The organism is Streptomyces sp. ISL-36 (assembly GCF_018614205.1).
In the GTDB taxonomy this organism is placed as follows: domain Bacteria; phylum Actinomycetota; class Actinomycetes; order Streptomycetales; family Streptomycetaceae; genus Streptomyces.
In genome coordinates this window covers 1-55,655 of record NZ_JAGGOS010000021.1, presented here as the reverse complement: position 1 = coordinate 55,655, position 55,655 = coordinate 1, and the positions used below count along the sequence as shown (strand labels likewise).

At 71.2% G+C, this 55,655-nt stretch carries 54 protein-coding genes, 1 tRNA gene, 1 pseudogene and 1 riboswitch (1 of these 57 running past the window's edge); of the genes and pseudogenes, 30 read left to right on the top strand and 26 right to left on the bottom strand.

The features are described from left to right. Both J7E93_RS05970 and J7E93_RS05965 read left to right on the top strand, forming a co-directional pair. Positions 1 to 271, top strand: partial view of a hypothetical protein gene (locus J7E93_RS05970; RefSeq protein ID WP_215066194.1) — the end only. Its footprint begins 539 nt before the window's first position; 271 of the gene's 810 nt are visible here — the last part of the coding sequence; its start codon lies beyond the left edge, outside the window; the stop codon is at positions 269 to 271. 56 nt (positions 272 to 327) lie between these two features. Beyond that, on the top strand, positions 328 to 912 hold the full coding sequence (locus J7E93_RS05965) for a Uma2 family endonuclease (RefSeq protein ID WP_215066193.1): 585 nt from the start codon (positions 328 to 330) through the stop codon (positions 910 to 912). Here the strand turns inward: J7E93_RS05965 and J7E93_RS05960 are convergent. From J7E93_RS05960 to thrC, 6 genes are all read right to left on the bottom strand, one after another. After that, on the bottom strand, positions 893 to 1,390 hold the full coding sequence (locus J7E93_RS05960) for a GNAT family N-acetyltransferase (RefSeq protein WP_215066212.1): 498 nt from the start codon (positions 1,388 to 1,390) through the stop codon (positions 893 to 895). The genes J7E93_RS05965 and J7E93_RS05960 overlap by 20 nt on opposite strands. Positions 1,391 to 1,443: 53 nt before the next feature. Further along, positions 1,444 to 1,911: an SRPBCC family protein gene (locus J7E93_RS05955; RefSeq protein ID WP_215066192.1), complete on the bottom strand. Its 468-nt coding sequence runs from the start codon at positions 1,909 to 1,911 to the stop codon at positions 1,444 to 1,446. A gap of 106 nt (positions 1,912 to 2,017) precedes the next feature. Beyond that, the gene (gene groL, locus J7E93_RS05950; protein ID WP_215066191.1) at positions 2,018 to 3,646 is read right to left on the bottom strand and encodes a chaperonin GroEL; all 1,629 of its coding nucleotides are present in this window, start codon (positions 3,644 to 3,646) and stop codon (positions 2,018 to 2,020) included. Positions 3,647 to 4,015: 369 nt separating this feature from the next. Beyond that, entirely contained in the window at positions 4,016 to 4,219 is a 204-nt protein-coding gene (locus tag J7E93_RS05945) for a cold-shock protein (protein WP_005315736.1), read from the bottom strand. A 386-nt stretch (positions 4,220 to 4,605) separates the two neighbouring features. After that, positions 4,606 to 4,884, bottom strand: coding sequence for a MoaD/ThiS family protein (locus tag J7E93_RS05940; protein ID WP_215066190.1), 279 nt, complete (start codon positions 4,882 to 4,884; stop codon positions 4,606 to 4,608). A 29-nt stretch (positions 4,885 to 4,913) separates the two neighbouring features. Then, positions 4,914 to 6,236, bottom strand: a complete 1,323-nt coding sequence (gene thrC / locus J7E93_RS05935; RefSeq protein ID WP_215066211.1) for a threonine synthase — start codon at positions 6,234 to 6,236, stop codon at positions 4,914 to 4,916. Continuing rightward, a riboswitch (SAM riboswitch) is annotated at positions 6,230 to 6,371 on the bottom strand. (Overlaps the previous gene by 7 nt.) Positions 6,372 to 6,505: 134 nt before the next feature. Between thrC and J7E93_RS05930 the strand changes: the two genes are divergently transcribed. From J7E93_RS05930 to J7E93_RS05915, 4 genes are all read left to right on the top strand, one after another. Further along, entirely contained in the window at positions 6,506 to 7,459 is a 954-nt protein-coding gene (locus J7E93_RS05930) for a glucosyl-3-phosphoglycerate synthase (protein WP_215066210.1), read from the top strand. A gap of 38 nt (positions 7,460 to 7,497) precedes the next feature. Continuing rightward, positions 7,498 to 7,857: a hypothetical protein gene (locus tag J7E93_RS05925; protein WP_215066214.1), complete on the top strand. Its 360-nt coding sequence runs from the start codon at positions 7,498 to 7,500 to the stop codon at positions 7,855 to 7,857. A gap of 98 nt (positions 7,858 to 7,955) precedes the next feature. Then, a complete protein-coding gene (locus J7E93_RS05920) occupies positions 7,956 to 9,407 on the top strand; it encodes a trehalose-6-phosphate synthase (protein WP_215066189.1) in 1,452 nt (483 codons plus the stop codon). A gap of 323 nt (positions 9,408 to 9,730) precedes the next feature. Then, positions 9,731 to 12,022 carry an immune inhibitor A domain-containing protein gene (locus J7E93_RS05915; RefSeq protein ID WP_251066116.1) on the top strand — a complete coding sequence of 764 codons (2,292 nt, stop codon included), beginning with the start codon at positions 9,731 to 9,733 and terminating at the stop codon, positions 12,020 to 12,022. A 50-nt stretch (positions 12,023 to 12,072) separates the two neighbouring features. On the opposite strand, the gene otsB is transcribed toward J7E93_RS05915, so the two are convergent. The 3 genes from otsB to J7E93_RS05900 are packed head-to-tail and all read right to left on the bottom strand — an operon-like array spanning position 12,073 to position 14,468. Continuing rightward, positions 12,073 to 12,918: a trehalose-phosphatase gene (gene otsB, locus J7E93_RS05910; protein WP_215066187.1), complete on the bottom strand. Its 846-nt coding sequence runs from the start codon at positions 12,916 to 12,918 to the stop codon at positions 12,073 to 12,075. 23 nt (positions 12,919 to 12,941) lie between these two features. Beyond that, positions 12,942 to 13,184, bottom strand: a complete 243-nt coding sequence (locus tag J7E93_RS05905) for a DUF3263 domain-containing protein (protein WP_215066186.1) — start codon at positions 13,182 to 13,184, stop codon at positions 12,942 to 12,944. Positions 13,185 to 13,196: 12 nt separating this feature from the next. After that, complete coding sequence (locus tag J7E93_RS05900) at positions 13,197 to 14,468, bottom strand: ABC transporter substrate-binding protein (protein ID WP_215066185.1); 1,272 nt, start codon at positions 14,466 to 14,468, stop codon at positions 13,197 to 13,199. Between the two features lie 232 nt (positions 14,469 to 14,700). Between J7E93_RS05900 and J7E93_RS05895 the strand changes: the two genes are divergently transcribed. The 3 genes from J7E93_RS05895 (at position 14,701) to J7E93_RS05885 (ending at position 17,854) form a co-directional block, all read left to right on the top strand. Then, positions 14,701 to 15,651, top strand: coding sequence for an ROK family protein (locus J7E93_RS05895; protein ID WP_215066184.1), 951 nt, complete (start codon positions 14,701 to 14,703; stop codon positions 15,649 to 15,651). Continuing rightward, positions 15,651 to 16,796 (top strand): N-acetylglucosamine-6-phosphate deacetylase, encoded by a 1,146-nt coding sequence (nagA, locus tag J7E93_RS05890; RefSeq protein ID WP_215066183.1) that lies wholly within the window; start codon positions 15,651 to 15,653, stop codon positions 16,794 to 16,796. Before J7E93_RS05895 ends, nagA begins: the two co-directional genes overlap by 1 nt. A gap of 128 nt (positions 16,797 to 16,924) precedes the next feature. Further along, positions 16,925 to 17,854: a 1-phosphofructokinase family hexose kinase gene (locus tag J7E93_RS05885; protein WP_215066182.1), complete on the top strand. Its 930-nt coding sequence runs from the start codon at positions 16,925 to 16,927 to the stop codon at positions 17,852 to 17,854. A gap of 94 nt (positions 17,855 to 17,948) precedes the next feature. Here J7E93_RS05885 and J7E93_RS05880 read toward each other — a convergent pair whose 3' ends face one another. Then, entirely contained in the window at positions 17,949 to 18,968 is a 1,020-nt protein-coding gene (locus J7E93_RS05880) for a CBM35 domain-containing protein (RefSeq protein ID WP_215066181.1), read from the bottom strand. A gap of 121 nt (positions 18,969 to 19,089) precedes the next feature. Next, on the bottom strand, positions 19,090 to 20,721 hold the full coding sequence (gene cdgB, locus J7E93_RS05875; RefSeq protein ID WP_215066180.1) for a diguanylate cyclase CdgB: 1,632 nt from the start codon (positions 20,719 to 20,721) through the stop codon (positions 19,090 to 19,092). 385 nt (positions 20,722 to 21,106) lie between these two features. Here cdgB and J7E93_RS05870 point away from each other — a divergent pair, with 385 nt between their 5' ends. Continuing rightward, positions 21,107 to 21,670 carry a flavin reductase family protein gene (locus J7E93_RS05870; RefSeq protein WP_215066179.1) on the top strand — a complete coding sequence of 188 codons (564 nt, stop codon included), beginning with the start codon at positions 21,107 to 21,109 and terminating at the stop codon, positions 21,668 to 21,670. 94 nt (positions 21,671 to 21,764) lie between these two features. Here the strand turns inward: J7E93_RS05870 and arfB are convergent, their stop codons facing one another. After that, on the bottom strand, positions 21,765 to 22,202 hold the full coding sequence (arfB, locus tag J7E93_RS05865; RefSeq protein ID WP_215066178.1) for an alternative ribosome rescue aminoacyl-tRNA hydrolase ArfB: 438 nt from the start codon (positions 22,200 to 22,202) through the stop codon (positions 21,765 to 21,767). 114 nt (positions 22,203 to 22,316) lie between these two features. On the opposite strand from arfB, the gene J7E93_RS05860 reads away from it, so the two are divergent. Then, on the top strand, positions 22,317 to 22,892 hold the full coding sequence (locus tag J7E93_RS05860) for a TerD family protein (RefSeq protein ID WP_215066177.1): 576 nt from the start codon (positions 22,317 to 22,319) through the stop codon (positions 22,890 to 22,892). Positions 22,893 to 22,961: 69 nt separating this feature from the next. Here J7E93_RS05860 and J7E93_RS05855 read toward each other — a convergent pair whose 3' ends face one another. Together J7E93_RS05855 and J7E93_RS05850 are read right to left on the bottom strand one after the other, a co-directional pair. Then, positions 22,962 to 24,362, bottom strand: coding sequence for a M1 family metallopeptidase (locus J7E93_RS05855; RefSeq protein WP_215066176.1), 1,401 nt, complete (start codon positions 24,360 to 24,362; stop codon positions 22,962 to 22,964). 240 nt (positions 24,363 to 24,602) lie between these two features. Beyond that, entirely contained in the window at positions 24,603 to 25,142 is a 540-nt protein-coding gene (locus J7E93_RS05850; protein ID WP_215066175.1) for a heme-binding protein, read from the bottom strand. 325 nt (positions 25,143 to 25,467) lie between these two features. Between J7E93_RS05850 and J7E93_RS05845 the strand changes: the two genes are divergently transcribed. From J7E93_RS05845 to J7E93_RS05830, 4 genes are all read left to right on the top strand, one after another. After that, positions 25,468 to 26,634, top strand: coding sequence for a sensor histidine kinase (locus J7E93_RS05845; protein ID WP_215066174.1), 1,167 nt, complete (start codon positions 25,468 to 25,470; stop codon positions 26,632 to 26,634). Then, positions 26,631 to 27,251, top strand: a complete 621-nt coding sequence (locus J7E93_RS05840) for a response regulator transcription factor (RefSeq protein ID WP_215066173.1) — start codon at positions 26,631 to 26,633, stop codon at positions 27,249 to 27,251. The genes J7E93_RS05845 and J7E93_RS05840 overlap by 4 nt, the downstream gene beginning before the upstream one ends. A gap of 95 nt (positions 27,252 to 27,346) precedes the next feature. Beyond that, complete coding sequence (locus J7E93_RS05835) at positions 27,347 to 28,570, top strand: FAD-dependent monooxygenase (RefSeq protein WP_215066209.1); 1,224 nt, start codon at positions 27,347 to 27,349, stop codon at positions 28,568 to 28,570. Positions 28,571 to 28,813: 243 nt separating this feature from the next. Beyond that, complete coding sequence (locus J7E93_RS05830; protein WP_215066172.1) at positions 28,814 to 29,314, top strand: hypothetical protein; 501 nt, start codon at positions 28,814 to 28,816, stop codon at positions 29,312 to 29,314. A 43-nt stretch (positions 29,315 to 29,357) separates the two neighbouring features. On the opposite strand, the gene J7E93_RS05825 is transcribed toward J7E93_RS05830, so the two are convergent. Beyond that, the gene (locus J7E93_RS05825) at positions 29,358 to 30,029 is read right to left on the bottom strand and encodes a pentapeptide repeat-containing protein (RefSeq protein WP_215066171.1); all 672 of its coding nucleotides are present in this window, start codon (positions 30,027 to 30,029) and stop codon (positions 29,358 to 29,360) included. A gap of 98 nt (positions 30,030 to 30,127) precedes the next feature. On the opposite strand from J7E93_RS05825, the gene J7E93_RS05820 reads away from it, so the two are divergent. The 6 genes and pseudogenes from J7E93_RS05820 (at position 30,128) to J7E93_RS05795 (ending at position 34,807) form a co-directional block, all read left to right on the top strand. Continuing rightward, on the top strand, positions 30,128 to 31,309 hold the full coding sequence (locus tag J7E93_RS05820; RefSeq protein ID WP_215066170.1) for an FAD-dependent oxidoreductase: 1,182 nt from the start codon (positions 30,128 to 30,130) through the stop codon (positions 31,307 to 31,309). 46 nt (positions 31,310 to 31,355) lie between these two features. After that, positions 31,356 to 32,381, top strand: a complete 1,026-nt coding sequence (locus tag J7E93_RS05815; protein ID WP_215066169.1) for a zinc-binding dehydrogenase — start codon at positions 31,356 to 31,358, stop codon at positions 32,379 to 32,381. A 58-nt stretch (positions 32,382 to 32,439) separates the two neighbouring features. Continuing rightward, complete coding sequence (locus J7E93_RS38280; RefSeq protein WP_374105360.1) at positions 32,440 to 32,655, top strand: zinc ribbon domain-containing protein; 216 nt, start codon at positions 32,440 to 32,442, stop codon at positions 32,653 to 32,655. Between the two features lie 320 nt (positions 32,656 to 32,975). Beyond that, entirely contained in the window at positions 32,976 to 33,623 is a 648-nt protein-coding gene (locus J7E93_RS05805; RefSeq protein WP_308367872.1) for a DUF6879 family protein, read from the top strand. Continuing rightward, positions 33,620 to 34,461: pseudogene (locus J7E93_RS05800) on the top strand (helix-turn-helix domain-containing protein). The gene J7E93_RS05805 and the pseudogene J7E93_RS05800 overlap by 4 nt, the downstream one beginning before the upstream one ends. A 193-nt stretch (positions 34,462 to 34,654) precedes the next feature. Next, positions 34,655 to 34,807, top strand: coding sequence for a hypothetical protein (locus tag J7E93_RS05795; RefSeq protein ID WP_251066107.1), 153 nt, complete (start codon positions 34,655 to 34,657; stop codon positions 34,805 to 34,807). A gap of 504 nt (positions 34,808 to 35,311) precedes the next feature. Here the strand turns inward: J7E93_RS05795 and J7E93_RS05790 are convergent. Both J7E93_RS05790 and J7E93_RS05785 read right to left on the bottom strand, forming a co-directional pair. After that, on the bottom strand, positions 35,312 to 35,788 hold the full coding sequence (locus J7E93_RS05790) for a GNAT family N-acetyltransferase (RefSeq protein ID WP_215066166.1): 477 nt from the start codon (positions 35,786 to 35,788) through the stop codon (positions 35,312 to 35,314). Positions 35,789 to 35,807: 19 nt separating this feature from the next. Continuing rightward, positions 35,808 to 36,716, bottom strand: coding sequence for an aminoglycoside phosphotransferase family protein (locus J7E93_RS05785; protein ID WP_215066165.1), 909 nt, complete (start codon positions 36,714 to 36,716; stop codon positions 35,808 to 35,810). Positions 36,717 to 36,889: 173 nt separating this feature from the next. Between J7E93_RS05785 and J7E93_RS05780 the strand changes: the two genes are divergently transcribed. The 3 genes from J7E93_RS05780 to J7E93_RS05770 all read left to right on the top strand — a co-directional run bounded on the left by J7E93_RS05780 (position 36,890) and on the right by J7E93_RS05770 (position 41,339). Beyond that, positions 36,890 to 38,299: an FAD-binding oxidoreductase gene (locus tag J7E93_RS05780; protein WP_215066164.1), complete on the top strand. Its 1,410-nt coding sequence runs from the start codon at positions 36,890 to 36,892 to the stop codon at positions 38,297 to 38,299. 143 nt (positions 38,300 to 38,442) lie between these two features. Beyond that, positions 38,443 to 38,964, top strand: coding sequence for a hypothetical protein (locus J7E93_RS05775; RefSeq protein WP_215066163.1), 522 nt, complete (start codon positions 38,443 to 38,445; stop codon positions 38,962 to 38,964). Positions 38,965 to 39,044: 80 nt separating this feature from the next. Further along, on the top strand, positions 39,045 to 41,339 hold the full coding sequence (locus tag J7E93_RS05770) for an FG-GAP-like repeat-containing protein (RefSeq protein ID WP_251066106.1): 2,295 nt from the start codon (positions 39,045 to 39,047) through the stop codon (positions 41,337 to 41,339). Between the two features lie 87 nt (positions 41,340 to 41,426). Here the strand turns inward: J7E93_RS05770 and J7E93_RS05765 are convergent. Beyond that, positions 41,427 to 41,500: transfer RNA gene (locus J7E93_RS05765), tRNA-Thr, on the bottom strand. 182 nt (positions 41,501 to 41,682) lie between these two features. On the opposite strand from J7E93_RS05765, the gene J7E93_RS05760 reads away from it, so the two are divergent. The 3 genes from J7E93_RS05760 to J7E93_RS05750 all read left to right on the top strand — a co-directional run bounded on the left by J7E93_RS05760 (position 41,683) and on the right by J7E93_RS05750 (position 44,184). After that, on the top strand, positions 41,683 to 42,780 hold the full coding sequence (locus J7E93_RS05760; RefSeq protein WP_215066162.1) for an ABC transporter ATP-binding protein: 1,098 nt from the start codon (positions 41,683 to 41,685) through the stop codon (positions 42,778 to 42,780). Between the two features lie 211 nt (positions 42,781 to 42,991). Further along, positions 42,992 to 43,405 (top strand): hypothetical protein, encoded by a 414-nt coding sequence (locus J7E93_RS05755; RefSeq protein WP_215066161.1) that lies wholly within the window; start codon positions 42,992 to 42,994, stop codon positions 43,403 to 43,405. Between the two features lie 62 nt (positions 43,406 to 43,467). Further along, complete coding sequence (locus J7E93_RS05750) at positions 43,468 to 44,184, top strand: nucleotidyltransferase family protein (protein ID WP_215066160.1); 717 nt, start codon at positions 43,468 to 43,470, stop codon at positions 44,182 to 44,184. Between the two features lie 139 nt (positions 44,185 to 44,323). Here the strand turns inward: J7E93_RS05750 and J7E93_RS05745 are convergent, their stop codons facing one another. From J7E93_RS05745 to J7E93_RS05720, 6 genes are all read right to left on the bottom strand, one after another. Then, positions 44,324 to 45,874: a DoxX family membrane protein gene (locus J7E93_RS05745; RefSeq protein WP_215066159.1), complete on the bottom strand. Its 1,551-nt coding sequence runs from the start codon at positions 45,872 to 45,874 to the stop codon at positions 44,324 to 44,326. Between the two features lie 144 nt (positions 45,875 to 46,018). After that, positions 46,019 to 46,978: a 23S rRNA (guanosine(2251)-2'-O)-methyltransferase RlmB gene (rlmB, locus tag J7E93_RS05740; RefSeq protein WP_215066158.1), complete on the bottom strand. Its 960-nt coding sequence runs from the start codon at positions 46,976 to 46,978 to the stop codon at positions 46,019 to 46,021. A gap of 122 nt (positions 46,979 to 47,100) precedes the next feature. Further along, a complete protein-coding gene (cysS, locus tag J7E93_RS05735) occupies positions 47,101 to 48,501 on the bottom strand; it encodes a cysteine--tRNA ligase (RefSeq protein WP_215066157.1) in 1,401 nt (466 codons plus the stop codon). Positions 48,502 to 48,615: 114 nt separating this feature from the next. After that, positions 48,616 to 49,113 carry a 2-C-methyl-D-erythritol 2,4-cyclodiphosphate synthase gene (gene ispF, locus J7E93_RS05730; RefSeq protein ID WP_215066156.1) on the bottom strand — a complete coding sequence of 166 codons (498 nt, stop codon included), beginning with the start codon at positions 49,111 to 49,113 and terminating at the stop codon, positions 48,616 to 48,618. Next, positions 49,103 to 49,882 (bottom strand): 2-C-methyl-D-erythritol 4-phosphate cytidylyltransferase, encoded by a 780-nt coding sequence (gene ispD, locus J7E93_RS05725; protein WP_215066155.1) that lies wholly within the window; start codon positions 49,880 to 49,882, stop codon positions 49,103 to 49,105. Before ispD ends, ispF begins: the two co-directional genes overlap by 11 nt. A 492-nt stretch (positions 49,883 to 50,374) precedes the next feature. Next, a complete protein-coding gene (locus tag J7E93_RS05720) occupies positions 50,375 to 50,857 on the bottom strand; it encodes a CarD family transcriptional regulator (protein WP_003953493.1) in 483 nt (160 codons plus the stop codon). 630 nt (positions 50,858 to 51,487) lie between these two features. Here J7E93_RS05720 and J7E93_RS05715 point away from each other — a divergent pair. Then, positions 51,488 to 52,114, top strand: coding sequence for a DUF461 domain-containing protein (locus J7E93_RS05715; protein WP_215066154.1), 627 nt, complete (start codon positions 51,488 to 51,490; stop codon positions 52,112 to 52,114). Positions 52,115 to 52,211: 97 nt separating this feature from the next. Here the strand turns inward: J7E93_RS05715 and J7E93_RS05710 are convergent, their stop codons facing one another. Together J7E93_RS05710 and J7E93_RS05705 are read right to left on the bottom strand one after the other, a co-directional pair. Further along, entirely contained in the window at positions 52,212 to 52,892 is a 681-nt protein-coding gene (locus tag J7E93_RS05710) for a response regulator transcription factor (RefSeq protein ID WP_017242433.1), read from the bottom strand. Continuing rightward, positions 52,889 to 54,175, bottom strand: coding sequence for a cell wall metabolism sensor histidine kinase WalK (locus J7E93_RS05705; protein WP_215066153.1), 1,287 nt, complete (start codon positions 54,173 to 54,175; stop codon positions 52,889 to 52,891). The genes J7E93_RS05710 and J7E93_RS05705 overlap by 4 nt, the downstream gene beginning before the upstream one ends. A 262-nt stretch (positions 54,176 to 54,437) precedes the next feature. Between J7E93_RS05705 and phoU the strand changes: the two genes are divergently transcribed. Then, on the top strand, positions 54,438 to 55,118 hold the full coding sequence (phoU, locus tag J7E93_RS05700; protein WP_215066152.1) for a phosphate signaling complex protein PhoU: 681 nt from the start codon (positions 54,438 to 54,440) through the stop codon (positions 55,116 to 55,118). 113 nt (positions 55,119 to 55,231) lie between these two features. After that, positions 55,232 to 55,387, top strand: a complete 156-nt coding sequence (locus tag J7E93_RS05695; RefSeq protein ID WP_215066151.1) for a hypothetical protein — start codon at positions 55,232 to 55,234, stop codon at positions 55,385 to 55,387. Positions 55,388 to 55,655 lie beyond the last annotated feature (268 nt).

Sequence of the window (55,655 nt, the reverse complement as noted above, 5' to 3'; positions counted from 1 at the left end):
CCCCAGCCCGGTCCACCACCCGTTCGCCATGGCCCGCACCCGTCTGATCCGCAAACTCCCACCCGAACCCGTCCGCCGCGCCCGCCCGACCCTGCGCCTCCTCGAATGCGCCAAGTGCGGCGTTCCCGGCCGCGCGGACGCCCTCCGCGACGGCACCTGCAACCCCTGCCGCGGTGAACCCCCGACCTCCCGCCCCCGCACCACCGTCCCCGCCGCCCGCGTCCACGCCCACGCGGCGGCCATCCGCGCCCGAGAAGGGACTCCCGCGTGACGGTTCAGCTCGTACGCGCCGACGGCGGGGCACGATGGAGGGGAGGAGGCGATCCGATGACCCCCAGCACCCCTGACCGCCCGGTCGACATGTCCGTCGAGGACTTCGAAGAGCTCGCCCGTCACGCGCCAGAAGGGGTGAAGCTCGAACTCATCAAGGGGAAGCTGAAGGTCAAGCCGTTGCCGGACCAACTCCACAAGGCCATCGTCATGTGGCTGCTGCGCGTCTGCCTGCAACAGCGCCCCGCCCTCGCGCTCTACCCGGAGCAGGAGCTGAAGGTGGATACCTATCGCAAGGGCCGGGCCATCGCGGATGCGGCTCTCGCGCCACTCGACCATTTCGTCGCGGAGCCGGAGATGTGGGGCGACCCGGAGGGCGTTCTCATGGTCGTCGAGGTCACCTCCCATGGCCCCCGGGCCCTTGCTCGAGACCGCATCGAGAAGCGCGACGGCTACGCCGCCTCCGACATCCCCCTCTACCTCCTCGTCGACCGCGACGCCGGCTCCGTCGTCGTCTTCAGCGAACCCCGGCACGGCGTCTACCAGCACCGCGCCGCGTACCCCTTCGGTGCCACCATCCCCCTCCCGAGCCCTGTCGACATCACCCTCGACACCGAGAAGCTCAAGGAGTACGTCGACTGACAGCCGCCAACCGCCCGTACATCACCATGTCCCGCCGCTCGCCGCCCGCTTCCTGCCACCCCCGCAGCACCCCCTCCCGTACGAACCCCGCCCCCTCCGCCGTCCGGGCCGACGCCGCGTTCCAGGGCTCCACCAGCAACTGCAGGCGCGGGATCCGCAGCTCCGTCTCCGCCCAGTCGCTCACCGCCGCCAGCGCCGTGCCCGCCGCGCCCTCGCCGCGGGAGGACGGGGCGGTCCAGTAGCCGAGGGTGGCGCGGCCCTCCGGGAGGTCGCGGAGCCAGAGGCCGATCGTGCCCATGGCCCGCGCGTCGCGGCGGCGCGCGATGACGAAGGGGTAGCCCGCGCCGCTCTCCGCCCGCGTCCACTGGCGGCGGACGAACGCCTCGCCCTCGGCCGGTGAGTACACCGGCGGGACGGTGGTGATCAGCGGGATGTACGGGTCCGCCGACGCCTCCCGTACGAGGGGGAGGTCGGCCATCTCCCAGGGGCGCAGGACGAAGTCCCCGGCCACGAGCGTGGGTACGACGAGGTTCACATCGTCCGAAGGTACTGCGCCAGCCGGTCGTACTCCTCCTTCACCCCGTCCTCCATCCCCGTCGCCAGCGCCTGGTCCCGGATCTCCGTCGAGGGCCAGACCGACTTGCTCGTCAGGGCCGTGCCGCCGTCCGGCGTCGCGTCGAAGGTGAGGGTCACATGGACCGGCGGGCCCGGCATCAGTTCGAAGGTCTCCGTGTAGACCAGCCGCTCGCCCGGGACGATCTCCTCGTACGTTCCCGAGAACACGATCTCCCTGCCGTCCGGCGCCTTCTGGCCCCAGCGCCAGGCGCCGCCCACGCGCAGGTCGATCTCGCAGACGGTCGTGGGCAGGGCGGCCACGCCGTACCACTGGCGGACGTGGTCGGGCCGGGTCCAGGCCTCCCAGACGCGGCCGGGCGGGGCGTCGAAGGTGCGGGTGATGTCCAGCTCGCGGTCCGCCGGGGTCGTCAGCAACGTGATCATGGTCGCTCCCGCCGTGAGGGGTCCTCCCACCAGCATCGCCCCGAACGCCCGAGGGCGGCACCCCCAGCTGGGGTGCCGCCCTCGGTGAACAGCCGATCCCGAAGGATCAGAAGTCCATGTCACCGCCCGGCATGCCGCCCGGAGCGGCCGCGGAGGCCTTCTCCGGCTTGTCGGCGATGACGGCCTCGGTGGTCAGGAACAGCGCGGCGATGGAGGCCGCGTTCTGCAGCGCGGAGCGCGTGACCTTCGCCGGGTCGATGATGCCCTCGGCGATGAGGTCCACGTACTCGTTGGTCGCGGCGTTCAGGCCGTGGCCGACGGGCAGGTTGCGGACCTTCTCCGCCACGACGCCGCCCTCGAGGCCGGCGTTGACCGCGATCTGCTTCAGCGGGGCCTCAAGGGCCAGCTTCACGATGTTCGCGCCCGTGGCCTCGTCGCCCACCAGGTCCAGCTCAAGCTTCTCGAAGACCGAGGAGGCCTGGAGCAGGGCCACGCCACCACCGGCGACGATGCCCTCCTCGACGGCCGCCTTCGCGTTGCGAACGGCGTCCTCGATGCGGTGCTTGCGCTCCTTGAGCTCGACCTCGGTCGCGGCGCCGGCCTTGATGACCGCGACACCGCCGGCGAGCTTCGCCAGGCGCTCCTGCAGCTTCTCGCGGTCGTAGTCGCTGTCCGAGTTCTCGATCTCGGCGCGGATCTGGTTGACGCGACCGGCAACCTGGTCGCTCTCACCGGCACCGTCGACGATCGTGGTCTCGTCCTTGGTGATGACGACCTTGCGGGCGCGGCCCAGCAGGTCCAGGCCGGCGTTCTCGAGCTTGAGGCCGACCTCCTCGGAGATGACCGTGCCGCCCGTGAGGATGGCGATGTCGTTCAGCATGGCCTTGCGGCGGTCGCCGAAGCCCGGAGCCTTGACCGCGACGGACTTGAAGGTGCCGCGGATCTTGTTGACGACCAGGGTCGACAGGGCCTCGCCCTCGACGTCCTCGGCGATGATCAGCAGCGGCTTGCCCGACTGCATGACCTTCTCCAGGAGCGGGAGCAGGTCCTTCACGGAAGAGATCTTGGAGTTGACGATCAGGATGTACGGGTCGTCCAGGGACGCCTCCATACGCTCCATGTCGGTGGCGAAGTACGCCGAGATGTAGCCCTTGTCGAAGCGCATGCCCTCGGTGAGCTCCAGCTCCAGACCGAAGGTCTGGGACTCCTCGACGGTGATGACGCCTTCCTTGCCGACCTTGTCCATCGCCTCGGCGATGAGCTCGCCGATCTGGGTGTCGGCGGCGGAGATGGAGGCCGTGGAAGCGATCTGCTCCTTGGTCTCGACATCCTTCGCCTGCTCCAGCAGGGCGCCGGAGACGGCCTCGACGGCCTTCTCGATGCCGCGCTTGAGGGCCATCGGGTTGGCGCCGGCCGCCACGTTGCGCAGGCCCTCGCGGACGAGCGCCTGGGCGAGGACGGTCGCGGTGGTCGTTCCGTCACCGGCGACGTCGTCCGTCTTCTTGGCGACTTCCTTGACCAGCTCGGCGCCGATCTTCTCGTACGGGTCCTCGAGCTCGATCTCCTTGGCGATGGAGACACCATCGTTGGTGATCGTGGGGGCGCCCCACTTCTTCTCGAGGACGACGTTCCGGCCCTTGGGGCCAAGGGTGACCTTGACGGCGTCAGCGAGCTGGTTCATGCCGCGCTCGAGACCGCGCCGGGCCTCCTCGTCGAACGCGATGATCTTGGCCATGTGAAGTGGTCCTCCCGGACATGGGGTGGATAACGCTCCTGGACCGCGCCGACGCCCGCGACGGACGGCCTGCGCACCCGGCGGTTCCTTGCCCCACCTGGCTCGCGGGCCTCGTCTGCCCGATCCTCGTAAGCACTCTCACCTTCAGAGTGCTAACGCCAATGATTAGCACTCGACCCAGGAGAGTGCAAGGCCGTCCCGCAGGGACGTCGATGAGGGGTGGCGGTCGGGCGACGGGCGGGGGCAAGCGCCTCTCGGGGATCGGGCGGTCCTGTCGAGGCCGCGCGGACACGCACGAGGGGTCCGCATCCTGGTCAGGATGCGGACCCCTCGGCGTGAGTGCGTACGTGGTGGCCGATCGCGCCGTACTCAGACGGCGAGCTTGACCATGTCCGCCTGCGGACCCTTCTGGCCCTGCGAGATCTCGAACTCGACTCGCTGACCTTCTTCAAGGGTGCGGTAACCGTCCATCTGGATCGCGCTGTAGTGGACGAAAACATCCGCACCACCGTCGACCGCGATGAAGCCGTAGCCCTTCTCCGCGTTGAACCACTTGACGGTGCCCTGAGCCATGCCTAACTCCCCTATTACTGGCCCTTGCGCGGGACCGCACTTCGCGGACCCGGGTCAGACCCTGCGCCGGAACGCGTCGACCGCGGCTGAATGTATCTGCCCAACTGCCCTCTGCAACAGGTCAATCGGACGAGAATTCTGGGCACGCCGGAAAGGCGAATTGTGGAGGATTCCATGAGTTCCGGGGCAAGTCGGGCCCGTCAAAGTACGCAGAAGGTACACAACACTCGAACACTTTGACTGCATCTTGTCCCGCGCGGACGCATTCTCATATGCGTCTGGCATGAGCAGCGGAGGGGGCTTCCCCAACTCTACCGCGCTCAACCATGCAGAATTGCCCCCTCCGCTTCTCTAGCGGAGGGGGCAATTCCGATAAGGATTCGTGCTCAGCAGCCGCCGGCGACCGCGGGGATGATCGAGACGCCCGCACCGTCCGGCGTCGCCGTCTCCAGGCCCTGCTCGAAGCGGACGTCGTCGTCGTTGACGTACACGTTCACGAAGCGGCGCAGCTTGCCCTGGTCGTCCAGGACGCGGGCCGCGATGCCCGTGTGGTTCTTCTCCAGGTCGGCGATGACCTCCGAGAGGGTCGCGCCCTCGGCGGCGACCTCGGCCTGGCCGCCCGTGTAGGTACGGAGGATGGTGGGGATGCGGACCTTGACGCTCATGGTGGTGCTGCCTTCCGTGACGGGGGTGGTCAGTTGGCCAGGCCGGCGTCGCGGAACGCGTCCAGGCTCGGGCGGATGGTGGCGGTGGCCTGCGAGGTCTCGGCCACCGCGTCCAGGGTCTTGAGACCGTCGCCCGTGTTGAGCACGACCGTGGTCAGGCTCGGGTCGATGAGACCGGCCTCGATCAGCTTCTTCGTCACGCCGACGGTCACACCGCCCGCCGTCTCGGCGAAGATGCCCTCGGTACGGGCGAGGATCTTGATCGCCTCGACGACCTGCTCGTCGTTCACGTCCTCCACGGCTCCGCCGGTCCGCCGCGCGATGTCCAGGACGTACGGTCCGTCGGCCGGGTTGCCGATGGCCAGCGACTTGGCGATGGTGTTCGGCTTCTGGGGCCGTACGACGTCGTGGCCGGCCTTGAAGGCGGCCGACACCGGGGAGCAGCCCTCGGCCTGGGCGCCGAAGATCTTGTACGGCTTGTCCTCGACGAGGCCCAGCTTGATGAGCTCCTGCAGGCCCTTGTCGATCTTGGTGAGCTGGGAGCCGGAGGCGATCGGGATCACGAGCTGGTCGGGGATGACCCAGCCGAGCTGCTCGCAGATCTCGTAGGCGAGCGTCTTGGAGCCCTCGCCGTAGTACGGCCGCAGGTTGACGTTGACGAAGCCCCAGCCCTCGCCGAGCGGGTCGCCGATGAGCTCCGAGCAGAAGCGGTTGACGTCGTCGTAGTTGCCCTCGATACCGACGAGCTCGCCGCCGTAGACGGCGGCCATGACGACCTTGCCCTGCTCCAGGTCGTGCGGGATGAACACGCAGGAGCGGAAGCCGGCACGGGCGGCGGCGGCGCCGACGGCGCCGGCCAGGTTGCCGGTGGAGGAGCAGGACAGGGTGGTGAAGCCGAAGGCGCGGGCGGCTTCGAGGGCCTGGGCGACGACGCGGTCCTTGAAGGAGTGCGTCGGGTTGCCGGAGTCGTCCTTGACGAAGAGCTTGCCCGCCTCGACGCCGAGCTCACGGGCGAGGTTGTCGGCCTGGACGAGCTTGGTCCAGCCCGGGTTCAGGTTCGGCTTCTCGGCCACGTCGGCGGGGACGGGCAGCAGCGGGGCGTAGCGCCAGATGTTGGCGGGGCCGGCCTCGATCTGCTTGCGCAGCGCCTCGGGGTCGCCGGTGGGCAGGTCGTAGGCCACTTCGAGCGGGCCGAAGCAGAGCTCGCAGGCGAAGATCGGACCGAGCGGGAAGACTTCACCGCATTCGCGACAGGAGAGCCCGGACGCGGGACCGAGGTCGACCGATTCCTTGGGGTTCTGGGTGTTTGCGACAGTCTGTACAGCCATGGAGGCGAGGCCCTTTCTCCTCATCTTTCCCATGGCGAATTTCGCCATGAGACGGATTTGGCACCTTCCCTAGCCGGGGACCTAGCTGGAGGACGAGAACCGACTGGAGGGTTGCCGGGGCTTCAACGGGCCGTTTCCCTCTGCCCCTCTGGATGAGCGGTATTCGATTGTGTGAAGCGGTTGTCGGACGCGGGCGGCACCCCGACATGCATCGGGCATCCGCGTTGTTCAAGACTGTAACCGAAGGCCTGGACGGTTGAGATGGTCGTCCGAACCGCGAGATGGAGATCACGTTGCTGGAGGAAGTGGAGCGCTGGCTGGCCCGGCGGTCCTGGTCCGTGGCCGATCGACCGATGGAGCAGCTGCTCACCGCCAAGCGGGGGGCGACGGTCAGCGTCGTGCTGCCCGCGTTGAACGAGGAGGCGACGGTCGGCGACATCGTCTCGGTGATCCGGCGTGAGCTGATGTCCGAGGCGACCCCGCTCGTGGACGAGCTGGTGGTGATCGACTCCGGTTCCACCGACCGTACGGCCGAGGTCGCCGCGGCGGCCGGCGCCCGCGTCGTGGCGCGGGACGCGATACTCCCGCGGCTTCCGGCCGTGCCCGGCAAGGGCGAGGTCCTGTGGCGGTCACTGATGGTGACGCACGGGGACATCGTGTGCTTCGTCGACGCCGACCTGCGGGACTTCTCCGCGGACTTCGTCTCCGGCATCGTCGGCCCGCTCCTCACCGATCCGGACGTCGACTTCGTCAAGGCGATGTACGACCGCCCGCTGGGCGACGCCCCAGGTCAGGGCGGGCGTGTGACCGAGCTGGTGGCCCGGCCGCTGCTCAATCTGCACTGGCCGCAGCTGGCCGGCTTCGTGCAGCCGCTGGGCGGCGAGTACGCGGCGCGCCGCTCGCTGCTCGAACGGCTGCCCTTCCCGGTCGGTTACGGAGTGGAGCTGGGGCTGCTCGTCGACGCGCTGCACACGGTCGGTCTCGACGCGCTCGCGCAGGTCGACGTCGGGGTCCGCAAGCACCGTCACCAGGACGGGCAGGCGCTGGGCCGGATGGCGGCGGCGATCTACCGGACGGCGCAGCTGCGGCTCTCGCGCGGCCATCTGGTGCGGCCCTGGCTGACGCAGTTCGAACGGGACGAGACCGACGGCGGGAAGGGGTTCACGCCCCGGACGTACGCCGTGGACACGGAGGAGCGGCCGCCGATGGCCGACATCGTGGAGTACGCGCACCGCCGCGTGGCGTAACCCGGCATGATGATGCGTTTTGCCTACATTTCCGTTGTATGCGGTTGATGAATCGGATGGGATCCCTCCTGGCGGCCCTCGGCCTCGCCGTCGGCGCGCTCTTCCTCGCGGTGGGCGGTCCGGCCGCCGCGGAGGTGGTCGAGCCCTTCGGGGCGCGGTACGACACCTCCGTGGCGTCCGCGCCGGCCTTCTCCGTACCGGTGCCGGACCGGGAGACCACCGGGACGGCGAGCCCGCGGGAGGCGAAGCCGGGCCCGGCCCGGCCCGGGCCCGGGGGCTCGATGGCCAAGACCGGTTCCGCCGCTGAGCGGCTGTGGCTGCTCGGCGGGCTCGCGCTGGCGCTGGCGGCGACGGGCGTCGTGGCGAAGGCGGCGCTGCGCGGCCGACGCGATCTGTGAGGCGTGGATTCGCCACTCGTCCGCGATCGGTGAGGCGTGGATTCGCCACAGTCGTATACGTACGTTTGAGCGTTTACGGGACGGGCTAGGTTCGCCACATGGCTTCTGTGCTCGTTGCTTCCAATCGGGGCCCGCTCTCCTACACCCTCGCCGACGACGGCACCCTCGGTGCCCGGCGCGGCGGGGGCGGCCTCGTCTCCGGGCTGTCCGCCGCCCTCGCCGAGCAGCCCGAGGCGCTCTGGGTCTGCGCGGCGCTGTCGGCCGGGGACCGGGAGGCGGTGCGCCGGGGTGTCTCCGAGCCCGGCGTCCGGATGCTGGCCCTCGACCCGGCGGTCTACGACGACGCGTACAACGGCATCGCGAACTCGGTGCTGTGGTTCCTGCACCACCACCTGTACGACGTGCCGCGTGAGCCGGTCTTCGACGCGGAGTTCCGGCGCCGCTGGGAGTCGTACCGGAGCTACAACCGGGCTTTCGCCGAGGCGCTGGCGGAGCAGGCGGCCGAGGGCGCCGAGGTGCTGGTGCAGGACTATCACCTGGCGCTGGTGCCGGGTCAGCTGCGGGAGCTGCGGCCGGACCTGCGGATCGCCCACTTCACCCATACGCCGTGGGCGTCCTCGGAGTATCTGCGGATGCTGCCGGAGGACATCCGCGAGGAGCTGCTGTGGGGGATGCTCGGCGCGGACGAGCTCGGTTTCCACACCTGGGAGTGGGCGTCGACGTTCATCGGCGGTGCGTACATCGACAGCGCCGAGGGGGTGGCGGAGGGCTTCTCGCCGAGCGGTGATCCGTGGCGCGGAGTGCACCACCGCAAGGGGGGCGGTCCACGGCGCGGTACCCGGGTGCGGGTGTACGGGCTGGGCGTGGACGGGGAGGAGCTGCGGTCGCTGGCGCACCGGCCGGAGGTGGACGACCGGCTGGCGGCGCTGCGGGCGGAGGTCGGCGACCGGAAGACGATCGTCCGGGTGGACCGTACGGAGCTGTCGAAGAACGTGCTGCGCGGCCTGCTCGCCTACCGTGAGCTGCTGCGCGAGCGGCCGGAGTGGCGCGGCCGGGTGGTCCATCTGGCCTCGGCGTATCCGTCCCGTCAGGACCTGGCGGTGTACCGCGCGTACACGGCGTCGGTGGCGGAGCTGGCGGAGGAGATCAACACCGAGTTCGGCACGGAGGACTGGCAGCCGGTCCTGCTCTCGGTGAAAGACGACTTCACGCGCTCGCTCGCGGCCTACCGCATGGCGGACGTGGCGCTGATCAACCCGGTGCGGGACGGGATGAACCTGGTGGCCAAGGAGATCCCGGTGGTCTCGGAGGCGGGGTGCGTGCTGGTGCTCTCGACGGGGGCCGGTGCGTACCGCGAACTGCGGGAGCACGCACTGACGGTCAACCCGTACGACGTGTCCGAGACGGCGCGGGCCCTGCACCAGGCGTTGACGATGCCGGCGAGCGAGCGTGCCGAGCGCACGAAGCACCTCGCGGCCACGGCGACCGCTCTGCCGCCGCAGCGGTGGTTCCTGCAGCAGCTGGAAGCGCTGCGGGAGCCCGCCGACTGAGCCGGCGACGACGCCCGCGCGGCGCGCCCGGCCCCAGCGCCCACCGCGCCCGGCCCCCACCCCGTCCGGGGCCCAGCGCCCCCGCGTCCGGCCCCCAGCGCCCTCGCCCCCGCGTCCCGGCGCCCGACCGGCGGCGATTTTGCGGTTTCGACCCCTCCTCTCCGCGACTCCTTCCGTGTCAGACTCTGCGCTGATCGTTCCCCCAGGCGATCCGTCCCCCGGGCCTTGCGCGCCCGGGGCGACCCCGAGCGACAAACGGAACACGCCAACCATGCGAACCACCGCATGCGAAGGGATCGCACGTGAAGAGATTTGTCGTGGGCATGACCCTAGGGTCGGCGCTCACCGCCCTCCTCGCCGCGGGACTCCAGCCCGCCGCCGCGCAGGAGGCCCAGGACTCTCCGTCGGACACCCCCAAGGCCGCCACCGCGGCCCGGCCCGACAACCGTCCCGGACCGCTCACGAAGCAGCGCACCGAGCTGCGCAAGCAGGCGATCGACAAGATCGCCAAGGGGAAGGTCGAGGCGAACGCCCGCGGCGTCGTCGAGGTCGCGCCCGGCAAGTTCGTGGAGACCGAGACCGACACGACCGTCCGCCAGGAGAAGATCCTCACCATCCTCTCCGAGTTCGGCGAGCAGAGCGCCGGCCGGTACGGCTCCACCCCCGGCCCCCTGCACAACCGGATAGCCGAGCCGGACCGGAGCGTGGACAACTCCAACGCCTGGACGGCCGACTTCGACAAGGCGTACTACGAGAACCTCTTCAACGGCTCCGGCGAGTCGATGAAGACGTACTACGAGAAGCTCTCGAACGGCCGCTACTCGGTCACCAACACCGTCGAGGACTGGGTCAAGGTCCCCTACAACGCCTCCTTCTACGGCGACAACGCCGTCGAGGACAACGGCGGCTCGTGGGCCTTCGTCCAGGACACCGGTGACGCCTGGTGGAACGCCCAGATCGCGGCCGGCAAGACCCCTGCCGAGATCGACGCGTATCTCGCCCAGTTCGACGTCTGGGACCGCAACGACTGGGACCACGACGGGAACTTCGACGAGGCCGACGGCTACATCGACCACTTCCAGGCCGTCCACGCCGGCATGGGCGAGGACGCCGGCGGCGGCGCCCAGGGCGAGGACGCCATCTGGTCCCACCGCTGGTACGTCAACGGCGACGACTACGGCCTGACCGGCCCGGACGTGTCCGGTACGCAGAACAAGGCGGGCGGCGCCCGGATCGGCCAGTCGAAGTACTGGTTCGGCGACTACACCACCGAGGGCGAGAACGGCGGCCTCGGCGTCTTCTGCCACGAGTTCGGCCACGACCTCGGCCTCCCGGACTACTACGACACCGACGGCGGCGAGAACTCCACCGCCTTCTGGACCCTGATGAGCTCCGGCTCCTGGCTCGGCCACGGCGCCGCGGCGAACGCCGGCATCGGCACCCACCCCGGCCTGATGGGCGCCGAGGAGAAGCTGTTCCTCGGCTGGCTGGACCACTCCACCGCCGAACTCGGCACCTCGGGGACCTTCACCCTCAACCCGGCCCAGCTCCAGGTCACCGGCAAGGACCAGGCCGTACGCGTCGCGCTCCCGGACAAGACGAGCAGCACCTCCTACGCGACGCCGCCGTCCGGCAGCCACGCCTGGTGGACCGGCTCGGCCGACGGCCTGAACCAGTCCCTCACCCGCTCCGTACCGGCCACCTCGCGCGTCACCGTCAAGGCGAGCGCCTGGTACGAGATCGAGGCCGACTTCGACTACCTCTTCGCCGAGTACTCCCTCGACGGCGGGGCGAACTGGCTGCGCGCGGGCGCGGCGGTCGACGGCTCCTCCGCCGGCAAGTGGACGACGCTGCGCTACTCGTACGACGCGGCGGGCAAGTCCTCGCTCTTCCGCTTCCGCTACCAGACCGACGGCGGTGTGCACTTCACCGGCGCCTTCCTGGACGACATCACGCTCACGTCCGGCGGCACGACCCTGCTGACGGACGACGTCGAGCAGGGCGCCGGCGGCTGGAGCGCCGACGGCCGGTGGAAGATCTCGACCGGCACGGAGACGGCCACCTACCCGCGCTACTACCTGGTGGAGAACCGCGAGTACGTCGGCAGCGACGCGCTCCTGGCGGAGGGCCCGTACCAGTTCAGCAAGGGCGTCACGGCGCCGGACTGGGTGGAGTTCTTCCGCTACCAGAACGGCATGCTGGTCTGGTACGTGGACCGCTCCTACGACGACAACAACGTCAGCGCCCACCCGGGCGGTGGCCAGGCCATGGCGGTCGACGCCCGCCCGGCGCCGTTCACGTACGACGACGGCACCGCCCCGAGCAACCGCCGCCAGCCCTTCGACGCGACGTTCGGCCTGGAGCCGACGGACGCGACCTGCCTCCACAAGGAGGTGCTGTCGGGCAAGGGCGGCAGCCAGACGGTGGTCACGAAGGCGGCGTGCGCCCCGTCGGCGGCCGGCATCCCGGTCTTCGACGACACCGACCCGAACGCGTACTACAGCCCGGCGGCACCCCAGGCCAGCGTCAAGGTCGCCGGCCACGGCGTGAAGGTCACCGTGACCGGCGACGCGGGTGACGACCTGACGATCAGCGTGGTCAACCCGGCCCCGTAAGGCCGCGGTAGGTCACCGAGTTCGCGAACGGAGGCGGTACGGGCGGGCCCTCAGCGGTCCTCCCGTACCGCCTTCGCCAGTTCCGAGAGGAACCCCACCACCGCCGCCGGGCCCGGGACCGACAGGTCGGCGCGGTCCGCGAGTTCCGTGACCTCCGTCGAGCCGCTGCACACCAGCAGGCCCGGGGTCCCGTCCGAGCGGAGCTTCTCCACGGCCGCGAAGGCCGGCAGGTCGCCCAGGTCGTCGCCGGCGTAGAGCACCGACCCGGCGCCCACCTCCCGGACGTACTCGGCCAGCGCCACGCCCTTGTCCATGCCGGGTGGGCGCAGTTCGAGGACCATGCGGCCGGGTTCGAGGACGAGGCCGTGCCGGGTGGCGAGGTCGGCGAGCGGTTCCTCAAGGGCCTCGAAGGCCGCCTGCGGGTCGGTGGAGCGGCGGGTGTGGACCGCGACCGCGCGGCCCTTCTCCTCGATCCACGTGCCCGGCCAGGCGCCGATGCGGTCCAGGTAGCCGGGGAGTTCGGCGCGGACGGACGCCACGCCCGGGTGCGGGGCGGCGGCCTGGACGGTGCCGGTGACCGCGTCCCAGCGCTCGGCGCCGTAGTGGCCGAGGACCACGAGGTGCTCCAGGCCGGGGACCCCGGCGAAGCCGCCGTACCGTACCGCCACCCCCGCCGGGCGTCCGGTCACCACCGCGACCGAGGCGACCGACGGCGCGAGGGCGGCGAGGGCGGGGACGGCGCCGGGGTGGGCGCGCGCCTGTTCGGGGTCGGGGACGATCTCGGCGAGCGTCCCGTCGAAGTCGAGGGCGACGACGGCTCTGTCCGGCCGCGCGAGAAACGCGGCCAGGCCGTCACGGCCTGCGGATGTGGTCGGGTGCGGAAGGCTGCTGACCATAGGAAGACCCTACCGACCGAGCCTCAGCGCCGCTGCTCCTTCTCCGCACGGACCCGCCGTAGCCGGTTGACCGTCACGGGATCGTGGACGAGCGCCCGGGGGTCGTCGAGGAGGGCGTTGAGGAGCTGGTAGTAGCGGGTGGGCGAGAGGCCGAGCCGCTCACGGACGGCCCGCTCCTTGGCGCCGGGGCCGGGCCAGGAGCGGCGTTCGAGGGCGAGGACGGCCTGCTCCCGTTCCCCGAGTCCGGAGTCGCTGGCGTCGGTCATACGAACAACCTATTACTCCGCGCTCTCGGCCGCCGTCGCCTCGCGCCCGATCTTGCCCAGGACGTCCGAGGGCCGGTTCCCGGGCATGACGGCCTTGCCGATGTTCTGCTTGATGTTCTCGCTGACCTTGGCCCAGGACGTCTTGCCGACCGGCGGCAGCTGCGAGCCGGGTAGCTCCTTCAGGAACTCGCGGAGGTTCTTGTGCTCCTCCTCGCTCTGCATGCGGGAGTACGCGCTCACGGTGACCGGCAGCAGGTCGTTGCCGCCCGCGAACCTCAGTACGTTCTCGTCGTCGAAGACGAAGTTCAGGAAGTCGCCGATCTCCTGGCGGTGACCGTTCTGCTTGAAGCCCATGATCCAGTCGGCGACGCCCATGGACGACTTCGCCTTGCCGGTCATGCCGGGCAGCGCGACCTTGCCGACCTTGACGCCCTTCTTCTCCGCCTCCTGCATGAGGGACGGGTGGCCGTTGAGCATGCCGACCTCGCCGCGCGAGAAGGCCGCGAAGGCGTCCTTGCGGTTGAGCTTGCCAGGGGCGACCGGACCGGTGAGCCCCTTCTCGACCAGGTTCTTTTTCAGCCAGTCGAAGGTCGCCACGTTCTGGTCGGAGTCGATGCGGTAGCGGTCGGCGGCGTCGGTGTAGCCGTCACCACCACTGAGCAGCCACATCATCGTCTCCGCCTGCGCCTCCTCCGGACCGAGCGGCAGCGCGAAGGGGTACGGGACGTCGTCGTCCTTCAGCTTCTCCGCCGCGGCGGCCAGCTCGTCCCAGGTCGTCGGCGCCTTGCTGATCCCCGCCCGGTCGAAGAGCTCCTGGTTGAAGAAGAGCAGCCGGGTGGAGGCGGCGAACGGCAGCCCGTACTGGGTGCGCCTCATCTCGCCGGCGGAGGCCAGCGGCGCGAGGAAGTTGGCCTGGACGGGTATGGAGAGCAGTTCGTCGGCCGGGTAGAGCTCCCCGGCGGCCGCGTAGTCGGCGTAGGCGCCGATCTGGGCGATGTCGGGTGCCTGGTCGGCCTCGACCATCTCGGCGACCTTGCGGTCGACGTCGTTCCAGGACTCGATCTGGACCTCGACCTTCACGCCCGGGTGCTTGGCCTCGTAGGCGGCGGTCAGGTCGTCCCAGTACTTCTTGGTGGTGTCGCCGCCGGTGAGGTCGTAGTCGGCGGCGACCAGCTTGAGGGTGACGTCACCGGAGTCGGCGCCGGTGAGGCCGCAGCCGGAGAGCACCCCGGTCAGGCCGAGCGCGGCGATGGTCGCGGTCAGTCCAAGAAATCGCCGCTGCACAGCGTCGCCCCACCCTCTTGCTCGTCGTTGAGCTGTGATTTTCACTCCGAAGAAGCTTAAGGTCTACACCAGTCGGGTCTCGCTTTCGCAACGAGCGTCCGGCGATCACCGCAGGTCACGAGGGGGTGACGCGGGGGTGACCCCCTCCGCCCGTCCGCCATTTGTATGCCCGCGCAACAATATCGCCCAGTGGACTAGACCTTTCGGTCGTTCTCGCGCGAGACTGTCCCCCGTGAGACACGTCATCGCCCTCGATGTGGGCGGCACCGGTATGAAGGCCGCCCTGGTCGGGGCGGACGGCACGCTGCTCCACGAGGCCCGCCGCGCCACCGGCCGCGAACGCGGCCCCGAGGCCGTCGTCGAGACGATCCTCGGCTTCGCCGCCGAGCTGCGCGCCCACGGCCTGGAGCGGTACGGACAGACCGCCGCGGCCGCCGGAGTCGCCGTCCCCGGCATCGTCGACGCGGAGAACGGCGTCGCCGTCTACGCCGCCAACCTCGGCTGGCGCGACGTCCCGATGCGCGCGCTGCTCAGCGAGCGCCTCGCCGGGATCCCCGTCGCCATCGGACACGACGTCCGCACCGGCGGCCTCGCCGAAGGCCGGATCGGGGCCGGCAACGGCGCCGACCGTTTCCTCTTCCTGCCCCTGGGCACCGGCATCGCCGGAGCCATCGGCATCGGCGGATCCATCGAGGCCGGCGCCCACGGCTACGCCGGCGAGATCGGCCACATCGTCGTCCGCCCCGGCGGCACGGAGTGTGGCTGCGGCCAGCGCGGCTGCCTGGAACGGTACGCCTCCGCCTCCGCCGTCTCCCTCGCCTGGGCCGCGGCCTCCGGCGACCCCGACGCCGACGCCGCCGACTGCGCCAAGGCCGTCGAGTCGGGAGACACCCGGGCCGTACAGGTCTGGCAGAACGCCGTCGACGCCCTCGCGGACGGCCTGGTCACCGCGCTCACCCTGCTGGACCCGCGCACGCTCATCATCGGTGGCGGTCTCGCCGAGGCCGGGGAAACCTTGTTCACACCACTGAGGGCCGCGGTGGAGGAACGCGTGACGTTCCAGAAGCTGCCCGCCATCGTCCCGGCGGCCCTCGGGGACACCGCCGGATGCCTGGGCGCGGGCCTCCTCGCCTGGGACCTGCTCGCCGACCAGCGCCCCACCGATTCGGAGGTATCCGCCTGATGGCCGGTTCCACAGTTCTCGCCGGCGCCCGCGTGGTGCTGCCGACCGGGATCGTCGAGAACGGACGCGTGATCGTCGAAGGCGGTCGCATCGTGGGCAGCAGCCCCGACGACACCTCCTCCCTCGATGTGTCGGGCCACTGGGTCGTCCCCGGCTTCGTCGACATGCACAACCACGGCGGCGGCGGAGCCTCCTTCACCTCCGGCACCGTCGACGAGGTCCTCCACGGCGTCCACACCCACCGCCTGCACGGCACCACCACCGTCGTCGCCTCCTTCGTCACCGGCGACACCGACTTCCTCGGCCGGCGCGCGGGCCTGCTCTCCGAGCTGGCCGAGCAGGGCGAGATCGCCGGCATCCACTTCGAGGGCCCGTTCATCTCCCCCTGCCGCAAGGGCGCGCACGACGAGACGCTGCTGCGCGACCCCGACCCGGCCGAGGTCCGCAAGCTGATCGACGCCGCACGCGGCCGGGCGAAGATGATGACCCTCGCGACCGAACTGCCCGGCGGCATCGACTCCGTACGGCTGCTCGCCGAACACGGCGTGATCGCCGCCATCGGCCACACCGACGCGACGTACGAGCAGACCGTCGAGGCGATCGACGCGGGCGCCACCGTCGCCACCCACCTCTACAACGCGATGCCCGGCCTCGGTCACCGCGCCCCCGGCCCGATCGCCGCCCTCCTGGAGGACGAGCGGATCACCGTCGAGCTGATCAACGACGGCACCCACCTGCACCCCGCCGCCCTCGAACTCGCCTTCCACCACAAGGGCGCGGAGCGGGTCGCGTTCATCACCGACGCCATGGACGCGGCCGGCTTCGGCGACGGCATGTACGACCTGGGCACGCTCGCCGTCGAGGTCAAGGACGGGGTCGCACGGCTGGTCGAGGGCGACTCGATCGCGGGCTCCACCCTCACCCTGGACCGCGCCTTCAAACGCGCCGTGACCATCGACCGGCTGCCGGTCGAGTCCGTCGTCCAGGCGATCTCCGCCAACCCGGCCCGTCTGCTGGGCATCGACGACACGGTCGGCTCGCTGGAGCCCGGCAAGGACGCCGACCTGGTCGTCCTCGACGAGAACTTCGACGTCACGGGCGTCATGCGCAAGGGCGCCTGGGTGGTTGAGCCCCAAGCGGGCTGATTTCACCCGGGTACGGCACAGGGCGGTTGGCCGGGGGTCTGGGCCAACCGCCTTCCGTTTGGCATGATCGGGGCGCGAACAGCGAGCCAGGCAGTGCAGAAAGCGCTTTGTACCGGGGGGTGGGACAGGTGATTCTCACGGTCACCCTCAACACGGCACTGGACCTCACCTACCGGGTCCCCGCCCTCACCCCGCACGCCTCCCACCGCGTCACCCAGGTGATCGAGCGCCCCGGCGGCAAGGGCCTCAACGTCGCCCGGGTCCTGGCCTCCCTCGGCCACGAGACGGTCGTCACCGGTTTCGCGGGCGGCCCCACGGGCGAGGTCCTGCGCGGCCACCTCGCGGGCCTGCCCCTGACCGACGCGCTCGTCACGAGCGCCGGGCCCACCCGCCGTACCGTCGCGGTCGTCGACACCTCGACCGGCGACACCACTCAGCTCAACGAGCCGGGCCCCGCCCTCACCCCCGCCGAGTGGTCCGCCTTCACCGGCCACTACGCCACCCTGCTCGCCGACGGCGCCGACGCGGTGGCCCTGTGCGGCAGCCTGCCGCCCGGCATCCATGTCGGCGCGTACGCGGAGCTGATCCGGATCGCCCGGGGCGCCGGGGTCCCGGTCCTGCTCGACACCAGCGGCGAACCCCTGCGGCGGGGCATCGCGGCCCGCCCGGACCTCGTCAAGCCCAACGCCGACGAACTCGCCCAGCTCACCGGCTCCCGCGAACCCCACCGGGCCACCCGGGACGCCCGCCGCCGCGGCGCGCACGCGGTCGTCTCCTCGCTCGGCCCCGAGGGCATGCTGGCCGCCACCCCGGACGGCGTGTGGCGGGCGGCCCCGCCGGCGCCGGTGAAGGGCAACCCGACCGGCGCCGGTGACTCGGCCGTGGCGGGCCTGCTGTCCGGCCTGGTGGACCAGCTGCCCTGGCCGGACCGGCTGGCCCGCGCGGTGGCGCTGTCGGCGGCGACGGTGCTCTCGCCGGTGGCCGGCGAGTTCGACCGGTCGGCGTACGAGGAGCTGCTGCCCCGGGTGACGGTGACGGAGCAGACGGCCGCGGCCTGAGCCCGGCCCCACACGGACGAAACCCCCGGAGCGGAGCTCCGGGGGTTTCGAACGAGACGCTTGCGAACAAGAGGCTCGCGAACGAGGCGTCTTCTCAGCCGCTCAGCTTCGTCTTGCTGATCTTCAGCCAGTCGAAGATCGCGTCGCACTGGTTGCCCTGCTCGCAGGAGAGCTTGATCGTGTTCTTGCCCTGCTTGAGCGACACCGGCGCCCAGGTGGTCTGCCAGTTCTTCTCCAGGTTCGGGTCCGTGGAGGAGATGAAGTTCTTCAGCCCGAGCGGCGAACCGTTGGGCTTGTCGTTGACGGTCAGCGTCGCGTTGGCGTCCTTGGCCGGGATCGCGTACCGCACGTACAGGTAGTAGTCACCGGCCTCCTCCAGGTCGGCCTGCCAGGTGACGGACGACCCGATGGCGTTGAACCCGGTCACGTAGGCGCCGTCCGCGCCCTCCGCGCCCTTGATGTCCTTGGCCAGCAGGGCGCTGCCGCCGAGCTTGAGCGTCGCCGCGTCCTGCTGCGGCAGCACCTGCGCCGTCTTGTCCGCACTGGGCTGGGAGGACGGGTCCTCCTGGACCTGCGTGGGGTCGCCGGTGGGCTTGCCGCCCGCCGTCCCGCCGTCGGTCTTCTCGCCGCCCGTGTTGCTGATGAGGGCGGCGGTGATACCGATCACCACGACCAGGACGACCGCGATCGCGCCGATGAGCAGGCCCTTGGTGTTGGGTCCGCGACCGCCGCCACCACGCTGGTGCGGGATCGGGGCCTGACGGGTCCGCTCGCCACCCGGGTAGGTCTCCGGCGCCGCGTACTGCGGGCTGGGCTGACCGTACTGCGGGTTCGGCTGGCCGTACTGCTGCTGGCCGCCGTACGTCTGCTGCTGCGGTACGTGCCCCTGGCCGTGCTGGCCGTACTGCTGCTGGCCGCCGTACTGGCGCTCGCCGACCGTTCTGACCTGGTTGTACGAGGTTCTGGGGACCCCGGGCTGCGCGGCCGGACCCGGGTAGCCGTAGCCACCGCCCTGACCGGGCGGCTGGGCGCCCGCCGCCTGGCCGTCCGCGTACAGGTAGCCGAACGGATCGTCGTCCTCGGGCGTGTTCGCGCCGTTGTTACCGGCAGCCATCCCTGGTCACTCCTATCCATGCTCGCCAGCCGTCGCCGACCGGCCGAGCCTACCTCGAACGGACCACCCGTCGATCCGGCCCTTGACCGACCGTGAAGTGCCCCACAGGTGGCGCCGAGGCCTATCCGGCGCGCCGGTGGACCTTCGCGCGGGACCGCTTCTCGATGTACATCCGCTGGTCGGCGGAGTTCAGGACCTCTTCGACGGTCATGCCGCACTCGGCCCATCCGATGCCGAAACTCGCCCCGACCCTGACCGCGCGTCCGTCCACCCGGATCGGCGGAATGATGGCGTTGCGCAGCCGTACGGCCAGGTCAGCGGCGTCGGCCGCGCCGAGACCGTCGGCCAGGACGACGAATTCGTCACCCCCGAGCCGGGCGACGGTGTCCCCGTCCCGGACGCCGGTGGTCAGTCGGCGGGCGACCTCGATGAGAACGGCGTCGCCGGTGTGGTGCCCGAAGCGGTCGTTGATCGACTTGAAGCCGTCGAGGTCGCAGAAGAGGACGGCGAGCCCCTTCGTCCCGTCGTCGACCTCGCCGCCGGTGGGCGCGACGGTGTGGACGTGATGGTCGTACGGTCCGCCCACCGGCGGTCCCGAGTCGAAGCCGAAGCCGTGCTCGTGGCCGTACGAGGAGGCGTACGGGGCGTCCTCCTGGCCCTGCGCGGCGTAGGGGCGCTCGCAGAGCCGGGCGCTGAGCCGGGAGCGCAGCTCGGCGCTGTTGGGCAGGCCGGTGAGGGCGTCGTGCGAGGCCCGGTGGGCGAGCTGCAGCTCGTGGCGCTTGCGCTCCTCGATGTCCTCGACGTGGGTGAGGAGGAAGCGGGGGCCGTCGGCGGTGTCGGCGACGACGGAGTTGCGCAGCGAGACCCAGACGTAGGTGCCGTCGCGACGGCCGAGCCGCAGTTCGGCGCGGCCGCCCTCGGCGGAGGTCCGCAGCAGTGTCCCTATGTCCTCGGGGTGCACCAGGTCCGCGAAGGAGTAGCGGCGCATGACGGAGGCGGGACGGCCGAGGAGGCGGCACAGGGCGTCGTTGGTGCGCAGGAGGCGGCCGTGCTGGTCGCCGCCCATCTCGGCGATGGCCATGCCGGAGGGGGCGTACTCGAAGGCCTGCCGGAAGGACTCCTCGCTGGCGCGCAGGGCCTGCTGTTCGCGCTCCAGTCGGACGAGGGCGCGCTGCATGTTTGCTCGCAGCCGGGCGTTGCTGATCGCAATCGCCGACTGGGAGGCGTACATCTGCAGGGCTTCCTGACCCCACGGTCCGGGGTGGCGGCCGTTGCGGGGGCGGTCGACGGAGATCACACCGAGGAGTTCACGCTTGGACCCGGAGGCGTACATGGGGGCGTAGAGCCGGTCGTGCGGGTGCCACTCGTCCTCGAAGCGGGGAGCGGGGCCTTCGGTGTGCCACTGCGGCACGTCGTCCTCTATGAGGACCCAGCCCTCGGTGTGCGGGATGAACCGCAGGTCACCCCAGGCGACGCCCATGGAGAGCCGGCGTTCCCAGGATTCGCGGGAGCCGACGCGGCCGGTGATCAGGGCTTCGGCGGCGGTGCTGCCGGCGAAGGCGGCGACGACGAGGTCTCCGTCGGGGCGGACGAGGTTGACGCAGGCCAGCTCATAGTTGAGACCGGCGACGACGCCGTCGGCGACGGTCTGCAGGGTGTCCGCCAGACTGCGGGCTGTGTTGAGGTCGGCCACGACCTGATGCAGCTGCCGCAGGGTCGCAAGACGGACGTACGGCTCCGACTCGGTCTCCATCGCTCGCTCTCCCCGAGACCTCGACAGCAACTCCAGGGTTCTCATCGGCTCTCGTACTGCACTGTCTCCGCCACTGAATCACAGCGAGCTGTGCACCCGGTACACAGGGTCAACAAATACTGGGCTCTGTGACTCAAGTCACAAGGGGTGAGGAAGCGTTGCAAGGGGTACGGAAAGCGCTCCCTCCGTTTTTTGAACGCAAATCGGCGACGCGGTACGGGGCGGCAGGGGGCGCGGTACGGCGCGCGGCGGGGCGCGGTACGGCGCGCGGCAGGGGGGCGCGCGGTACGGGGTGGGGGCCACTGGTCCTAGGACTGGCGGGGGTGCTCGTTCTGGTTCCCGGGCCCGATGTCCCGGCCCGGCGGCCGGGGCTAGCGTGCGAGGTGTGCTGACGACGACCCCCGCCCCGCCCCCCGCCTCGGATCTGGCGATCCCTCATGCTGAGGGGGTGAGCAACGACGAGTTCCGGGCGGCGATGTCCCGCCTCGCGGCCGGCGTGGTGCTGGTGACGGCCCACGACCCCGACGACGGCCCACGCGGCGAGGACGTCGGCATGACGGCGACCGCGTTCATGTCGGTCTCCCTGGACCCGCCCCTGGTCCTGGTCAGCCTGCGCAACGGCTCACGCATGGACGACCTGCTCACCGAGGTCCCGGTCTGGGCGGTCTCGGTGCTCGCCGAGAGCCAGCGCCACGTCGCAGGCCGCTTCGCGATGAAGGGCCGGGTGAGCGACCGCCTGCTCTTCGCGGACATCCCGTACACCCGGGGCGAGGAGAGCGGCGCGCCTCTGGTGGGCGGCGCGCTGGCCACCCTCGAATGCCGTACCGAGAGCCGGGTGGTCGCCGGCGACCACACCCTGATCGTCGCCCGCGTCCTGACCGCGGCCTTCCCCTCCCCCGAGGGCGGCCCGCTGACCTACTTCAAGGGCAAGTACCGCCACCTGGCCTGAGGCGCGGACGGCCGGCCGGAGCCCGCCCACGGGGCCGGGCGGAGGCCCGGGTCAGCTCCAGTCGCGGCCCTGGCGCCCCGGGCCGAGGCCCGGGTCAGCCCCAGTCGCGGCCCTGGCGGCCCCGCTTCGTCTCCGAGCGCTGCTTCTTCACCCTCAGCCGGCGTTCGTTGATGCCGCGGGGGATCTTCGTCGCGCGGCGCGGCTTCGGGGGCGGGGCCGTGGCCTCGGCGAGGAGGGCCGTGAGGCGGACCGCCGCCGTCTCGCGGTTGCGCCACTGCGAGCGGTGCTCCGAGGCCCGGACCGTCACCACCCCGTTCACGAGGCGTGAGGCCAGCCGCTCCAGCGCCCGCGCCTTCCAGACCTCCGGCAGTGCCTCCGTCGACGCCAGGTCGAACCGGAGCTCCACCTGCGAGTCGCTGGTGTTGACGTGCTGTCCGCCCGGCCCCGACGACCGCGAGAAACGCCACATGAGCTCGGCCTCGGGCAGCGAGACGGAGCCGCGGATCAGATACGGACCGGACATGCCCCCCATGTTCCCCGGAGCGGCTTCCCCACGTCATCCTGTTTTCCCGCCCTGGAACCGGCGGGGCACCGTCCGCGTTATCCCGTGTGACGAGTGACGACAGTACGAAGAAAGGGACATCCCATGGCTGTAAGCCTGTCCAAGGGCGGCAACGTCTCCCTGACCAAGGAGGCTCCGGGCCTCACCGCCGTCACCGTGGGCCTCGGCTGGGACGTCCGTACCACCACCGGCACCGACTTCGACCTCGACGCGTCCGCCATCGGTGTCGACGCCGCCGGCAAGGTCGCCTCCGACGCCCACTTCGTCTTCTTCAACAACAAGTCGACCCCGGACCAGACCATCGTCCACACCGGTGACAACCGCACCGGCGAGGGCGGTGGCGACGACGAGCAGATCAACGTCAACCTCGCCGCCCTGCCCCCGAACGTGGACAAGATCGTCTTCCCGGTCTCCATCTACGACGCGGTCAACCGCTCGCAGAACTTCGGCCAGGTCCGCAACGCCTACATCCGCATCATCAACCAGGCCGGCGGCACCGAGATCGCCCGCTACGACCTCTCCGAGGACGCGGCCGTCGAGACCGCCATGGTCTTCGGCGAGCTGTACCGCAACGGCGCGGAGTGGAAGTTCCGCGCGGTCGGCCAGGGCTACGCCTCCGGCCTGGAGGGCATCGCCCGCGACTTCGGCGTCAACCTCTGACGTACGGGATCACGATCACCGAAGGGCCCCGGCGCACCCGCGCCGGGGCCCTTCCCCTCGGGGCCCCCTTCAGGCGCTCTTCGGCTTCCCGTCCCCGTACAGCCACACGTCCCACACCCCGCTCAGGTCCTCCCCCGCCACGTCCTCCACATAGGCGGTGAAGTCGGCGGTGGAGGCGTTCCTGTGACGGTACGTCGCGGGCCAGCCGGCCAGGATCTCGTAGAAGGTGTCGTCGCCGACCTTCTGCCGGATCTTGTGCAGCACCATCGCGCCCCGCTGGTACACCGGCGGGTCGAACAGGTTCTCCGCCGTGGGAGGTTCGGCGGGCGGGAACGCCCAGTTGACCTCGGTGGCGAAGGCCTCCTCGAAGCTCCGCTGCGCCGGTGTGCTCTCGAAGTCCTCCGCGTACAGCCACTCCGCGTACGTCGCGAAGCTCTCGTTCAGCCACATGTCCCGCCAGGTCGCGGGCGAGACGGAGTTGCCGTACCACTGGTGCGCCAACTCGTGGACCAGCGTCGGGACGTCGAAGGAGTTCTGCGGGAGGACGGGCCGCGTCTGGGTCTCCAGGGCGTAGCCGACGTCGCCGGTCCGCTCGACGATCGCTCCCGCGGAGGAGAAGGGATAGGGCCCGAAGTTCTCCTGCTCCCACTCCAGCAGTTCGGGGATCCGGTCGAGCAGCGGCCCGCTCGCGGCGGCCACGGAGGGGTCGGCGGCGCTGAGGACGGGGACCTTCGAGGGGGTGGTCGCGGCCCTCGTCTCGTACCGGCCGACGGCGAGCGTCGCGAGATAGCTCGCCATCGGCTCCGCGGAGCGCCAGACGGCGGTGGTCCGGCCGTTCTCCGTCCGCTCGGACGTCCGCACGCCGTTGGAGAACGCCCGCAGCCCCTGCGGGACGGTGACGGTGATGTCGTACGTCGCCTTGTCGGAGGGGTGGTGGTTGCCGGGGAACCAGGCCATGGAGCCGACCGGCTCGCCGAGCGCGAGCGCCCCGTCCTGCGTCCTCAGCCAGCCCTCGCCCGCACCGTCGCCGTCGGTGATCTTCTCCGGGACGCCGGAGTAGGTCACGGTGGTCCGGAAGTCTTGTCCTCGGTCGATGTCCTCGCGCGGCCGGAGCGTCAGCTCGTTCCCGGCCCGATTGACGGCGGCCGGTGCGCCGTCGACGGTGGCGCGCTCGACGGTGAGTCCGGCGAGGTCCAGGTTGAAGGCGCTGAGGTCCTGGGTGGCCCGGGCGGTGATCTCGGCGGTGGCGTCGAGCCGACCGCTCGCCGGATCGTAGGCGAGGGTGAGGGCGTAGTGGCCTACGTCGTAACCGCCGTTGCCGAGCTTGGGGAAGTACGGGTCGCGCAGCCCGGCCGCTCCCGGGGTGCCGTGCACTCCGCCGTCCGTGTCGCCGGTGCACCCGGCGAACAGGAGCAGGGCGGCGACGGTTGCGGCGGCCGGGGCGAGGGGGGCTCGGCTGCGCGTTTTCACGTGCCGATCCTATGCAGCTCCCGCCCGTGTGGCGCTCATACGGCATCGGTGGCGCCCGGCGGGGTCCGGGCGCCACCGACGTAGGAGGGGGCTGCGTGGGGCGGACATGCCGGGGGGGCGGGCACGCGTGGGGCGGGGCCACGTGGTGCGGCGCCACGTCATGCCGGCCCACGTGGTGCGGGCCCACGTGTGCGGCCTACGTGTGCGGCCCACGTGTGCGGCCTGCCTCTCGAGCGGCGGCTACTTGTTGAGGGCCTCGACGCCGGCCAGGGCGAACTTCTCGTCCAGGTCGCCGCTCGGGGCACCGGCCACACCGATGCCGGCGATCGGGGCGCCCTTGACGGTGACCGGGGCGCCACCGCCGAGGAAGAGGGTGCCGGGGATGTCCTTCAGGTTCGGGGCGGTGGTGAGGCGCTTGGCCAGCTCGGAGGTCGGGGCGTTCCAGGAGACCGCGGTGAAGGCCTTGCGCACGGCGGACTCGTAGGACTGCGGGCCGGCGCCGTCGCCGCGCAGCGTCACGATGGTGTTGCCGTTGCGGTCGACGACGGCGACCGAGACGCGCTGGTTCTCGTCCTCCGCGGCCTCCAGGGTGGCCTGCGCGGCCTTGGTGGCGGCCTCGATCGTCAGGTGGGTGGACTGCTGGAGGTTCTGGTTCGCGGCGTCGGCCTTGAGGGCGACGGCGGGCGCGGCGGCCGGGGCGGAGGCGTTGGCGGAGACGGCGCCGAAGGTACCGGCGGCGACGACGGCGACGGTGGCGGCACCGATCAGGATCTTCTTCATGGTGGGCTCCTTCGAGGACTGCGATGGTGGAGGACTGAAAAGGTCGAGCCGTGCCACGGTCGACGGTCGAGCCGTGCGACGGTCGACGGTCGGGCCGTGCGAGGCGGGGCGGCGGGATTCCTTCCGCCTTCGCTCTGCCTTCGCTCTGCCTTCGCTCTGCCATCGATCCTCCGGCCGGATCCGGGCCCGTACGGTCCACGGAGCGGCTGCCTCCGGCACGCGGTACGGACGACACGCGGGTCAGCCGATCGGTTGATGCCGGTGTGGTCCCCCAGGGCCACCATGGATACGTACACCCAGGTCAGGACCGTCAGGAAGGCACACGATGGAGCAGGACCCGGACGCCCGCTGGCTGGCGCGGGTCATGCACATCGCCTTCTTCCTCCTGCTCGGCGCGTCACTGGTCCGCTTCCTGCTGCGGCACCCGTGGGAGGACCGCAGCCCGTGGATCGTCGCCCTCTCCGGCGCCCTGGCCTCCCTCTATCTCCTCGGCCCCGTCCTCGGAACCCGCGCCACCCCCCGCCGTATCGCCTGGCTCTTCACCGTCGTCGCGGTCTGGATGGTCCTCGTCGTCCTCGCGCCGAGCTTCGCCTGGTGCGCGGTGCCGCTCTTCTACACCGGCCTGCGCACCCTTCCGCCGCGCGCCGCCCTCGTCCTGGTGGCGCTGCTCACCGTCTTCGTGGTCACCGCACAGGTCCAGCTCTCGGACGGCGCCTTGGATCCGAACCTGATCGTCGCCCCGCCGGCCGTCGCCGCCATCGCCACCGCCGTCTTCGTGCACGCACAGCGCCAGGCCGACCGCCAGCGCGCGCTGATCGACGACCTGATCCGGACCCGGCGCGAACTAGCCGCCATCGAGCGCCGCGAAGGCACCCTCGCCGAACGGCAGCGCCTGTCGATGGAGATCCACGACACCCTGGCCCAGGGCCTGTCCAGCCAGCAGATGCTGCTCCAGGCGGCCGAGCGCACCTGGGACGGCGACCCGGCGACCGCGCGCCGCCATGTCCGTACCGCCGAGTCCATCGCCGAACGCAACCTCGCCGAGGCCCGCCGCTTCGTCCACGACCTCGCCCCCGCCGACCTCGCCGAGGGCGGCGGCCTCGAGGAGGCGCTGCGCACGCTCGCGGGCCGCGAGTCCGCCGCGTTCCGGGTCGACGGCACAGCGGTCCCGCTGCCCGACCGCGTGCAGTCGGCGCTGCTGCGGATCGCCCAGGGCGCCCTCGCCAACGTCCGCGAACACGCCGCGGCCACCTCCGCCGCACTGACCCTGACCTACCTCGACGACCAGGTCGTCCTCGACATCGCCGACGACGGCCGCGGCTTCGAACCTCCCTCGACCCGGGAGCCAGGGGTACGCGGTCATGGCCTGCCCGCCATGCGGGTGCGCGCCCAGCAGCTCGGCGGCACGCTCACCGTCGAGTCCACGCCGGGCGAGGGCACGGTGCTCTCGGCCGCGATCCCCCTGACGCCACCACGGGAGACGACGCCATGACCGTACGGATCCTGCTCTGCGACGACCACGCCGTCGTACGCGCCGGGCTGCTCGCCCTCCTCGGCAGCACCCCCGACATCGAGGTCGTCGGCGAGGCCGGCAGCGGCGAGGAGGCCGTGGCCATGGCGTCGAAGCTGATGCCGGACGTGGTCCTGATGGACCTTCAGCTCGGGCCCGGTATCGACGGCGTCGAAGCGACCCGCCGTATCGCCACGCCGGACGTGCACGTCCTGGTCCTCACCACGTACGACACCGACGCGGACATCACCCGCGCCATCGAGGCCGGCGCGACCGGCTACCTGCTGAAGGCCGAGCGCCCCGAGGAGCTGTTCGCGGCGATCCACTCCGCCGCCCAGGGCCGTACGACCCTCTCCCCGCCCGTCGCCAGCCGCGTCATGGACCGGATGCGGGGCGCGGCCGGTCCCACCCTCACCGACCGCGAACGGGACATCCTGGGCCAGCTCGCGCGCGGTCTCGGCAACCGGGAGATCGCCCGCGCCCTCTTCATCAGCGAGGCGACCGTGAAGACCCATCTCGGGCGGATCTACGCCAAGCTCGGCGTCGACACCCGGGCCGGCGCGGTCTCCGTCGCGAAGGAACAGCGCCTCCTGCCGTAGCCCGGAGGCCCTTGAGCCTCCGGCCGTGACCCCATCTCCGCTGCTACTGTGCGTTGCCAGTCAATCGCAAGGTGCTACGTCCAGTGGGAGCGCACGTGAAGATCGCCTGCGTCGGCGGTGGGCCCGGCGGCCTGTACTTCTCGATCCTGATGAAGCGGCAGGACCCGTCCCACGAGATCACCGTCTACGAGCGGAACCCGGCCGGGTCCACCTACGGCTGGGGCGTGACCTACTGGGCCGGGCTGCTCGACAAGCTCCGTGACGGCGACCCGGAGTCCGCCGAGGCGATCGGCGCCGCCTCGGTCACCTGGACCGACGGGACGGCGATCGTCCGCGACAAGCGGACCGTCCACCGCGGCGACGCCGGCTTCGGAGTCGGCCGCCGCCGGATGCTCGGCCTGCTCGCCGAGCGGGCCGCATCCCTCGGCGTACGGGTCGAGTTCGAGCACGACATCACCGGTCCCGACTGCCCCGAGCTCGCGGACGCCGACCTGGTCGTCGCCGCCGACGGCGTGAACAGCGTGCTGCGCGAGGCCCACTCCGTCCACTTCGGCGCGCGGATCCACGTCGGCCGCAACCCGTACATCTGGCTCGGCACCACCAAGGTCTTCGACGCCTTCTCCTTCGCCTTCAAGGAGACCGAGCACGGCTGGATCTGGTGCTACGCCTACGGCTTCAGCGGCGAGCAGTCCACCTGTGTCGTGGAGTGCTCCCCGAAGACATGGCGGGGCCTCGGCCTCGACCGGCTGGGCGAGGCCGAGAGCCTGAACCTCGTGGAGAAGCTCTTCCACGACCTCCTCGACGGGCATCCGCTGATCGGCCGCGCGCAGGCCGACGACGCCGCCCAGTGGCTGCGCTTCCGCACCCTGACCAACGAGGTGTGGCACCACGGCAACCTGGTCCTGCTCGGCGACGCCGCCCACACCACGCACTACTCGATCGGCGCGGGCACCACGCTGGCCCTGGAGGACGCCCTCGCCCTCGCGGCCGCACTGAAGGACCACGGCCGGGCCGGCTGGGATCTCGACGCGGCCCTGGCCCGCTACGGCCGCCGCCGGCGCGCGGAGCTGCTGTCGGTCCAGAGCACGGCCCGCTACAGCGCCCAGTGGTACGAGAACCTCCCCCGCTACATGCGACTCGACCCGGTCCAGATGTTCGCGCTCCTCGGCCAGCGCCACTCCCCCCTGCTGCCGCACATCCCGCCCCAGCTGTACTACCGGCTCGACAAGGCGGCCGAGCGACTGGAACCGCTGCGCCGCTTCAAGCGCTGGCTGGGCCCCCGGCTCGCCCGCACCCTCCACGCGCGCACGCGCGCCTGAGCCGAGAGGCGGGGGCCGGCCCTGGGGCCGCAGGGCCGGCACAGGGCCGCAGGGCCACCCGCCGGCAGCGGGCCGCCCCTCCATCCGCGGGCTGCCCCTCCCGCCGCAGGCCGGCGCAGGGACCGCAGGCGGGCGCAGGCTTCCCTCCACCCGTGGGCCGCCCCTCCGGCTTCAGAGCCGTCCGGGGGCCGCCCCTCCGGGCGGGCGGGGCCGGTCGCGTCGCCGTCGTGGGACCATCGACCCGTGCTCGACATCGGCTACTCCCTCTCCCGTCGCTTCCCCGACCCCCCGCAGACCGACTACCGCCGCGCGGACGTCCACGCCCTGCGCCACGACCTCTTCTGCGGGGACGTCTACCTCGCCGACCCCAAGGCCGACCGCGAGCTGTCCACAGCCTGGGGATGGGTGCCGGTGCTCGACTTCGCCTGGGCGCTCTGCGACATCGTCGAGCAGCTCGACCGCGACCCGCGCGGCAACCGCGCCTCGCAGCCCCAGTACGCCGAGCTCGACTTCACCGAGTCCACGGACCGCATGCTCTTCGAGCGCCGCTTCGGCTGGGTGGACGTGGAGGCCGACTGGATGCCGGGCGACGAGCCCCCGCTCACCTTCAACCACCGCGAACTGCGCCGCGAGGCCCGGGACTTCCTGCACGACCTGATCGCCGACCTCACCGACATGCACGAGGGCCTCGGCGACAACCCGGTGATCTGGGACCTCCAGGCGCGCTTCCCCCGCGTCCCGTAGAACGCCCCCCACATCCCGTAGGAACACCCCCCTCAAGGGCCGGTCAGTCCTCCACCCGCACCCCCAGCTGAGCGGCGAACACCGGCGCCAGGTCCAGCAGCTGCCCCGTGCTGATCACCGCGCCGGACAAGGCGTCCACCCCGCGCGCGATCTCCAGACGCTGCACCGTCCGCAGATCCACGTCCTTCATCCGCGCCCCGCCGAAGTCCGCCCCCGTCAGCACACAGTCCCGGAACTCCACCCGCTCCAGCCGCGCGCCCCCGAAGTCCGGCTCGCTCAGCACACACCCCTCGAAGACGACGTCCTTCAGCTTCGCCATCCGCAGATTCAGATAGTCGATCTTCCCTCCCCTCACCACCACCCTCTCCAGCACCGCTCCGTGCAGCTGCGTCCCGCCGAGCCGCGCGTCCACGACCTCCACGTCCCGCAGCGACGCCCCCGCCAGGTCGGTGCCCACTCCCCGGATGCCGCTCAGGACGGAGTCCATCACCCGCGCCCCGGTCAGCCGCGTCTCGTCCACCGCGCACTCCCGCAGCGCGCAGTCCAGGAACCGCGCGCCCGGCCCGTCCTGCCCCGCCAGATCGAGTCCCGCGAACTCGAGGCCGTCGTAGTCCCCGTCCGGTTCGAGCCTCCCTGCGTACGCCGTGAGCGGCGGCAGGCGCACCTCCGCCCGCCGCACCGCCGCCACCGCCTTCTTGCCGTTCCGTGTCGCCATGCCCCCCATCGTGACGTGTGTCACTGACAACGCCCCCATGTCACATCGCGCGCTCCCTCGCCCGTCCCCTTCGTGAGACCGACACGAGGGAGAGGCACATGCAGCGGAACACCAGGCACATCACCGTGATCGGTGGCGGCTTCGCCGGACTCACCGCGGCCATCACCGCCGCCGAGGCCGGAGCCGAGGTCACCCTCCACGAGGCCCACCACACCCTCGGCGGCCGCGCCCGCACCGCCGAGGGCCCGTACCGCACCAACGAGGGCCCGCACGCGATCTACGCCAAGGGCCCCCACTGGACCTGGCTCAAGCAGCGGGGGCTCCTCGGCCCGCTGGCACCCCTGCCGGCTCTGGAGGGCGCCCGGTTCCGCTTCCACCGGGACGGGGCGCTGCGCCGCACGCCGCCCCTCGCGTTCCTGCGCCACACCCTCCGCCCGGCGGAACAGGCGCCCGTCGACATCGACTTCCTGACCTGGGCCACGCAGATCGCGGGCCCCGCAGCGGCCCGCGACGCCGCCGCCTACAGCGCGGTCGCCCTCCACCACCACGACCCGGGTGCGCTCTCCGCCCGCTTCGTCCAGGAACGGCTGCACCGGGCCGCCTCGCTGCCGCCCGAGGCGCACTACATCCGCGGCGGCTGGGGACGGATGGTCGACCGGATGGCCTCCCGCGCGGGGGAGCTGGGCGTGCGGATCGAGACCTCGTCCCGGCTCGACGAGCTCCCGTCGGATCAAGGGCCGGTCGTCGTCGCCACCTCCCTCCCCGCGGCCGCGCGGCTTCTCGGCGACCCGGGCCTGACCTGGGGGAGCGGCCGTACCGTCCTGCTGGACCTCGCGCTGCGCACGCGCAAGGGCGACCCGTTCGTCCTCTCGGACCTCGACGCACCGGGCTGGATCGAGCGCTTCACCGCCCAGGACGCGTCCCTCGCGCCGGCCGGTGAGCAGCTGATCCAGGCGCAGCTCCCGATCGGCCCGGACGGGTCCAAGGCCGACGGTGTCGCCCACGCCGAGCGCCTGCTCGACCTGGGGTTCCCCGGCTGGCGGGAGCGCACTCTCTGGCGCCGCGAGGCCTTCTCCGGCGGCCGTACGGGAGCGGTCGACCGGCCCGGCACCACCTGGCGCGACCGCCCGGCGATCGACCGCGGTGACGGCGTCTATCTCGCGGGAGACCAGGTCGCGGCCCCCGGCGTACTGGCGGAGGTCTCCTTCACCAGCGCCGTGGAGGCGGTGTCCCTGGCGCTGCGCGCATCACGCCTTGACCTCAAGCACGCTCGAGGTTGAAAGCTGGTCCACGTCAAGGACCTCACCGGACCAGGGGAGCCCCGCCATGCACGCCATCCGCCTCCACGCCTTCGGCCCCGCCGAGAACCTCACGTACGAGGAGACCGCGGACCCCGTCCCCGGCCCCGGGCAGGTGCGGATCGCGGTCACCGCGGCGGGCGTCCACCTCCTCGACACCGCCCTGCGCAGGGGGGAGAGCGGCCCGTTCCCCGCCCCCACCGAGCTGCCCACGATCCCCGGCCGCGAGGTCGCGGGCACCGTGGACGGCCTCGGTGAGGGCACCGACCCGGCCTGGCTCGGCAAGCGGGTCGTCGCCCACCTCGGCCTCGCGCCCGGCGGCTACGCCGAGCTCGCCGTCGTCGACGCCGCCAAGCTCCACGAACTCCCCGACACGCTCGGCGACTCCGAGGCCGTCGCCATGATCGGCACCGGCCGCACCACCCTCGGCATCCTCCAGTTCACCGAGCTCGGCCCCGACTCGATCGCGATCGTCCCGGCCGCCGCCGGCGGCATCGGCACCCTCCTCGTCCAGTACGCGAAGAACGCCGGCGCCACCGTCATCGGCCTGGCCGGCGGCCCCCGGAAGGTCGCCCTCGTCCGGGAGAACGGCGCCGACCTGGCCGTCGACTACAAGCTGCCCGACTGGCCGGAGCAGGTCCGCGCCTTCCTCGGCGACCTCCCCCGGACTCCGTCCGGGGAGACCCCCATGGCCACCGTCGTCTTCGACTCGGTCGGCGGCGACACCGGTCGCGCCGCCGTGGACCTCCTCGGCAAGGGCGGACAACACCTCGTCTTCGGCTGGTCCGGCAAGGGCCCCCACGACGGCGAACCCCTCACCTTCACCGAGGAGGAACTCGCCACCCGAGGCATCACGTCCCAGGGCGTCCTCGGCCCCGCCATGATCCAGAAGGCGGGCGGCGACATCCGCACCCTCGAACTCGCCTCCCTCGCCGCGGCCACGCAGGGCCGCCTCCGCCCCGCCCTCCACCACTTCCCCCTCGCCGAAGCGGCAGCGGCCCACCGAGCCCTGGAGACCCGCGGCACCACGGGCAAGGTCGTCCTGATCCCGTAACCCCCAGCACGAGGGTCCGCGGGCCGGGGCCCCGGCCCTACGCGCCGCCCGCCCCCAACTGGCCGGTTTCCTTCGGTGCGGTGAATGTGGCGCAGCAATGCCGGGCAACCGTCGCAAGCCCCCGCGGCGGTCCTTCTACCGGTGCATCGCGAAGTCGCACGGCCAAGTACGACCGGCTGCGTTCCCGAGTCGCGGAACAGCTCGCCGCCGTCGAGAGCGCCCTGTCCAAGCTCCCGGAACCCGTCATCGACCTGTCCATGTTGCTGGACCCTGAGGAGGCAGCGGAGGCCCCTTCCGAGGGCGACAGTAAAGCCCTGCGGAGGAGGAAACGCAGTGGCCGTGATCAGCGGTCTGGAGCACTGGACCAGGCGCCGCAGAATCGGCCCCCAGCGATTCGCGAATATTCGAGAATCACGGCAGACAGAACGCCATCGGCGGTTCCATTCTGGAGACGGCCCAACTGGGTCATCCGGGTGAGAGGGGAACGACGTTGGCAAGGCGACTTCGCTTCATCGGCACCAACCCGGCAACGACGGCTGCCCCACGCTCTACGAAGACCTGGACACGGGTGAAGTCCTGGTCCAGGGAGACGCTGTGACCGACCCGGAAGACGTGGCCCAACTGCGCAACGTTAAAACCGGGGAGGGGTTCGTGGTGGTGCCGCGCGTGCTCCTGGCCGACTTCGCCCCGAGAGATGTGGACAGGGTGCCGACGATGATCGGCTTCGAAGAGTTCGGCGGGATGTTCCGCACCTTCGAACACACCGCCTGGCGGCTTGAGACCCGCCGCCGATACCAGTCGGACGAGGAGACCGAGACCTACGAGCGGTTCGCTCGGGGCGAGGATGCCGGATGGGACCTGGACGATTCCTGGTGCGTCTCCCGACGCGAACAGTCCGCTCTCGGCAAGCGGTTCGAGCGCGTACGCGTCATGGACAACCCGCCGACTCTGGGGCAGCGATACCTACTCGACAACGCCCGTCGCAACAGCGCCGTGGGAGAGGACATCCGGAACCTGTGGCGGAGCGACGCGGAGCGGCTGAAGCTCCCTGAAGAGGACTTCTGGCTGTTCGATTCACGCGTCATCGCACGGCTTCACTTCAATGAGGACGACCGGATGACCAGCGTCGAACTCGTTACGGACCCCGTGGAAGTCCTGCGCGCCTGCCAGGTCCGCGACGCGGCATGGCACCACGCCGCCCGATACGACGAGTTCACGGGCCAGGTACCTTCCGCCGAGTGAGCAACGACTTTCAGCAGGCCCGAGTGGCCCTTGGCGCGCGGCTCCGTGAGCTGCGCGCCGCACGGGGCTTCACAGGGCGCGAACTGGCGGCGGTGTTGCTCTGGCCCCAGTCCAAGGTCAGCAAGCTGGAGACAGGGCGGCAGACCGTCACAGCAGACGACCTCCAGGCGTGGGCACAGGCAACAGGGCATCCTGAAGCCGCTGATGAACTGATCACCCGCCTGCGGACGCTGGAGTCCCGATCCCGCTCCTGGCGGCGCCAGCTTGCCGCCGGGCACAAGCCCGTGCAGGACGCTCTCACCGCTGAGTACGAGCGATCCCGAACGTTCCGGGCCTGGCAGGGCTCCATGGTCGTCGGGATGCTCCAGACACCCGACTACGCCCGCCACGTGTTCAGCCAGTACGTCGACCTTCACCAGTCCGTCCGGGATGTGGAGGAGGCTGTACGGGCCCGCGTGAGGCGCCAGGAACTGCTCTACGAGCCGGGGAAGAGCTTCCACGTCATCATGTGGGAAGCCGCACTCCACGCCCTGGTCTGCCCGCCGCCGGTACTGGCTGCCCAACTCGACCGGCTCATGGGTGTGCTGGGGCTCGACACCGTCACCCTGGGAATCGTCCCGCTGGGCGCCCCTCTCAAGCTCCCGCCGGCCATGCGTTCTGGCTGTACGACGACCGCTTGGCCATCGCCGAGGACTGGCACGCGGAGCTGTGGCTGGACGACTTCGCCACAGTCGGCGTGTACCAGCGGGTGTGGCAGACACTCGCCGGCTCCGCCGTCTACGGGGCGGAAGCCCATCGCGTGATCACACGCGCCCGGCGGGCACTCGACCTCAGCTGAGAATCACCCCGAAGAAGCCCCGGCGACGCTCGAATCAAGGCGAATCAGGGCCGCCGAGCAACACCCGGAACTCATACCGTCCCGGTGTGGTCCGAGGCGTTCGGAGCGCTGGAGGGGACGGTGAGGCATGAACGAGGAGTGGAGACCGACCGCCGGTCGGTACGCGGTGGACCGTAACGGGACGCTGGGTCGGGTGGACCGACGGTACGAGGGAAGCGTGTACCTGCGCCCGCCGGGCGGGGGCCGGGAGTGGGCGGTCCCGCCGGAGGAACTGCGGGAGCCGACGCCGGAGGAGTTTGACCAGGCCCGTGTCCTCACCACCCCGGTACCGGCGGTGGAGCAGTGACCCGGACGATATACCGGTTTGTGGCACACCGGATCAAGCGGCACCCCAAGTCAGAGGCCACGGCATCGGCCCGGTGCCTTCACGGCGAGTGCGACTGGGAGGCCACGCCCAACGTCAGGGTGGGCAAGGTCGACAAGCAATGCATGGACCACACGGGCCTGAAAAAGGACCACACCACCTTTGCACGAAGGTTCGAAGACGTGGCCCTGGTGGAGCGTGTGGAGGGCCCGTCGTGAGATGGCTCCCCGCCCTGGCGGTCACCTTGGCCGGCGCGGTCAGCGTCGTGGCCTTGGCCGTGGCGATCACCGCCCGGTGACTTGGTCGCGGTTCGGGTGGGCCACTGCCGTGTTCATCGTATGGGCGGCCCTCGCGTGACCGGTTAACCCTGTGACCGGCCCCGGTCGTCCGCTTCCCCCGTGGCGGATGGCCGGGGCCACCGTCACGCCCGCTCCGGGACACCCGGGGCGGGAGTTCGTCGGGGCGCGGTGCGACCCCGTGACGCCCCTACCCGCCCGTCCCCAGCCTGTGGAGAGCGTCGTCCGTCAGCCGGTTCACGGTCCACTCGTCCATTGCCACAGCTCCGAGCGACTTGTAGAAGTCGATCGACGGGGTGTTCCAGTCCAGGACGGACCACTCCAGACGTTCGTACGCCCGCTCCACACAGATCCGCGCCAGCTCCCTCAGCAGCGCCTTCCCGTACCCGCCGCCCCGCTTCGTCGGCCGTACGTACAGGTCCTCCAGGTAGATCCCGTGCACCCCGCGCCACGTTGAGAAGTTGAGGAACCACAGCGCGAAGCCCACCGCCTCGCCCTCATCCGACTCCGCGATGTGCGCGAACGCCGCCGGGCGCTCCCCGAACAACGCCTCCCGCAGCTGCTCCTCGGAGGCGCGCACCTCGTCCAGCGCCTTCTCGTACTCGGCGAGCTCACGGACCATCGCATGGATGACAGGGACATCGGCAGGTGTGGCGGTACGAATCATGGGAGCAGCCTGCACCCGATCAGGACGCGCGTGCCAGGAGCGTCCGGGCGATGGACACCTGTTCCTCGCCCAGGGCGTCCTCACCGTCCTCCACGGCCCACAACCCGTTCTGCAGCACCCGTCCCAGCGTCCAGGCCGCCGCCCGCGCCCGGTCGAGTCCCAGCACCTCCGTCAACAGGTCGAAACGCCACAGCGTCTCCGCCGGATCCGGATCGAAGCCGCTCGTCAGCGCCGGCATCAGATCGAACCCCGGGTCCCCCACCAGCGGTTTGGGGTCGATCGCCAGCCACGGCTCGCGGTCGGCGGCGAGGATGTTGTCGGTGTGCAGGTCCCAGTGGAGCAGCCGGTCCCCCGGTTCGCCCACGACCTCGCGTACGGCCGCCGCGCAGTCCTTCAGCAGCCGCGCGTCCTCCTCGCCGAGCCGCCCGGCCGCCTCCGGCACGTCCACCAGCATCGCGGCCGCGATGTCAGCCAGCCTCCGCAGTCCCGCCGGTGCCGGGACGGCGACGAGCCGGGCCAGCAGCTCCGCCAGAATCCGGGTCGCCTGACGCGTGTCGCCGAGCGTCGACAGATGCCGGCCCTCGTCCAGACGCTCCAGCAGCAGCGTCCCCGTCTCCGGGTCCTCGTCCAACAGGCGTACGGATCCTCTGCCGCCCCACATCCGCAGGCCGGCCGCTTCTCCCGCGCTCTCCTCGTCCACGAGCCGCATCTTCAGCGCGGCGCGCGTCCCGTCGGAGGTCCGGGTCACCGGCAGGACCAGCGACGCCGCCCCGTACATCGAGGGCCCGGTCTGCCGCAGTCCCCACCGGTCGAGCCACCGCGCGGCCAGCTCGGGCAGCCCGGCGACGAACGCCCGCCCGGCGTCGCCGTTGAAGCGGGCCTGGGACTGCGCGAGTTCCTCCGGTACGAGGATCGGTCCATGGATCACACCCCGATGCTAGACACCCGCTTCCTTCAACGCCCTTGAAAATACGGCCCGGTCGGCCCCGTCGCCCCGCGCGTGCCGCTCGCCCCCGGCCCCGACCCGGCGCCGGACGACCCGTATCCACAGGACCGACGCCTCCAGTAACCTCCCGCCCACACCTCAGGGAGAAGGGCACCATGAGCAGCACGGGCAGTTCCGGCAGCACGGTCAACGGCGGCATCTCGTTCTGGTACGCGCAGGAAGGCACCCCCGACCCGCGCGAGCCGCTGCCCGGGGACACCTCGGCCGATGTCTGCATCGTCGGCGGCGGCTACACCGGCCTGTGGACCGCCTACTACCTCAAGAAGGCCGTCCCCTTCCTCAACATCACCGTCCTCGAAGCCAAGTTCTGCGGCTACGGCGCCTCCGGACGCAACGGCGGCTGGCTCTACAACGGCATCGCGGGCCGCGACCGCTACGCCAGGCTGCACGGCCACGACGCGGCCGTCCGCCTCCAGCAGGCCATGAACGACACCGTCACCGAGGTCGTCCGCGTCGCGGCCGAGGAGGGCATCGACGCCGACATCCACCAGGGCGGTGTCCTCGAAGTCGCCCACTCCCCCGCCCAGCTCGCCCGCCTCAAGCAGTTCCACGCCGTCGAGATCGCGTTCGGCGAGAAGGACCGCGAGCTGTACGGCGCCCGTGCGACCGCCGACCGCATCCGCGTCTCCGGCGCCGTCGGCTCCACCTGGACCCCGCACGGCGCCCGCCTCCACCCCGTGAAACTCGTCAAGGGCCTCGCGGCGGCCGTCGAAGCCCTCGGCGTCACCATCCACGAGTCGACCCCCGTCACCGAGATCAAGCCCAAGCACGCCATCACCCCCTACGGCACCGTGCGCGCCCCGTACGTCCTGCGCTGCACCGAAGGCTTCACCGCCTCCCTCGCCGGCCAGCGCCGCACCTGGCTCCCCATGAACTCCTCCATGATCGCCACCGAGCCCCTCACCGACGCCCAATGGGAATCCATCGGCTGGAACGGCCTCGAAACCCTCGGCGACATGGCCCACGCTTACATGTACGCCCAGCGCACCGCCGACGGCCGCATCGCCCTCGGCGGCCGCGGCGTCCCCTACCGGTACGCGTCGAAGACGGACAACGACGGCCGCACCCAGCCGCAGACCGTCGAGGCCCTGCGCGAGATCCTCATCCGCTTCTTCCCGACCCTGGCCGGCGTCTCCGTCGCCCACGCCTGGTCCGGTGTCCTCGGCGTCCCCCGCGACTGGTGCGCCACCGTCACCCTGGACCGTTCCACCGGCCTGGGCTGGGCCGGCGGCTACGTCGGCTCCGGCGTCGCCACCACCAACCTCGCCGCCCGCACCCTGCGCGACCTCATCCAGCAGGACTCCGGCCAGTCGGGCCCCACCGACCTGACGAGCCTCCCCTGGGTCAACCTCAAGGTCCGCAAGTGGGAACCGGAACCTCTGCGCTGGCTCGGCGTCCAGACGATGTACGCGGCCTACCGCACCGCCGACCACCGCGAATCCACCACCCACACCGCCACCACGGCCCCCATCGCCAAGATCGCCGACCGGCTGGCGGGACGCTGACCCCACGGGCCGTCGAAGGGCCTGAACGGCGGTCCCCCCGCCCGAACGCGAGGTTGATTTCCGTACAACCTCTCTGATCACTGGCGTGTCTGAAGGGGTGTCGCGCGTCGTGCGCGCCTTCAGACAACAGGGGGAATCAGGCCTTGTCCCGTGCAGGCAACGCTCTGGCCGTCGCCGTCACCACCGTCCTCGCGCCGACTGCCACGCCGGCCGCCTTCGCCGCGGCCGCGCAGCAGGAGCAGGAGCAGCAGGGGCAGCTGTCCTTCCCGCAGAACAGCGCCGTCATCAGCGCAGGAACGACCGGCTTCCTGACCCGGGGCACCGAGGCCGACAAGCTCCTGTGGACCCGCTACGCCGACGGTTCCACGACCGAGATCGAGGGGACCTCGCTCGGCTCGACCCGTTCCGACACCGTGGTCGTTCGGACCGCCCCCGACCTCCACCGGTTCTACGACATGGCCGCCAGCGGCGAGCCGACGACCCTCGACCCCCACTTCGTCGCCGTCGGCCCCGTCCGGGACGGCGAACGAGCGGGCCTGCTCGCCATCGGGCCGACCGGTTCGACCGTGTACCACTCCCCCGCCACATGGGCCGAGCTGCCCGAGAGGCATGGGAGCACCCCGCTCTACTCGGGCGAGACCGCGGCGTTCGACGACTACTCCTGACCGTTCGACGACCACGCCTGACCACAGATGAAGCAGGGCCGGCGGCCTCCCTGCCGCCGGTCTCCTGAGAGGAACCAGCGTTGTCCCAGACAAACAGCATCACGCTCCGGTCCCGGCGACTGACCGCGGCGATCACCGCCGCCCTCGCCGTCACCGCCGGAACCCTGGCGGCCGCTCCGGCCGCCGTCGCCTCGACCACCGCCGTCGCCTCGACCACCGCCGTCGCTCCGGCCGCCGTGTCGGCGCCCGCCGCCACGACCACCGCGAACGTGGTCCCCTTCCCGGTCGCGTCCGAGATCGTCAGCGCGGGCACCACCGGCTTCCTCAGCAAGAGCTCGACCGAGTACCGCTGGACCCGCTACGCCGACGGCACCTCGACCGCCGTCGGTGCCGGCGGTCGGGCCCCGGTCCTGGGAGCCGCCTCCGACGTCGTCGTCACCGAGACCGACGATCTCGTCCTGCAGCTCCGGGACATGGCCACGGGCGCCGCACCCGTCGAGATCGACCTCAAGACGCTCGGCGGCGGCGTCAACATCGCGATCGCCGCCGTGGGGTCGACCGTTCTCACCAGCGTCACCGCCTCCACAGGCGCCACGGAGCTCCACACCGTCGTCCGCGACAGCGACGGCTCCGTCCGCAACCGCGTCGTCACCGGACTGCCCGCCGGCGCCGACGCGTTCACCGTGGCCTCCGCCCTGCCGGGCACCGCCCTCGTCGCTTACCGGGGGGTCACCGGCAAGACGCACTACGCCGTCGTCGACCTCGCCACCAGCGCGGCCACGGAGACGTACGAGAACACCGCGCCCGCCTCCGACTCCCCCTCCGCCGCCGTCTCCGCCACCCATGTGGCCTGGGTCGAGAACACCACGGACGCCAACGGCCGGACGCAGAAGTCCGTGGTCGTCGCCGACCGGACGAAGCCCGGCGTGACCGAGCGCTTCTCCGTCGGCACCACGGCCGTCACCGGCGTCAAGGTCGGCCTGACCGGCTCCTGGCTCGTGTACGGGGAGGACGCCACCGACCCGTTCAGCGACCGCCTTCCCTTCGTCGCCAAGTCCCTGGCCACCGACCCCGCGCGGGAGGTCCTGGAACACGCGACGAGCCTCACCACCGCGCCCGACGGCACCCTCCTCGTCCGCGGCGGCTCCCTCGCGGACAACGAGGGCGAGGGCCTGTACCGGGTCACGGCCGGCGACGGGGACGTGACCCGCTCGCTGGTGGCCCGCAGCGGCGAGCCGACCCAGCTGGCCGTGACCGGGCACAACATCCCCGAGGTGCTCGACCTCGACAAGTACCGCGGCGGGTTCCCCTTCACGTTCGACGCGAACCGGCGCAACATCGGCGTCACGGTGGTGCTCGGGCTCGACGAGGTGCCCGGCTACTACCGCACGTACAAGTGGGAGGGCCGGGCCGCGAGCAGGGTCGCGGGGTCTGGTTCCGGATCGGTCTCCGTGTCGTGGAACGGCTGGACCGACGACGGCTACGGGGAGTGGCTCTCCGTCCGGCCGATCAACAACGGACCGCTCACCTGGGACGTATGGGTCTATCCGCTCGACGGCGTGGGCCAGAGCGTGAAGCTGAGCGGGACCACGACCATCACCCGCGCTCCCCGCCGTCACGACTTCGACGACAACGGGTATCCGGACCTGCTCACCATCGACCCGGTGGGCAAGCTCGAGGTGGCCTACGACGCACGTGGACACAACAGCAGCGAATGGGGCACCGGCTGGAACATCTACGACCGCGTCTCGACCCCCGGCAACCTCGGCGGCGACACCAACCCCGAGATCATCGCCCGGGACAAGAGCGGCGGGCTGTGGATCTACCCGTACGACAAGGGCCTGAAGCCGCGGGTCCAGATCGGCACCGGCTGGGGCATCTACGACAAGATCGTCGGCGGCAGCGACCTGAACGCCGACGGCAAGGCCGACGTCCTCGCCACCGACAAGAACGGCGGCCTCTGGCTCTACCCCGGCACCGGGGAGACCAACGCCCCGCTCGGCGCCCGCAAGCAGATCGGCACCGGCTGGGGCATCTACAACGAGATCACCGCCACCGGCAACCTCGCCGGCGACCCCGCCGGAGACCTCGTCGCCCGTGACAGGGACGGCGTCCTCTGGATGTACCTCGGCACGGGCGACGGCACCTTCGCCCCCCGCGTGAAGCTCGGCGGCGGCTGGAACGCCTACAGCCGGATCGTCAGCATCGGCGACGGCAACAACGACGGCCACCCCGACCTGATCGCGTACCTCTCGAACCCGTCCGACCCGCGCGAGATCGTCTACCGCTACCAGGGCACGGGCGACTGGCGCGCCCCCTTCAAGGCCGGAGTCCTGGGCTGGGCCCCCGGACAGGGAGCGAGCCAGATCTTCTGACGCCCACGGCACGCAGGTGGCACGGCCGTGATCATGCGAAAGGGCCAGCGCCGGGGGAACATGCCCCTGCGCTGGCCCTTTGCCGTGAGCCCCCTGTCGGGTTCGAACCGACGACCCCCGCTTTACAAGAGCGGTGCTCTGGCCAGCTGAGCTAAGGAGGCAGCGAGTGCAGTGTAACGAACCCCCGCCCCGCCTCAATCGAAAATCTCGCCGACCACGGACTGCTGACAGATCCGCAATCGCCAGGTAGCGTCACGGGGAGTTCACCCTGGTGGACTAGACCTCAATCCTTCCTTTACTCGGATCGTCCGGCACGTTCCTGCCGGTGAAGGGACACATCACCATGGCTTCTGTCACGTTCGACAAGGCGACCCGGCTCTACCCGGGGTCCGACAAGCCCGCCGTCGACCAGCTCGAGATCGAGATCGAGGACGGCGAGTTCCTCGTCCTCGTCGGCCCCTCCGGCTGCGGAAAGTCGACCTCCCTGCGCATGCTCGCGGGCCTGGAGGACGTCAACGGCGGCTCCATCCGCATCGGTGACCGCGACGTCACGCACCTGCCGCCGAAGGACCGGGACATCGCCATGGTGTTCCAGAACTACGCGCTGTACCCGCACATGACCGTCGCCGACAACATGGGCTTCGCGCTCAAGATCGCCGGCGTCAACAAGGCCGAGATCCGCGCCAAGGTCGAAGAGGCCGCGAAGATCCTCGACCTCACCCCGTACCTGGACCGCAAGCCGAAGGCGCTCTCCGGCGGTCAGCGTCAGCGTGTCGCCATGGGTCGCGCCATCGTGCGTGAGCCTCAGGTCTTCCTCATGGACGAGCCGCTGTCGAACCTCGACGCCAAGCTGCGTGTCTCGACCCGTACGCAGATCGCCAGCCTGCAGCGCCGGCTCGGCATCACCACCGTGTACGTCACCCACGACCAGGTCGAGGCCCTCACCATGGGCGACCGCGTGGCCGTGCTCAAGGACGGTCTGCTCCAGCAGGTCGACTCGCCGCGCAACATGTACGACCGTCCGGCCAACCTCTTCGTCGCCGGCTTCATCGGCTCCCCGGCCATGAACCTGGTCGAGGTCCCGATCACCGACGGCGGCGTGAAGTTCGGCAACAGCGTCGTCCCGGTCTCCCGTGACGCACTGTCCGCGGCCTCCGCCAAGGGCGACACGACCGTCACGGTCGGCATCCGCCCCGAGCACTTCGACGTCTCGGGCGCCACCAGCAAGGAGGGCCTGGCCGTCTCCGTGAACGTCGTCGAGGAGCTCGGCGCCGACGGTTACGTCTACGGCTCCTCCCGCGTCGGCGGCGAGGACAAGGACCTGGTCGTCCGCGTCGGCGGCCGGGCCGTGCCGGAGAAGGGCTCCACGCTGCACGTCGTACCGCGCGCGGACGAGCTGCACGTCTTCTCCACCTCGACGGGTGAGCGTCTCACCGGCTGACCCAGCAGCTCCGTATGGCCCCGCATCTGTTGCAGATGCGGGGCCGTTCGCGTACGCCACGCCCGTGTCGACAAATACCCCGGCAGACCGGCCAATTCGGGCGCCGCCCGGGACGCGGCGTCAACACGGGATTCGAAAAGCCGCCTCGAACCATCCCTCGGGAGAGTGACTCAATGTCGCCATGTCATCACCGGCCGCTACGCTCGCCTGCGTGACGCACACTGCCCGCCGTATCGGCCGCTCTCTCGCTCTGGTCCTGCCCGTCGTCCTGGTGCTCTCCGGCACGCTCGCGGTGTCCGCGGTGCCGTGGGCCGGCCAGGGCTCCGGGACCCAGATGCTCACCGCATCCTCCACGGACGTCTCCGCCCCCGCCAAGTCCCGTGCCCCGCAGGATATTCTGCGCGACCAGCTCCTCGCAGAGCTTCAGGAGAAGGACCCCGGAACGGCTCTCACCCACCTCCAGCGCGAGGTCGAGAACCGTCCGTCCCTCGCCAAGCACTGCATGTCCATCGCGCGCGCCCTCGGCCGTGCCGCGGTCAAGCACTACGGACCCACACGCGCCCAGTCCTACTCCCGCCCCGTCTGCGACACCTCGTTCGCGACCGGCGTGATGCTCGCCGGCTGAACCGCGACCGCGCCTCACGACACTGAGCGCCCGGCTCACGGGGTACGCATATCGTTCGCGCCATGCATACCTTCCCGACGCAGGCCGTGGTCCTGGCGGGCGGCCAGGGCTCGCGCCTGCGCCCGTACACCGACGACCGCCCCAAGCCGATGGTCGAGATCCCGGGCACCGGGACCCCGATCATCGGCCATCAGCTTTCCTGGCTCGCCGCCGAGGGCGTCACGGACGCCGTCGTGTCCTGCGGCCATCTCGCCGAGGTGCTCCAGGACTGGCTGGCGAGCGCCGATCTGCCGCTCCGTGTGACGACCGTCGTCGAGTCGGAGCCGCTCGGCCGTGGCGGCGGCCTCAAGTACGCCGCCGCGCGTCTGCCTGAGCCCGCTCAGCCCTGGTACGCCACCAACGGCGACATCTGGACCCGTTTCTCCCTGCGTGAGATGGCGGAGTTCCACGCCGAGCGGGCCGCCACCGCCACGCTCGCGCTCGCCCGCCCCCGGATCCCGTGGGGCGCCGTCGAGACCGACACCTTCGGGCACATCACCGACTTCATCGAGTCGCCGCCGTCGCCGTATCTCATCAACGCCGGCGTGTACGTCTTCTCCGCGGAGTTCACCAAGCTCCTCCCGGACCTGGGCGACCACGAGCGCACCACCTTCCCCCAACTGGCCAGGGACCGCCGCCTGGCGGGCTTCCCGCTGCCTCAGGGGGCCTACTGGCGGGCCATCGACACGGCGAAGGACCTCACGGAGGCGGCCAAGGAGCTGGCCGCCCAGGGAGCCTGACAGCCTCTCGTAGGCGACCTCTCGTGCCCGGCCTCTCGCACGCGCGGGAACGCCCGTACGCGACGGGCTCGCCGGGCATGAGGAAGGGGCCGCACCCCGTGGGTGCGGCCCCTTTCCCGTACGTACCGTCCCCTGGGCGTCAGCCCAGCAGGCCGCCGATCGGGTTGCGGTTGCCGCCGCTGGTCGAGCCGCCGTCCGAGGAGCCGCCGTCCGTGCCGCCGGAGCCTCCGGAGGTCCCGCCCGTGCTGCTCGGGCCCGAGCTGCTGGACGGCGGGGACGCGGGCCGGGACTGGGTCGGGGAGCTGCCGGTGCCGGTGCCCTGGGTGGCGGTGGGCCGGCTCTCGGCGCGGCCGGTCTCCCGTGCGCTCTCGCTCGGCGAGGCTGTTTCCTCGTCCTCGCCCTCGCCGCTCGCGCCGGTGGTCGCCGACGGCTTGGGCTGGGTGGAGGCGGAGCGGGACGGGCTCTGGGAGCCGGGCTCCTGCGGGAGGGTCCGGCCGGGCAGGTGGTTGATCGGGTCGTCGTTCGGGCCCGGGACGGTGACCATCTCGGTGGACCGTACGGCCCCGCCGAGGATGGAGCCGAGGAGCAGGGTGAGGCCGACGACGACGGAGGTCACCAGGGCGCCGCGGCGCAGGACCCGGCGGCGGAGCTGCCAGAGTTCGGAGCGGGGCCCGAGTGTCCGCCAGGCTTCGCCGGCGAGGCGGGCGTCGATGGAGTAGACGGGGGCGCCGGCGATGATCAGCGGGGACCAGGCGGCGAGGAAGATGAAGTCGGGGGCCTCGTAGACCGGGACGGTCTTCCAGCTGACGGTGAGGATGAGCGCGGCGGAGAGCAGGGCGCCGAAGACGGCGGCGACCCGCTGCCAGAGTCCGAGGACGGTGAGGACGCCGACGACGACCTGGAGGAAGGCGACCGTCAGGCCGGCGCCGACGGGGTGCTGGAGGGCGAAGTCGCGCAGGGGCTCGGCGAGCGCCCAGGGATGCAGCGAGTTGAGCCAGTTGACCATGGAGCCGCGTTCGCCGCCGTCGAAGTAGACGGGGTCGCAGAGCTTGCCCATGCCGGCGTAGACGGAGATGAAGCCGAGGAAGACGCGGAGCGGGAGGAGCACCACGCCGAGGTTCATCCGGCGGCCCGGGTAGTAGGCGTGCCGGACGGGGTCGGCGCCGTGGCGGTTCGGCCGGGCGCGGTCCTCGTCGCCGTCGTCGTACGGCTGCTGTCCGTACGCCTCGTCCTGCGGGAGGTCGTCGTAGGCGCCTTCGGCGCGCCGCATCGGGGGCAGCAGCGGGGGGCCGGCGGCGGGGACGACCTGCGTCGGCATCGTGTCGTCGATGCGCGGGATCGCCTGGGTGGCGCCGGCGTCGAGGGGTGAGCGGGGCGCCGGGGGTTCGAGGGTGGAGACGGAGGACTCCCGCACGGCCTGGAGGAGCCCGGTCGCGCCGGGGTCGCCGGGCGCGGACTTTCCGGTCCATACGACGGGGCGGCGGCGCGCCGCGGTCGCGCCCGCGGCGGCTCCGGCGAGGGCGGAGCCGCGGGAGGCCGCGGCGAACTTCGGCTGCTGGGCCGGCGCGAGCCGCACACGGAAGCTGGCGTGGTTCACGATGACCTGCGCGGGGTCGGAATCCACTTTGACCATGCTCAGCGCGGGCTGATCGTCGAACCCCGGCCGGGGCGTTCTGGTGTCCACACTCATCTAACCGAGTGACGCGGGGTTAGGACACTGCCTTGACGGGCTCGGAATGTCCGAGACCCGTCAAGATCGCCCGTTACGGGAAAGGGCCCAGCTCAGCGAGGTGGGCCCTGCTCCGTGTACGCCGTACGTGGCGCGCGCGAGGTGTCAGTGCGAGCGGCGCCGGGCGACCTCGTAGAGGACGATGCCGGCGGCGACACCGGCGTTCAGCGACTCCGCTCCGCCCGGCATGGAGATGCGGACGCGGTAGTCGCAGGTCTCGCCGACGAGGCGGCCGAGGCCCTTGCCCTCGCTGCCGATGACGATGACGACCGGGCCGTCGAGCGCTTCGAGGTCCTCGACCGTGTGCTCGCCGTCGGCGGCGAGGCCGACGACCGTGAGGCCTTCCTTCTGGAAGCCCTCCAGCGCCCGGGTCAGGTTGGTGACGCGGGAGACCGGGGTGCGGGCGGCGGTGCCGGCCGAGGACTTCCAGGCGCCGGCGGTCATGCCGGCGGCGCGGCGCTCGGGGACGACGACGCCGTGGCCGCCGAAGGCGGAGACGGAGCGGACGATCGCGCCGAGGTTGCGGGGGTCGGTGACGCCGTCGAGGGCGACGATCAGCGGGTCCTCGTGGGCGTCGTAGGCGGCCGCGGTGAGGTCCTCGGGGTGGGCGTACTCGTACGGCGGGACCTGCAGGACCAGGCCCTGGTGGTTGAGCCCGTTGGTCAGCCGGTCGAGCTCCTGGCGCGGGGCTTCCATCAGGTTGATGTTGCCGCGGTCGCCGGCGAGCTTGAGGACGTCGCGTACGCGCTCGTCGTTGTCGATGAACTGCTGCACGTAGAGCGTGACCGCGGGGACGCCGTCGCGCAGGGCCTCGAAGACCGGGTTGCGGCCGACGACCATCTCGGAGGTGCCCTTGGGGCCGCCGCGGCGGGGGGCGGGGCGGCGGGCGGCGGCATGCTTGGCCTGCGCGTTGGCGATGCGGTTCTTCTTGTGACCCTTGCGGGCGGAGGCGGGCGGCGTGGGGCCCTTGCCCTCGAGGCCCTTGCGCCGCTGGCCACCGCTGCCGACCGTCGCACCCTTCTTGTTGGACGTGCGACGGTTCCTGCGCTGGCTGTTCCCGGCCATGACTACCTATTCCTGTCGATCTCCGATCTACCTGTAGCTGTAGATCTCGTACACAAGTCTGTATGTGAAGTGTGCCGCCCGGCTGGCCGAGCGGCACATCCGTGCGTGCCCCGTCCGGTCGCTCAGCGGGTGCCGAGCGTCCAGCGGGGGCCGTCCGGGCTGTCCTCGATGACGAGGCCGGACTGGGTGAGCTGGTCGCGAATGGCGTCCGCGGTCGCCCAGTCCTTGCGTTCGCGGGCCGACTCGCGCTGCTGGAGCACGAGCCGTACGAGGGTGTCGACGACGCCGTGCAGTTCCTCACCGCGGTCGTTCTCCTCGGCCCAGTGCGGGTCGAGGGGGTCGAGGCCGAGGACGCCGAGCATGGCGCGGACCTCGGCGACGCGGGCGATGGCCTCGTCCTTGTCGTCGGCGGCGAGGGCCGCGTTCCCCTGCCGGACGGTGGTGTGGATGATCGCGAGCGCCTGGGGGACGCCGAGGTCGTCGTCCATGGCGTCGGCGAAGGCGGGCGGCACCTCGGTGGCGGGCGGGACGGTCTTGCCGGCCTTCTCGGTGACGCGCTGGACGAAGCCCTCGATGCGTGCGAACGCGGACTCGGCCTCGCGCAGGGACTCCTCGCTGTACTCGATCATCGAGCGGTAGTGAGGGGTGCCGAGGTAGTAGCGCAGGACGATGGGGCGCCAGTTCTTGACCATCTCGGAGACGAGTACCGAGTTGCCGAGCGACTTCGACATCTTCTCGCCGCTCATGGTGACCCAGGCGTTGTGCACCCAGTACGAGGCGAAGTCGTCGCCGTAGGCCTTGGCCTGGGCGATCTCGTTCTCGTGGTGGGGGAAGATCAGGTCGAGGCCGCCGCCGTGGATGTCGAAGGCGGAGCCCAGGTACTTGTGGGCCATCGCCGAGCACTCCAGGTGCCAGCCGGGACGGCCGCGGCCCCAGGGCGTCTCCCAGTCGGGCTCACCCGGCTTGGACGCCTTCCACATCGCGAAGTCGCGCGGGTCGCGCTTGCCGGTGATGCCTTCCTCGGCGGGCTGGCGCAGGTCGTCGATGTCCTGGTTGGACAGCGCGAGATAGCCGGGGAAGGAGCGCACGTCGAAGTAGACGCTGCCGTCGGCCTCGTAGGCGTGTCCGCGCTCGATGAGGCCGCGCATCATCTCGACCATCTCGGTGACATGGCCGGTCGCGCGGGGCTCGTAGGTGGGCGGGAGGCATCCGAGCGCCTGGTAACCGGAGTTGAAGGCGCGTTCGTTCTCGTAGCCGATGGACCACCAGGGGCGGCCCTGGTCGGCCGCCTTGGTGATGATCTTGTCGTCGATGTCGGTGACGTTGCGCACGAACGTGACGTCGTAGCCGCGGTACTCGAACCAGCGGCGCATGATGTCGAAGTTCAGCCCCGAACGGATGTGGCCGATGTGCGGGGCGGCCTGGACGGTCGCGCCACAGAGGTAGATCGAGACGTGACCCGGTGTGAGCGGGGTGAAGTCACGGATCTGCCGGGCGCTGGTGTCGTACAGGCGAATAGTCACCACTCCAGGGTAGTGGGCGTGTGGTAGTGCCCCGCGACCGATTCCCGGTCGCGGGGCGTCTTTTTCCCCGCCGCTCCCCCGCCGCCGGGGCCTTCCGCGGCCTTCTACGGCCTTCTACGGCTGTACGCGGACGACGAGCGCGGTCGCGACGGCGGCGAGGCCTTCGGCGCGGCCGGTCAGGCCGAGGCCGTCCGTGGTCGTGCCGGAGACGGACACGGGGGCGCCGACCGCCTCGCTCAGCGCCTTCTGCGCCTCGTCGCGGCGCTTGCCGACCTTCGGGCGGACGCCGATGACCTGGACTGCGACGTTGCCGATCTCGTATCCCTCGGCGCGGACGATGCGGGCGGCCTCGGCGAGGAGGGTGACGCCGGAGGCGCCGGACCACTCGGGGCGGGAGGTGCCGAAGTGGGCGCCGAGGTCGCCGATGCCGGCGGCGGAGAAGAGGGCGTCGCAGGCCGCGTGGGCGGCGACGTCGCCGTCGGAGTGCCCGGCGAGCCCGTACTCCTCCCCTTCCCAGAGGAGCCCGGCGCACCACAGGGCGCGGCCCTTCTCGAAGGCGTGGACGTCGGTGCCGATGCCGACCTGGGGCATCCTCAGCGGCTCAGAAGCCATCGTTGGCCCTCCTGCGGGCGAGTACGGCCTCGGCCAGTACGAGATCGAGCGGGCGGGTCACCTTGAACGCCTCCTCGTGTCCGGGGACGACCACGACGGGGGCGCCGAGGCGTTCGACCATCCCGGCGTCGTCGGTGGCGCCGTCACCCGTGAGGGCGACGGTGGCGTGGGCATTGACGAGGGTGTCGTGGTCGAAGCCCTGCGGGGTCTGGACGGCGCGCAGCCGGGAGCGCTCGGGGGTGGCGACGACCTGCTCGGCCTCGCCCTTCTTCTCGGCGGGCTCGACCTCCTTGACGGTGTCCGCCAGCGGGAGGGCGGGGACGACGGCGACGGCCCCGTCCCGTACCGCCTCGATGACGGCGTCGACGACGTCGACCGGGACCAGCGGGCGGGCCGCGTCGTGGACGAGGACCGTGGTGATGCCCTCGGGCAGGGCTTCGAGGCCGAGCCGTACGGACTCCTGGCGGGTGTCCCCGCCGGGGACGACCAGGTAGTCGGTGCGCTCGGGCAGCGCGTGGGTGTCGAGGAGGTTCTTGACCTCGGCTGCGCCGTCGGAGGGGGCGACCACGACGACGAGGGAGACGGCGCGGGAGGCCGCCATCGCCCGAACGGCGTGGATGAGGATGGGGGTGCCGTTCAGGGCGCGGAGCGCTTTGGGGGCGCCCGGGCCGAGGCGTACGCCCCGGCCTGCCGCGGGAATCACCACGGCGGTGCTGGGGGCACCTCCCACGCCGGAGGCGTAGGGGGAAGGACGCGTTTCGTCTGTCATCGGTTCCACTCCGGCAGGTTTGTTTCCTCGGCCCACGTGGGTATGGCCTGGGGGTGCCCCCGGCCGAAGGTGGGGGGAGTGCCGGACGGACGCTGTGACCGGCCCTTTCCGTGACGACGGTCGGGGCGTCCCGCGCGGCACAGGGGATGTGGCGCGAGGAATACGCGAGGGGGCAAGGGGTCAGGGGTACGCGCCCGAGAGGTGATCCTTACGGGTCCGCGGCGGCGGGCGGCCGTGCGGTGGACGCGCGTACGGCGGGTCGGACGCGGTGGACGCCGCGTGCGGCGGGTCGGACACGGTGCAGCCGGCGTACGACGGGTATCGGCCCGTACGACGGGTCGACCGTGCGGCGGGTATGGGACCGTACGACGAGCGACCGTACGGCGGGCCGGATCGTACGGTGCGTCGGGCAGGAGGCGGACATGCCGCAGCGCCCGACGACAGCACTGTGTGTTCACAGCACGTCAACGGGCACCGCGGCATCGCTTCACATCAGGACGCGAGGACCTCGTCGAGGAGAGCCTCGGCCTTGTCCTCGTTCGTGTTCTCCGCGAGCGCCAGCTCGCTCACCAGAATCTGCCGCGCCTTGGCGAGCATGCGCTTCTCGCCTGCGGAAAGACCGCGCTCCCGCTCCCGGCGCCACAGGTCGCGCACTACTTCGGCGACCTTGATGACATCGCCGGAGGCGAGCTTCTCGAGATTTGCCTTGTAGCGACGGGACCAGTTCGTCGGCTCTTCGGCGTACGGCGCACGCAGCACCTCGAAGACCCGGTCCAGCCCGTCCTGCCCGACCACGTCGCGAACACCGACGAACTCCGCATTGTCCGCCGGGACACGAACCGTCAGGTCGCCCTGGGCGACCTTGAGCACCAAGTAGGTCTTGTCCACGCCTTTGATCTGGCGAGTTTCGATGGCCTCGATCAGCGCGGCCCCGTGATGGGGATAGACCACGGTGTCGCCAACCTTGAACGTCATGTGACAGGTACCCCTTCCGTGGCTATCCAGGGTAACACGGATACGGCTTCTTCTGAATGGCGTTTTCGCAGGTCAGGGCATATCTCGGGGCTTGACAACAGCGACGCGATCGTGCTGCGGAGGGCTTCCGGAAGGCGGTATTCGCAGGTCGGAGCGGCTGCATGGACGGAGAGAAACGTGGACGTCACACCTCCCCGATGGCCCGAGAAGAAGGAGCGATGTCCCGTTTTGTCGGGTTCAGGAGGGGCATCTTCACGTACTCCGTTCGAGGGCCGATCACTCGTACGGATGCATCCCGGACCGAATCCCGAATTGATCACCGAGCGGCCGGCGCGGGTTTTTCCGCGGCACGGACGACGGAATGCGGGGACGGCCGTCGAATTGATCAAGACAGTTTTGTGAACGGCGGGTCAATGCGTCGTGATCCGGCCGCCACGACGAGCGCGGCGAGCACCCACGGGCACGAAGGGGCGGGTCGGGTGCGGGACGGAGAGTGCGGCTCGGTAACCTAAGCCCGCTGACACGCCTTTAGCTCCTCTCGCTCGTCCCTGGCCGATCGATCCTCAGCTCGACCGTCAGCCGGCCTTCCTGTCCATAGCTCGTCCGTACGTCCTAGGAGATGCCGCCGCCGTGAGCCGCAGCCTTCGACGCGGCGCCCTCGCCGCCACCGCCCTCGTGATCTCGATCGCCTCGCTGTCCGCCTGTGGTGCGGGCAATGACGCGCAGACGCTCGGCGTCCGGCCGGACAACGCCGCCGTCACGGTGGACGACGTCAAGGTCCAGAACGCGCTGGTGATCACTCAGCCGGACGCGTCCGTGAAGGGTCCGGCCGTCGTCTCGGCCACGGTCTTCAACAATGGCAGCGCACCGCAGACGCTCGACGCGATCACCCTGCCGGGCACCAAGGCGACGGTGAAGCTGAAGGCCGCCGAGGGCGACGGCCCCATCACCGTCCCCGCGGGCGGTTCGGTCGTCATCGGCGGCCAGGGCAACGCCTCCGCGACGATCGAGAACGGCAGCGAGGCCGCGAAGAACGGCGACGCCCAGCAGGTCGTCTTCAAGCTGAGCCGGACCGGTGACGTGAGCCTGCAGGCGTACGTCGTCCCGGCGACCAGCTACTTCAAGGAGTTCGGTCCGGTCGAGGTCCCGAAGCCCCCGGCCGCCACGCCGACCGGCTCCCCGACCGCCACGCCGACGGGGGAGGCCGCCCACGGCTCCACCCCGACGGGCGAGGCGAGCCACGAGGCCGGCCACTGACGTACGACGGGGCGCCCCACCGGATCACTCCGGTGGGGCGCCCTTTCGTATACGTACGGCCTACGGCTCGGATCGGGTACGTACCGTCTACGGCTCTTTACGGCTCGAACTTGTAGCCGAGGCCCCGGACCGTCACCAGGTACCGCGGCGCGCCCGGGTCGGGCTCGATCTTGGCGCGCAGGCGCTTGACGTGGACGTCGAGGGTCTTGGTGTCGCCGACGTAGTCCGCGCCCCAGACCCGGTCGATCAGCTGCATACGGGTGAGCACGCGGCCCGCGTTCCTCAGCAGCATCTCCAGAAGGTCGAACTCCTTCAGGGGGAGGTCGACCTTGCCGCCCGAGACCGTGACGACATGGCGGTCCACGTCCATACGGACCGGTCCTGCCTCCAGGGCCGCGGGGGTGACCTCCTCCGGCTCGCCGCGGCGGCGCAGGACCGCGCGGATGCGGGCCACCAGCTCCCGCGAGGAGAAGGGCTTGGTCACGTAGTCGTCGGCTCCTATCTCCAGGCCGACGACCTTGTCGATCTCACTGTCCTTCGCGGTCACCATGATGACCGGGACGTTGGAGCGGCCGCGCAGCTGGCGACAGACCTCCGTACCGGGCAGGCCCGGAAGCATCAGGTCGAGGAGGACGAGATCCGCTCCGTTGCGCTCGAACTCGTCGAGTCCGTCGGGCCCGGTCGCGGCGACCGCGACCTCGAAGCCTTCCTTGCGGAGCATGTACGACAGGGCGTCGCTGAAGGATTCCTCATCCTCGACGACGAGCACTCGGGTCACGGAAGGACCTCCGGGGCAGGGAGCGGTTCGGTCATGAGATCGGGGGTGGGGGAGGCGGAAGCGGATGATCGGCGGTCCCGTACGGCGCCCGCCTCGGGCAGCCGCAGGGTGAAGGTGGAGCCCTGGCCTTCGGTGCTCCAGACTGCGACCTCGCCGCCGTGCGAGGCGGCCACGTGCTTGACGATGGCCAGGCCCAGACCCGTGCCGCCGGTGGCGCGGGAGCGGGCGGGGTCGACGCGGTAGAAGCGCTCGAAGATGCGCTCCTTGTCCTTGTCGGGGATGCCGATGCCCTGGTCGGTGACGGCTATCTCGATGAGGTCGCCACCGGGCGCGGTGATCTTGCGGGCCGCGATGCCGACCCGGGTGTGGGCCGGTGAGTAGTTGACGGCGTTCTCGACGAGGTTGCCGAGGGCGGCGGCGAGCTGGCCGCGGCTGCCCCAGACGTAGAGGTCGGCGGTCCCTCCCTCCCGTCGCCCCCCACCACCCTGCTCGGGCCCTTCGGGTGCCCAGACGTTCGACGCCATGGTGATCTGCTTGGTGGACGCGGTGTGCCGGGAGCGGTCGATGGCCTCGGCGACCAGTTCGTCCACCCGTACGGGCTCGGAGTCCTCCAGCGGGTCGTCGTTCTGCACCCGGGAGAGGTCGATGAGCTCCTGTACGAGGTTGGTGAGCCGGGTCGCCTCGATCTGCATGCGGCCGGCGAAGCGGGTGACCGCCTCGGGGTCGTCCGATGCGTCCATGACAGCCTCGGAGAGCAGGGACAGCGCGCCCGTCGGCGTCTTGAGCTCGTGACTGACGTTGGCGACGAAGTCGCGCCGTACCGCTTCGATACGGCGGGCCTCCGTCAGGTCCTCGACCAGGAGCAGCACCAGGCGGGAGCCGAGCGGCGCGACCCGGGCCGAGACGGCGAGGGCCTCGCCGCGACCGGTCCCGCGCCGCGGCAGGTCCAGCTCGACCTGGCGTATCTCTCCGTCGCGGCGGGTGTCACGGGCCATGTTGAGCATGGGCTCGACGGCCAGCTTTCCGCCGCGGACCAGGCCGAGGGCGTACGCCGCCGAGCTGGCCTTGACCACCGAGTCGCTCTCGTCGAGGACGACGGCGGAGGAGCGCAGCACGGACAGCACGGTGTCGACGCCGGGCGGGAGCACGGCGTCGGTGTGCAGGGAGGTACGGGTCGGCCGCGCCTGGTCGCGTTCGCTCCAGCGGAACGCCAGCATGGCGATCACGCCGGTGCACACCCCGGCGATCGCGGCCAATGCGGCGACCGCCGCGTTCACGTCCATGCACCCAGGTTATGCGGGGTGACGGACACTCTCCCAGCCGTCCGAGTGGCTGCTCGAACAGTCGTCGCCCAGAGTTCACCGTGGGGACGGTGGCGGTTCATTTGCCCTGCCCGGGAGGGCGACGTGCGTCGCCCAGAGTTCACCGAGGGGAAAGGGTTGATTCATTTGGGGTGGAGGAGCCGGACGCGTACGGGACGGAACGTGGGAGCGTGGGGGTCCGAGCCCCACCCGGACCCCGGACGTTCGTGAGAGAGGGACATCGATGCGGGACGCGTACCACGAGGAACTGGACTCCATCGGCGAGAGCCTGGTCGAGATGGCCCGCCTGGTCGGGTCGGCGATCGGGCGCGCCACGACGGCGATGCTCGACGCCGACCTGAAGCTCGCGGAGAGTGTGATCGCGGCGGACCAGAAGGTCGACGATCTGCAGCACGACCTGGAGGCCCGGGCGATAGCACTGCTCGCGCGGCAGCAGCCGGTGGCGACGGATCTGCGGATCGTCGTGACCTCGCTCCGCATGAGCGCGGACCTGGAGCGCTCCGGCGACCTGGCCCAGCACGTCGCGAAGCTGGCGCGGCTGCGGTTCCCGGACACCGCGGTGCCGCGGGACCTGCACGCCACGATCCTGGAGATGGGTCAGCTGGCGCAGCGCCTGATGGCGAAGGCGGCCGAGGTCATCATCACGAAGGACGTCGACCTGGCGCTGCAGCTGGAGCAGGACGACGACGAGATGGACCTGTTGCACCGGACGCTCTTCCAGCACCTGATGGACGACCGCTGGAAGCACGGCATCGAGACGGCGGTCGACGTGACGCTGCTGGGCCGCTACTACGAGCGGTTCGCGGACCACGCGGTGTCGGTGGCGAAGCGGGTGGTGTACCTGGTGACGGGCGAGCACGCGGACGAGCTGCAGCACTCGGACGCGCCGGTGGAGGGGGCGTAGGCCGGGGGCGCCGACGGTCCGGGGCGGCGGGTCGCACTTCTGTGCGCCGTTGATGCGCCCGGCGGGGTGGGCATGCAATGGGGAGGCGACGTACGCCTTCGAGGAGGGACCCCATGGCCGAATCCGCCATCACCGACCCCCACCCCCAGCAGGAGGCTCCGCGCGACGCGGTCCTCCTGCCCGTCCTCGGCGCCTGCGGGTGCGGCTCGGGCTGCGGCTGCGGCTGCCAGTCCGGCGGGCCGTGCCAGTGCGGGGGCTGCTCGGGCTAGACGCACCGCGGGCGCGGGCAGGTGCCCCGACCCGGGGGGCGTGCCTGCGGGCGCTGTCCGGGGGCCTGCCTGCGGCTCTGTCCGTGGGGCGCTGTCCCGGGGGGGTACGGGGGGCTCCGTCCAGGGTCCGGGGGCTCCGTCCCGGGGGCCCGGGGGGCTCCGTCCCGGGGCTCGGGGGGCTCCGTCCAGGGGCTCGGCATGCGGACTCCGCCCGGGGTCCGGTCAGGGCCTCTGTCGCGGGGGCCTGCCTGCGGGCGCTGTCCCCGGG

Excerpts from the sequence above, each read along its gene's own strand:
- J7E93_RS05965 (WP_215066193.1), top strand. The coding sequence starts at position 328 with ATGACCCCCAGCACCCCTGACCGCCCGGTCGACATGTCCGTCGAGGAC.
- J7E93_RS05960 (WP_215066212.1), bottom strand. The coding sequence starts at position 1,390 with ATGGCCGACCTCCCCCTCGTACGGGAGGCGTCGGCGGACCCGTACATC.
- J7E93_RS05955 (WP_215066192.1), bottom strand. The coding sequence starts at position 1,911 with ATGATCACGTTGCTGACGACCCCGGCGGACCGCGAGCTGGACATCACC.
- groL (WP_215066191.1), bottom strand. The coding sequence starts at position 3,646 with ATGGCCAAGATCATCGCGTTCGACGAGGAGGCCCGGCGCGGTCTCGAG.
- J7E93_RS05945 (WP_005315736.1), bottom strand. The coding sequence starts at position 4,219 with ATGGCTCAGGGCACCGTCAAGTGGTTCAACGCGGAGAAGGGCTACGGC.
- J7E93_RS05940 (WP_215066190.1), bottom strand. The coding sequence starts at position 4,884 with ATGAGCGTCAAGGTCCGCATCCCCACCATCCTCCGTACCTACACGGGC.
- thrC (WP_215066211.1), bottom strand. The coding sequence starts at position 6,236 with ATGAGGAGAAAGGGCCTCGCCTCCATGGCTGTACAGACTGTCGCAAAC.
- J7E93_RS05925 (WP_215066214.1), top strand. The coding sequence starts at position 7,498 with ATGCGGTTGATGAATCGGATGGGATCCCTCCTGGCGGCCCTCGGCCTC.
- J7E93_RS05920 (WP_215066189.1), top strand. The coding sequence starts at position 7,956 with ATGGCTTCTGTGCTCGTTGCTTCCAATCGGGGCCCGCTCTCCTACACC.
- J7E93_RS05915 (WP_251066116.1), top strand. The coding sequence starts at position 9,731 with ATGACCCTAGGGTCGGCGCTCACCGCCCTCCTCGCCGCGGGACTCCAG.
- otsB (WP_215066187.1), bottom strand. The coding sequence starts at position 12,918 with ATGGTCAGCAGCCTTCCGCACCCGACCACATCCGCAGGCCGTGACGGC.
- J7E93_RS05905 (WP_215066186.1), bottom strand. The coding sequence starts at position 13,184 with ATGACCGACGCCAGCGACTCCGGACTCGGGGAACGGGAGCAGGCCGTC.
- nagA (WP_215066183.1), top strand. The coding sequence starts at position 15,651 with ATGGCCGGTTCCACAGTTCTCGCCGGCGCCCGCGTGGTGCTGCCGACC.
- J7E93_RS05880 (WP_215066181.1), bottom strand. The coding sequence starts at position 18,968 with ATGGCTGCCGGTAACAACGGCGCGAACACGCCCGAGGACGACGATCCG.
- cdgB (WP_215066180.1), bottom strand. The coding sequence starts at position 20,721 with ATGGAGACCGAGTCGGAGCCGTACGTCCGTCTTGCGACCCTGCGGCAG.
- arfB (WP_215066178.1), bottom strand. The coding sequence starts at position 22,202 with ATGGGGGGCATGTCCGGTCCGTATCTGATCCGCGGCTCCGTCTCGCTG.
- J7E93_RS05860 (WP_215066177.1), top strand. The coding sequence starts at position 22,317 with ATGGCTGTAAGCCTGTCCAAGGGCGGCAACGTCTCCCTGACCAAGGAG.
- J7E93_RS05850 (WP_215066175.1), bottom strand. The coding sequence starts at position 25,142 with ATGAAGAAGATCCTGATCGGTGCCGCCACCGTCGCCGTCGTCGCCGCC.
- J7E93_RS05845 (WP_215066174.1), top strand. The coding sequence starts at position 25,468 with ATGGAGCAGGACCCGGACGCCCGCTGGCTGGCGCGGGTCATGCACATC.
- J7E93_RS05840 (WP_215066173.1), top strand. The coding sequence starts at position 26,631 with ATGACCGTACGGATCCTGCTCTGCGACGACCACGCCGTCGTACGCGCC.
- J7E93_RS05825 (WP_215066171.1), bottom strand. The coding sequence starts at position 30,029 with ATGGCGACACGGAACGGCAAGAAGGCGGTGGCGGCGGTGCGGCGGGCG.
- J7E93_RS05820 (WP_215066170.1), top strand. The coding sequence starts at position 30,128 with ATGCAGCGGAACACCAGGCACATCACCGTGATCGGTGGCGGCTTCGCC.
- J7E93_RS05815 (WP_215066169.1), top strand. The coding sequence starts at position 31,356 with ATGCACGCCATCCGCCTCCACGCCTTCGGCCCCGCCGAGAACCTCACG.
- J7E93_RS05790 (WP_215066166.1), bottom strand. The coding sequence starts at position 35,788 with ATGATTCGTACCGCCACACCTGCCGATGTCCCTGTCATCCATGCGATG.
- J7E93_RS05780 (WP_215066164.1), top strand. The coding sequence starts at position 36,890 with ATGAGCAGCACGGGCAGTTCCGGCAGCACGGTCAACGGCGGCATCTCG.
- J7E93_RS05760 (WP_215066162.1), top strand. The coding sequence starts at position 41,683 with ATGGCTTCTGTCACGTTCGACAAGGCGACCCGGCTCTACCCGGGGTCC.
- J7E93_RS05750 (WP_215066160.1), top strand. The coding sequence starts at position 43,468 with ATGCATACCTTCCCGACGCAGGCCGTGGTCCTGGCGGGCGGCCAGGGC.
- J7E93_RS05745 (WP_215066159.1), bottom strand. The coding sequence starts at position 45,874 with ATGAGTGTGGACACCAGAACGCCCCGGCCGGGGTTCGACGATCAGCCC.
- rlmB (WP_215066158.1), bottom strand. The coding sequence starts at position 46,978 with ATGGCCGGGAACAGCCAGCGCAGGAACCGTCGCACGTCCAACAAGAAG.
- ispF (WP_215066156.1), bottom strand. The coding sequence starts at position 49,113 with ATGGCTTCTGAGCCGCTGAGGATGCCCCAGGTCGGCATCGGCACCGAC.
- ispD (WP_215066155.1), bottom strand. The coding sequence starts at position 49,882 with ATGACAGACGAAACGCGTCCTTCCCCCTACGCCTCCGGCGTGGGAGGT.
- J7E93_RS05720 (WP_003953493.1), bottom strand. The coding sequence starts at position 50,857 with ATGACGTTCAAGGTTGGCGACACCGTGGTCTATCCCCATCACGGGGCC.
- J7E93_RS05705 (WP_215066153.1), bottom strand. The coding sequence starts at position 54,175 with ATGGACGTGAACGCGGCGGTCGCCGCATTGGCCGCGATCGCCGGGGTG.
- phoU (WP_215066152.1), top strand. The coding sequence starts at position 54,438 with ATGCGGGACGCGTACCACGAGGAACTGGACTCCATCGGCGAGAGCCTG.
- J7E93_RS05695 (WP_215066151.1), top strand. The coding sequence starts at position 55,232 with ATGGCCGAATCCGCCATCACCGACCCCCACCCCCAGCAGGAGGCTCCG.